Annotated in this window: 57 protein-coding genes (1 of these 57 only partly in view); 27 read left to right on the top strand and 30 right to left on the bottom strand. The window is 69.2% G+C overall.

Annotated features, from left to right (window positions below; genetic code table 11):
- The 3 genes in view from AB0F17_RS39955 to AB0F17_RS39945 are tightly spaced (at most 34 nt apart) and all read right to left on the bottom strand, a layout consistent with a single transcriptional unit that may run on beyond the window.
- Positions 1-606: the 5' portion of a sugar ABC transporter permease gene (locus AB0F17_RS39955; protein WP_358034024.1), read on the bottom strand. 297 nt of this gene lie to the left of the window's left edge; the window shows 606 of its 903 coding nt (coding positions 1-606); its start codon is at positions 604-606; the stop codon falls past the left edge of the window.
- Entirely contained in the window at positions 603-1,856 is a 1,254-nt protein-coding gene (locus tag AB0F17_RS39950; RefSeq protein WP_358034021.1) for a sugar ABC transporter substrate-binding protein, read from the bottom strand. Before AB0F17_RS39950 ends, AB0F17_RS39955 begins: the two co-directional genes overlap by 4 nt.
- A gap of 34 nt (positions 1,857-1,890) precedes the next feature.
- Positions 1,891-3,054, bottom strand: a complete 1,164-nt coding sequence (locus AB0F17_RS39945) for a PLP-dependent aspartate aminotransferase family protein (RefSeq protein WP_358034018.1) — start codon at positions 3,052-3,054, stop codon at positions 1,891-1,893.
- Between the two features lie 11 nt (positions 3,055-3,065).
- Between AB0F17_RS39945 and AB0F17_RS39940 the strand changes: the two genes are divergently transcribed.
- Positions 3,066-4,073: a LacI family DNA-binding transcriptional regulator gene (locus AB0F17_RS39940; RefSeq protein ID WP_358034015.1), complete on the top strand. Its 1,008-nt coding sequence runs from the start codon at positions 3,066-3,068 to the stop codon at positions 4,071-4,073.
- 5 nt (positions 4,074-4,078) lie between these two features.
- Here AB0F17_RS39940 and AB0F17_RS39935 read toward each other — a convergent pair whose 3' ends face one another.
- From AB0F17_RS39935 to AB0F17_RS39885, 11 genes are all read right to left on the bottom strand, one after another.
- Entirely contained in the window at positions 4,079-5,566 is a 1,488-nt protein-coding gene (locus tag AB0F17_RS39935) for a cation acetate symporter (RefSeq protein ID WP_358034012.1), read from the bottom strand.
- Positions 5,563-5,976, bottom strand: a complete 414-nt coding sequence (locus tag AB0F17_RS39930; protein ID WP_358034009.1) for a hypothetical protein — start codon at positions 5,974-5,976, stop codon at positions 5,563-5,565. Before AB0F17_RS39930 ends, AB0F17_RS39935 begins: the two co-directional genes overlap by 4 nt.
- The gene (locus tag AB0F17_RS39925; RefSeq protein ID WP_358034007.1) at positions 5,973-6,722 is read right to left on the bottom strand and encodes a LytTR family DNA-binding domain-containing protein; all 750 of its coding nucleotides are present in this window, start codon (positions 6,720-6,722) and stop codon (positions 5,973-5,975) included. Before AB0F17_RS39925 ends, AB0F17_RS39930 begins: the two co-directional genes overlap by 4 nt.
- A gap of 33 nt (positions 6,723-6,755) precedes the next feature.
- A complete protein-coding gene (locus tag AB0F17_RS39920; protein WP_358034005.1) occupies positions 6,756-7,934 on the bottom strand; it encodes a histidine kinase in 1,179 nt (392 codons plus the stop codon).
- Positions 7,935-8,035: 101 nt separating this feature from the next.
- Entirely contained in the window at positions 8,036-8,449 is a 414-nt protein-coding gene (locus AB0F17_RS39915) for an HIT family protein (RefSeq protein WP_358034003.1), read from the bottom strand.
- A gap of 29 nt (positions 8,450-8,478) precedes the next feature.
- A complete protein-coding gene (locus AB0F17_RS39910) occupies positions 8,479-9,177 on the bottom strand; it encodes a DUF1838 family protein (protein WP_358034361.1) in 699 nt (232 codons plus the stop codon).
- Positions 9,178-9,205: 28 nt separating this feature from the next.
- Complete coding sequence (locus AB0F17_RS39905; protein ID WP_358034001.1) at positions 9,206-9,652, bottom strand: protease inhibitor I42 family protein; 447 nt, start codon at positions 9,650-9,652, stop codon at positions 9,206-9,208.
- Between the two features lie 25 nt (positions 9,653-9,677).
- On the bottom strand, positions 9,678-10,394 hold the full coding sequence (locus AB0F17_RS39900) for a DUF3618 domain-containing protein (RefSeq protein WP_358033998.1): 717 nt from the start codon (positions 10,392-10,394) through the stop codon (positions 9,678-9,680).
- The gene (locus AB0F17_RS39895; RefSeq protein WP_358033995.1) at positions 10,391-10,771 is read right to left on the bottom strand and encodes a phage holin family protein; all 381 of its coding nucleotides are present in this window, start codon (positions 10,769-10,771) and stop codon (positions 10,391-10,393) included. The genes AB0F17_RS39900 and AB0F17_RS39895 overlap by 4 nt, the downstream gene beginning before the upstream one ends.
- A 48-nt stretch (positions 10,772-10,819) precedes the next feature.
- Positions 10,820-10,984, bottom strand: coding sequence for a hypothetical protein (locus tag AB0F17_RS39890; protein ID WP_358033992.1), 165 nt, complete (start codon positions 10,982-10,984; stop codon positions 10,820-10,822).
- A 35-nt stretch (positions 10,985-11,019) separates the two neighbouring features.
- Positions 11,020-11,784, bottom strand: a complete 765-nt coding sequence (locus tag AB0F17_RS39885; RefSeq protein ID WP_358033989.1) for a class I SAM-dependent methyltransferase — start codon at positions 11,782-11,784, stop codon at positions 11,020-11,022.
- A 78-nt stretch (positions 11,785-11,862) separates the two neighbouring features.
- On the opposite strand from AB0F17_RS39885, the gene AB0F17_RS39880 reads away from it, so the two are divergent.
- The 4 genes from AB0F17_RS39880 (at position 11,863) to AB0F17_RS39865 (ending at position 17,036) form a co-directional block, all read left to right on the top strand.
- Positions 11,863-12,528 (top strand): Uma2 family endonuclease, encoded by a 666-nt coding sequence (locus AB0F17_RS39880; protein WP_358033986.1) that lies wholly within the window; start codon positions 11,863-11,865, stop codon positions 12,526-12,528.
- Positions 12,529-12,596: 68 nt separating this feature from the next.
- On the top strand, positions 12,597-13,250 hold the full coding sequence (locus AB0F17_RS39875; RefSeq protein WP_358033983.1) for a Uma2 family endonuclease: 654 nt from the start codon (positions 12,597-12,599) through the stop codon (positions 13,248-13,250).
- An 18-nt stretch (positions 13,251-13,268) separates the two neighbouring features.
- Positions 13,269-16,274, top strand: a complete 3,006-nt coding sequence (locus AB0F17_RS39870) for a DEAD/DEAH box helicase (RefSeq protein ID WP_358033980.1) — start codon at positions 13,269-13,271, stop codon at positions 16,272-16,274.
- On the top strand, positions 16,275-17,036 hold the full coding sequence (locus AB0F17_RS39865) for an SWIM zinc finger family protein (protein ID WP_358033977.1): 762 nt from the start codon (positions 16,275-16,277) through the stop codon (positions 17,034-17,036).
- A 91-nt stretch (positions 17,037-17,127) separates the two neighbouring features.
- Here AB0F17_RS39865 and AB0F17_RS39860 read toward each other — a convergent pair whose 3' ends face one another.
- From AB0F17_RS39860 to ctaD, 8 genes are all read right to left on the bottom strand, one after another.
- Positions 17,128-18,066, bottom strand: a complete 939-nt coding sequence (locus tag AB0F17_RS39860; RefSeq protein ID WP_358033973.1) for a diacylglycerol kinase family protein — start codon at positions 18,064-18,066, stop codon at positions 17,128-17,130.
- Positions 18,067-18,163: 97 nt separating this feature from the next.
- Positions 18,164-20,908: an immune inhibitor A domain-containing protein gene (locus tag AB0F17_RS39855; protein WP_358033970.1), complete on the bottom strand. Its 2,745-nt coding sequence runs from the start codon at positions 20,906-20,908 to the stop codon at positions 18,164-18,166.
- Positions 20,909-21,018: 110 nt separating this feature from the next.
- Positions 21,019-21,360 carry a fumarate reductase subunit FrdD gene (frdD, locus tag AB0F17_RS39850; protein WP_358033967.1) on the bottom strand — a complete coding sequence of 114 codons (342 nt, stop codon included), beginning with the start codon at positions 21,358-21,360 and terminating at the stop codon, positions 21,019-21,021.
- Entirely contained in the window at positions 21,357-21,740 is a 384-nt protein-coding gene (locus AB0F17_RS39845) for a hypothetical protein (protein ID WP_358033964.1), read from the bottom strand. The genes frdD and AB0F17_RS39845 overlap by 4 nt, the downstream gene beginning before the upstream one ends.
- A complete protein-coding gene (gene sdhB, locus AB0F17_RS39840) occupies positions 21,737-22,498 on the bottom strand; it encodes a succinate dehydrogenase iron-sulfur subunit (protein WP_358033962.1) in 762 nt (253 codons plus the stop codon). The genes AB0F17_RS39845 and sdhB overlap by 4 nt, the downstream gene beginning before the upstream one ends.
- Entirely contained in the window at positions 22,491-24,227 is a 1,737-nt protein-coding gene (frdA, locus tag AB0F17_RS39835; RefSeq protein ID WP_358033960.1) for a fumarate reductase (quinol) flavoprotein subunit, read from the bottom strand. Before frdA ends, sdhB begins: the two co-directional genes overlap by 8 nt.
- A gap of 6 nt (positions 24,228-24,233) precedes the next feature.
- Positions 24,234-24,467, bottom strand: a complete 234-nt coding sequence (locus AB0F17_RS39830; protein ID WP_358033958.1) for a hypothetical protein — start codon at positions 24,465-24,467, stop codon at positions 24,234-24,236.
- A 94-nt stretch (positions 24,468-24,561) separates the two neighbouring features.
- On the bottom strand, positions 24,562-26,274 hold the full coding sequence (gene ctaD / locus AB0F17_RS39825) for a cytochrome c oxidase subunit I (RefSeq protein ID WP_358033956.1): 1,713 nt from the start codon (positions 26,272-26,274) through the stop codon (positions 24,562-24,564).
- A gap of 209 nt (positions 26,275-26,483) precedes the next feature.
- On the opposite strand from ctaD, the gene AB0F17_RS39820 reads away from it, so the two are divergent.
- From AB0F17_RS39820 to AB0F17_RS39810, 3 genes are read left to right on the top strand one after another with little or no spacing between them, the layout of a single operon-like run.
- On the top strand, positions 26,484-27,311 hold the full coding sequence (locus tag AB0F17_RS39820; RefSeq protein WP_358033953.1) for a TIGR03619 family F420-dependent LLM class oxidoreductase: 828 nt from the start codon (positions 26,484-26,486) through the stop codon (positions 27,309-27,311).
- Between the two features lie 39 nt (positions 27,312-27,350).
- Positions 27,351-27,962 (top strand): hypothetical protein, encoded by a 612-nt coding sequence (locus AB0F17_RS39815; RefSeq protein ID WP_358033950.1) that lies wholly within the window; start codon positions 27,351-27,353, stop codon positions 27,960-27,962.
- 45 nt (positions 27,963-28,007) lie between these two features.
- Positions 28,008-29,213, top strand: a complete 1,206-nt coding sequence (locus tag AB0F17_RS39810) for an aminotransferase class I/II-fold pyridoxal phosphate-dependent enzyme (protein ID WP_358033947.1) — start codon at positions 28,008-28,010, stop codon at positions 29,211-29,213.
- 46 nt (positions 29,214-29,259) lie between these two features.
- Here the strand turns inward: AB0F17_RS39810 and AB0F17_RS39805 are convergent, their stop codons facing one another.
- Complete coding sequence (locus AB0F17_RS39805; protein ID WP_358033944.1) at positions 29,260-29,778, bottom strand: hypothetical protein; 519 nt, start codon at positions 29,776-29,778, stop codon at positions 29,260-29,262.
- Between the two features lie 112 nt (positions 29,779-29,890).
- On the opposite strand from AB0F17_RS39805, the gene AB0F17_RS39800 reads away from it, so the two are divergent.
- The 9 genes from AB0F17_RS39800 to AB0F17_RS39760 all read left to right on the top strand — a co-directional run bounded on the left by AB0F17_RS39800 (position 29,891) and on the right by AB0F17_RS39760 (position 41,858).
- The gene (locus AB0F17_RS39800) at positions 29,891-31,252 is read left to right on the top strand and encodes an FAD-linked oxidase C-terminal domain-containing protein (protein ID WP_358033941.1); all 1,362 of its coding nucleotides are present in this window, start codon (positions 29,891-29,893) and stop codon (positions 31,250-31,252) included.
- Between the two features lie 203 nt (positions 31,253-31,455).
- A complete protein-coding gene (locus AB0F17_RS39795) occupies positions 31,456-33,813 on the top strand; it encodes a protein kinase (RefSeq protein WP_358033938.1) in 2,358 nt (785 codons plus the stop codon).
- 85 nt (positions 33,814-33,898) lie between these two features.
- Positions 33,899-34,552 (top strand): TetR/AcrR family transcriptional regulator, encoded by a 654-nt coding sequence (locus AB0F17_RS39790; RefSeq protein ID WP_358033935.1) that lies wholly within the window; start codon positions 33,899-33,901, stop codon positions 34,550-34,552.
- A gap of 53 nt (positions 34,553-34,605) precedes the next feature.
- On the top strand, positions 34,606-36,138 hold the full coding sequence (locus AB0F17_RS39785) for a carboxyl transferase domain-containing protein (protein WP_358034359.1): 1,533 nt from the start codon (positions 34,606-34,608) through the stop codon (positions 36,136-36,138).
- Positions 36,135-37,991, top strand: a complete 1,857-nt coding sequence (locus AB0F17_RS39780) for a biotin carboxylase N-terminal domain-containing protein (RefSeq protein WP_358033933.1) — start codon at positions 36,135-36,137, stop codon at positions 37,989-37,991. Before AB0F17_RS39785 ends, AB0F17_RS39780 begins: the two co-directional genes overlap by 4 nt.
- A complete protein-coding gene (locus AB0F17_RS39775; RefSeq protein WP_358033931.1) occupies positions 37,988-38,773 on the top strand; it encodes an enoyl-CoA hydratase-related protein in 786 nt (261 codons plus the stop codon). The genes AB0F17_RS39780 and AB0F17_RS39775 overlap by 4 nt, the downstream gene beginning before the upstream one ends.
- Positions 38,774-38,783: 10 nt before the next feature.
- Positions 38,784-40,517: an acyclic terpene utilization AtuA family protein gene (locus AB0F17_RS39770; RefSeq protein WP_358033928.1), complete on the top strand. Its 1,734-nt coding sequence runs from the start codon at positions 38,784-38,786 to the stop codon at positions 40,515-40,517.
- A gap of 52 nt (positions 40,518-40,569) precedes the next feature.
- Positions 40,570-40,725, top strand: coding sequence for a hypothetical protein (locus tag AB0F17_RS39765; RefSeq protein ID WP_358033925.1), 156 nt, complete (start codon positions 40,570-40,572; stop codon positions 40,723-40,725).
- Complete coding sequence (locus AB0F17_RS39760; protein ID WP_358033922.1) at positions 40,725-41,858, top strand: methyltransferase domain-containing protein; 1,134 nt, start codon at positions 40,725-40,727, stop codon at positions 41,856-41,858. Before AB0F17_RS39765 ends, AB0F17_RS39760 begins: the two co-directional genes overlap by 1 nt.
- Positions 41,859-41,923: 65 nt before the next feature.
- On the opposite strand, the gene AB0F17_RS39755 is transcribed toward AB0F17_RS39760, so the two are convergent.
- Positions 41,924-42,874 carry an ROK family protein gene (locus AB0F17_RS39755; protein ID WP_358033919.1) on the bottom strand — a complete coding sequence of 317 codons (951 nt, stop codon included), beginning with the start codon at positions 42,872-42,874 and terminating at the stop codon, positions 41,924-41,926.
- 65 nt (positions 42,875-42,939) lie between these two features.
- Between AB0F17_RS39755 and AB0F17_RS39750 the strand changes: the two genes are divergently transcribed.
- The 5 genes from AB0F17_RS39750 (at position 42,940) to AB0F17_RS39730 (ending at position 46,411) form a co-directional block, all read left to right on the top strand.
- Positions 42,940-43,746, top strand: coding sequence for a GNAT family N-acetyltransferase (locus tag AB0F17_RS39750; protein WP_358033915.1), 807 nt, complete (start codon positions 42,940-42,942; stop codon positions 43,744-43,746).
- Between the two features lie 56 nt (positions 43,747-43,802).
- The gene (locus AB0F17_RS39745) at positions 43,803-44,822 is read left to right on the top strand and encodes a phosphotransferase family protein (protein ID WP_358033912.1); all 1,020 of its coding nucleotides are present in this window, start codon (positions 43,803-43,805) and stop codon (positions 44,820-44,822) included.
- Between the two features lie 83 nt (positions 44,823-44,905).
- Positions 44,906-45,166, top strand: coding sequence for a hypothetical protein (locus AB0F17_RS39740; protein ID WP_358033908.1), 261 nt, complete (start codon positions 44,906-44,908; stop codon positions 45,164-45,166).
- 56 nt (positions 45,167-45,222) lie between these two features.
- Positions 45,223-46,074 (top strand): helix-turn-helix transcriptional regulator, encoded by an 852-nt coding sequence (locus AB0F17_RS39735; protein WP_219529548.1) that lies wholly within the window; start codon positions 45,223-45,225, stop codon positions 46,072-46,074.
- A gap of 70 nt (positions 46,075-46,144) precedes the next feature.
- On the top strand, positions 46,145-46,411 hold the full coding sequence (locus AB0F17_RS39730; protein ID WP_358033905.1) for a hypothetical protein: 267 nt from the start codon (positions 46,145-46,147) through the stop codon (positions 46,409-46,411).
- 34 nt (positions 46,412-46,445) lie between these two features.
- Here AB0F17_RS39730 and AB0F17_RS39725 read toward each other — a convergent pair whose 3' ends face one another.
- From AB0F17_RS39725 to AB0F17_RS39710, 4 genes are read right to left on the bottom strand one after another with little or no spacing between them, the layout of a single operon-like run.
- Positions 46,446-47,063, bottom strand: a complete 618-nt coding sequence (locus AB0F17_RS39725) for a TetR/AcrR family transcriptional regulator (protein ID WP_358033903.1) — start codon at positions 47,061-47,063, stop codon at positions 46,446-46,448.
- 19 nt (positions 47,064-47,082) lie between these two features.
- Positions 47,083-48,039, bottom strand: coding sequence for an ABC transporter substrate-binding protein (locus tag AB0F17_RS39720; protein ID WP_358033901.1), 957 nt, complete (start codon positions 48,037-48,039; stop codon positions 47,083-47,085).
- Between the two features lie 10 nt (positions 48,040-48,049).
- The gene (locus tag AB0F17_RS39715; RefSeq protein WP_358034357.1) at positions 48,050-48,997 is read right to left on the bottom strand and encodes an ABC transporter permease; all 948 of its coding nucleotides are present in this window, start codon (positions 48,995-48,997) and stop codon (positions 48,050-48,052) included.
- Positions 48,998-49,002: 5 nt separating this feature from the next.
- On the bottom strand, positions 49,003-49,770 hold the full coding sequence (locus AB0F17_RS39710) for an ATP-binding cassette domain-containing protein (protein ID WP_358033899.1): 768 nt from the start codon (positions 49,768-49,770) through the stop codon (positions 49,003-49,005).
- 101 nt (positions 49,771-49,871) lie between these two features.
- Here AB0F17_RS39710 and AB0F17_RS39705 point away from each other — a divergent pair, with 101 nt between their 5' ends.
- The 3 genes from AB0F17_RS39705 to AB0F17_RS39695 are packed head-to-tail and all read left to right on the top strand — an operon-like array spanning position 49,872 to position 52,835.
- Positions 49,872-51,089, top strand: coding sequence for a hypothetical protein (locus AB0F17_RS39705; protein ID WP_358033897.1), 1,218 nt, complete (start codon positions 49,872-49,874; stop codon positions 51,087-51,089).
- Entirely contained in the window at positions 51,086-52,414 is a 1,329-nt protein-coding gene (locus AB0F17_RS39700) for a hypothetical protein (RefSeq protein ID WP_358033895.1), read from the top strand. Before AB0F17_RS39705 ends, AB0F17_RS39700 begins: the two co-directional genes overlap by 4 nt.
- 46 nt (positions 52,415-52,460) lie before the next feature.
- The gene (locus tag AB0F17_RS39695; RefSeq protein ID WP_358033891.1) at positions 52,461-52,835 is read left to right on the top strand and encodes a hypothetical protein; all 375 of its coding nucleotides are present in this window, start codon (positions 52,461-52,463) and stop codon (positions 52,833-52,835) included.
- A gap of 380 nt (positions 52,836-53,215) precedes the next feature.
- Here the strand turns inward: AB0F17_RS39695 and AB0F17_RS39690 are convergent, their stop codons facing one another.
- On the bottom strand, positions 53,216-53,749 hold the full coding sequence (locus AB0F17_RS39690; protein WP_358034354.1) for an ATP-binding protein: 534 nt from the start codon (positions 53,747-53,749) through the stop codon (positions 53,216-53,218).
- 112 nt (positions 53,750-53,861) lie between these two features.
- Positions 53,862-54,254, bottom strand: a complete 393-nt coding sequence (locus AB0F17_RS39685) for a hypothetical protein (protein WP_358033888.1) — start codon at positions 54,252-54,254, stop codon at positions 53,862-53,864.
- Positions 54,255-54,404: 150 nt separating this feature from the next.
- Here AB0F17_RS39685 and AB0F17_RS39680 point away from each other — a divergent pair, with 150 nt between their 5' ends.
- Complete coding sequence (locus tag AB0F17_RS39680) at positions 54,405-55,226, top strand: helix-turn-helix transcriptional regulator (RefSeq protein WP_358033885.1); 822 nt, start codon at positions 54,405-54,407, stop codon at positions 55,224-55,226.
- Entirely contained in the window at positions 55,213-55,434 is a 222-nt protein-coding gene (locus tag AB0F17_RS39675) for a DUF397 domain-containing protein (protein ID WP_358033882.1), read from the top strand. Before AB0F17_RS39680 ends, AB0F17_RS39675 begins: the two co-directional genes overlap by 14 nt.
- The last annotated feature ends 1,146 nt before the right edge of the window (positions 55,435-56,580 follow it).

Genomic DNA, 56,580 nt, shown 5'->3' with positions numbered 1-56,580 from the left:
CACGTCCGCCGCCTCGTAGAGCTCACGGGGCACCGACTGCAGGGCCGCCATGATCATGATGGCGAAGAACGTCACGCCGTACCAGACGTTGGCGACGATCACCGAGGTCATCGCCCAGCCGGGCGTGGCGAGGAAGCCGATGCGGTGCTCGATGATCCCGGTCCTGAGCAGCAGGTCGTTGATCACGCCGAACTGCCCGTTGAACATCCACCGCCACAGCAGCCCGATCAGGAACCCGGACATCGCCCAGGGGAAGAACACCCACGCCTGATAGAGCCCCCGGCCGCGGAAGTGCCGCCGCAGCAACAGCGCTAACCCGAAGCCGAGGACGAACTGGAAGAACAGCGACACGACCACCCACGTACCGGTGTTGCGGAGCGCCGTCCAGAACCGGTCCTCAGCCAGCACGGCCCGGAAGTTCTCCAGGCCGACGAACGGCGTCGAGGTCAGGTCGAACAGGTTGTAACGCTGGAAGGCGATCACCGCGCCGCGGATCATCGGGTAGTACGTGAAGAGCACCACGAAGACCACGCCGGGCAGCAGGCACAGCGCGATGAACCTGGCCTTGCGGGCGGAGAACGCGGGTCTGGCCGATCCCAGGCTCACGAGACCTTCTTCGCCTGGTCCGTCCAGAACGCGTCCCACGACTTGAGCACCTCGGCCGTGGTCTTCTTGCCGGTGAGCAGCGCCTGCACATCACGGTCGGAGTCGACCTGGAACTGGCTCCAGCCCGGGTAGTCGACCGGCCGGATCGTGATCACCTGCTTGGGGTCCTGCTGCGCCTGAAGGTAGGCCTTCCAGGCGCCCTGGGAGAACTGCGGGTCGCCCTGGGCCTGCTTGGAGATCGGGATGAGCGAGTTGCCCTTGGCGAAGGCGATGCTCTGCTTGGCCTCCGACAGGAACTGCACGAGCTTGACCGCTTCCTTCGGGTGCTCGCTGAAGGACGTCACGCCCCAGCCCGCGTAGCCGACCGGCTGGAAGGCGTACCCCGACGGGCCCTTGGGGATCGGGGCCGTGGACCAGGCCTTGACCGAGCTCTCCTCGACCGTCTTGATCACCTCGGGGTCCTGGATGAGCATGCCGGTGACGCCCGAGGTGAAGCCCTGAACCATCTCCGGGTAGCCCCACGACACCGAGTCGGGTGGCGACGTCTCCTTGAAGATCTTCACGAACAGGTCCGTGGCCTGGACCGCCTCGGGGGTCGAGAAGATCGTCCGCTTGTCCTTGAGGAAGAAGGACTTCTCGGGGTTCAGGGCCTCGCCGTTGTAGGCGCTGATCATCTGGACCACGTAGTCGGCGCCGCCCTTGCCACCCCGGAAGGAGTAGCCGAACCGGTCGCCCGAGGTCATCTTCTTGCCGGCCTCGTAGAGCTCCTGCCAGGTCGTGGGCGGCTGGGCCATGCCCCAGTCGGTCCGGTAGAACAGCGTGCGCTCATAGAAGCCGTACGGGATGAGGTACGGCTTGCCGCCGACCTCGACCGCCTTCTTCTGGGCCAGCTCCGTCAGGTCGGACCAGCCCGCCCAGTCCGTGGTCGGCAGCTCGGCCAGCCAGCCGTTGTTGGAGAAGGACTTGGCCGTGTGGTCACGAACCTCCAGCACGTCCAGGCCCTTCTTCGTCTGCAGGATCTGGGTGATCTTCTGGTCGGCGCTGTCGAGCGGCGGCGAGATCAGCTCCACCTTGATCTTCGGGTTGGCCTTCTCGAAGTCCGCGATCAAGGTCTTGATCAGCTTCGTCCGCTCGGGACTGGTCAGGCTTTCGATCATGCGCAGCCGTACCTCTCCCGAGGACGACCCGGAGCCGCAGCCCGCGAGCATCAGTGTCGCGGCGGTGAAGACCGCAAGCAGGGGGGTTCTCATCTGAGCCTCCAGAGAGGTAAGACAGCGCTGTCAATCACGCTAGGGGACTGACACCCTCCAGCGCTAGACCGAGGTCCTTGATCAACGTATCGGCGGGCTCCAGCCCGACCGACAGGCGGACCAGCCCGATCGGGATGCCCATGGTCGCTCGTACGCTCTCCTCGGTCGAGAGCGCGGGCGCGTTGACCAGACTCTCAAACCCTCCCCAAGACACCCCAATCCTGAAATATCGCAACAAATCGATGAATGCTGCGACCGCTGGCCGGGACTCGGTGGCCAGTTCCAGGCTGAACAAGCTTGAGAAGCCGGACATCTGGCGCAGCGCCATCGCGTGGCCGGGATGCGAGGGCAGCCCCGGATAGTTGACCGTCCGCACCGCCGGATGCTCCGCCAGGAACCCGGCCACCGCCAGCCCCCGCTCCTGGTGCGCCGCCATCCGCACCGGCAGCGTACGCAGCCCCTTGATCACCTTGGCCGCGTCGTGCGGTGACATGGCCGCCCCGTAGAGCTGGTACTCGGTCAGCGCCAGCGGCCTGATGAGCCGCGACGGCCCGACCACCACGCCGCCGACCAGGTCGCTGTGGCCGCCGATGTACTTCGACAGCGAGTGCACGACCAGGTCCACGCCGAGCGTCAGCGGCTTCTGGAAGATCGGCGTGGACCAGGTGTTGTCCATCACGCTCACCAGCCCGCGCTCCCGCGCCCACGCGGTCACTTCGGCGATGTCCACGACCGCGTAGGCCATGTAGGAGGGAGACTCGAAGTAGAGTAGGCGGGTGTTCGCCCTGATAGCGCTGTCACAGCCTTCGAGATCGTCGACGTGCGTATGCGTGACGCCGAACTTCTCCAGGTAACGCAGGAACTGCGTGGTGGGGCCATAGATGGCGCCCAGCACCAGCACGTGGTCACCGGACTTGACCAGCGAGGAGATGGTCGCGGCGATCGCGCCCATCCCGGAGGCGAAGCACTTGGCCCGCTCCCCCCGCTCCAGCGCGGCGAGCTTGCGCTGCGCCAGGTCGACCGTCGGGTTGGTGCCCCGCCAGTAGACGTAGCGCTCGTCCTCGTTCTTGATGGCCTCGCCGAGCTCGCCGGCCGTCTCGAAGGTGAACAGGGAGTTCTCGAACACCGGCGGGTTGACCGCGCCCAGCATCCACGGTTCGTCCTCGCCCAGCCGGCCACAGATCCATTCATCATCCATGGGGGCACCATATGACAGCAGCGAGGGACCGTAGCCGCCGCCTGCCGACCATGGCAGACGTGGCCAGGCACGCGGGTGTGAGCCTGAAGACCGTCTCGCGGGTGGTCAACCAGGAGCCGCACGTGAGCGCCCCGGTGCAGCAGCGGGTGCAGGCGGCGATCAGCGCGCTCGGCTTCCGCCGTAACGAGGCGGCCAGCCGCCTGGCCCGCCGCGCCACCATGCTGACGCTCGGCCTGATCATGGAGAACATCTCCAACGAGTTCTACTCCCGCCTGGCCAAGGCGGTGGAGGCGGCGGCGGCCGAGCACGAGGCGCTGGTGGTCTTCGGCTCGTACGAGGAACGGCCGGAGCGGGAACGGATGCTCGTGGAGTCCATGTACGCCCGGGGGGTCGACTCGCTGATCATCGTGCCGTCGGCCGCCGACCACGGCTGGCTCGCCGAGCACGGCGGCCTCACCACGGTGTTCGTGGACCGGGTGCCGCACGGCCTGGAGCGGGCGGACGTGGTGCTGCTGGACGACGTCAGGGGCGGGCGGATCGCGACGGAGCACCTGCTGGCGCGCGGGCACCGGCGCATCGGGCTGATCTCCGACGACGAGGCGTTCAGCTCGGTCCACGACCGCGCCTCCGGTTACCGCGCGGCGCTGCGGGAGGCGGGGGTGCCGGTGGACGAGTCGCTGGTGGTGCGGGGGGTGTTCGACCCGTGGCGGGCCGGGCAGGAGGTGACCCGGCTACTCTCGCTGGCCGATCCGCCGACGGCGTTCTTCGCCACCAACAACCGGGCCGCGATCGGCATCCTCCAGGCGCTGCGCGAGCGGCCCGAACGCCCCGCGTACGTGGGGTTCGACGACTTCGCGCTGGCGGACGTGTTCAACCCGGGGGTGACGGTGGTGCGCTACGACGTGACGCGGCTGGGGCGGAGCGCGGTGGACCTGCTCCTGGACCGCTCGGACACCCCGCGGCGGGTCGAGGTCCCGGTCGAGCTGGTCGCCCGCGGCTCCGGCGAGCTGCCCCCTTAGGACCATCAGGACGAGCGGGGCCGCCAGTCGCCGCGGTCGAGGTCGAGGTCCTCGGGCGTGTGCAGCCGGACCATGGTCCGCGCCACACCCGCCGGGACCCGGTGCGGCGTCAGGAACGACACCGACACCATCACCGCGAACGCGATCGGCACCGTCCAGGCGGCCGGCTGGGCCAGCAGCGCGCCGGCGATCCCGTCGTACGGGCCGCCGGTGATCGTGGCCAGCACCGCCGCGCTGGCCAGGCCGCCGCCCACGAACAGCCCGGCCAGCGCGCCCGTGGTGCTGAGCCGGCGCCACCAGATGCCGAGCACGAGCAGCGGGCAGAACGACGAGGCCGCCACCGCGAACGCCAGCCCCACCACGTCCGCCACCGGCAGCGCCCGCGCCCACAGCGCCAGGCCCAGCGGCACGGCGACCGCCATCAGCGTCGCGGCCCTGAACGAGCGGACGCTGCCCTTCAGCAGGTCCTGGGCGATCACCCCGGCCACCGACACGGTCAGCCCCGACGAGGTGGACAGGAACGCCGCGAACGCCCCCGCCGTGACCAGCGCGGTCAGCACATCGCCCAGGGTGCCGCCGATCATCCGTCCCGGCAGGGTCAGCACGACCGCGTCGGTCCGCACCAGGTCGGGCGCGTACATCCGGCCCAGCCAGCCGTACAGCGCGGGCAGCAGGTAGAAGGCGCCGAGCAGCGACAGCACCACGAGCGTGGTGCGGCGGGCGGCCCGGCCGTCCGGGTTGGTGTAGAAGCGGACGAGCACGTGCGGCAGGCCCATCGTGCCCAGGAACGTGGCCAGGATCAGCGAGTACGTCGAGTACAGGCCGTACTCCTTGCCGCCGGCGAGCGGCACCTGCCAGGTGACCGCGTCGGCCGCGCTCACCGCGGGCCTCCCGTCGGTGTGCCAGGCCATGAGCAGGAACACCAGCGGCACGGCCAGCGCCGTCAGCTTGAGCCAGTACTGGAACGCCTGCACGAACGTGATCGACCGCATGCCGCCCGACATCACGTTGACCGCGACCACGACCGCCACCAGCAGCCCGCCCACCCACACCGGCGCCCCGGTGACCGTCCGCAGCACCAGGCCCGCGCTCTGGAACTGCGGCATCAGGTAGAGCCAGCCGATGAGTACCACCAGCACGCTGGCCGTCCGGCGCACGGTCATCGACTCCAGCCTGGCCTCGGCGAAGTCGGGCAGCGTGTACGCCCCCGAGCGGCGCAGCGGCGCGGACACCAGCACGAGCAGCACGAGGTAGCCGCCGGTCCAGCCGACGGGCAGCCACAGCATGTCGGCGCCGAACGACAGGATCAGCCCCGCCACCCCGAGGAACGACGCCGCCGACAGGTACTCCCCGCCGATCGCCGAGGCGTTCCACAACGGGCTGACCGAGCGGGAGGCGACGTAGAAGTCGGAGGTCGTCCGGGAGAACCGGATGCCGAACGCCCCGATGAGCACGGCCGCCACCACCACGACGACGATCGCGATCAGGCTCATGGGCGTTCGACCAGGTCGGCGAAGTGGCGCTCGTTGCGTTCGGCCTGGCGTACGTAGAGCCAGGCGCCCACCACGAAGGCCGGATAGATGAGGCCGGCGAGCACCGCCCACGGGAGCGGGATGCCCAGCAGGTCCACCTCGCGCAGCTCCGGGATGGCCAGGAACAGCAGCGGCAGGCCGCCCACCACGCACCCCAGCACGGTGCAGACGAACAGCGCGAGGCGGAACTGGGTACGCAGCAGCGAGCGCATGTACACCTCGCCGAGGTGCGTCTGCTCGTCGATCTCGCGGGTGGCCGGGAAGCGCGGGCGGCGGGCGGCGGCGGTCCTGGGGCTGGTCACCGTGACCCGGCGGGCCGTGTCGTGGCGGGCGAGCGGCACCCGGCGGGCGGGGCGGGGTTCCGGGCTCACTCCAGCCGTCCTCTCTTGGCTCTGCGGACGAGCAGGTCGCGCAGTTCGCGGGTGTGGCGGCGGCTGACCGGGATCTCGGTGTCGCCCACCCGGACCGTGCACTTGCCCGAGTCGATGTGCAGTTCCTCGATGTGCTTGACCGCGACCAGATGGCTGCGGTGCACCCGGACGAACCCGGCCGAGGCCCAGCGATCCTCCAGCGTGGCCAGCGGGATGCGGACCAGGTGGTTGCCCGTGGCGGTGTGCAGGCGGGCGTAGTCGCCGTGCGCCTCGACGTACACGACGTCGGCGCTGGACACGAACCGGGTCACGCCGCCCAGCTCGACCGGGATCGTGTCGGACTCGCCGAGTTCGACCGGCACGTCGGCCGAGACGGCCACCCGCCTGATCGCCTCGGCCAGCCGTTCCGGGCGCACCGGTTTGAGGAGGTAGTCCTCGGCCTTGATCTCGAAGGCGTCGACCGCGTGCTCCTCGTAGGCGGTGACGAACACGACCCGCGGCGGATTGGCGAACTGCGACAGCAGCCGCCCGAGCACCACCCCGTCCAGCCCGCGCATCCGGATGTCGAGGAAGACGGCGTCGATCGGCCGGCCGTCGGCGATGGCACGGTCGAGCAGCCTCAGCGCCGCGGCACCGTCCCTGGCGGTGGCCACCTCCCCGATGCGGGGGTCGGCGCGGAGTAAGTACGACAGGTCTTCCAGAGCGGGTAGCTCGTCGTCAACGGCGAGGACCCGGAGTTGTGCCATAGACAGTGATAAAACAGACAACAAAGATCGAGGTCAACGGGCTGAGACGCCGGGGTGATATTTCGGCAACCTGATGTTGACCTTCGTGCCCGCGCCGGGGCCCGTCTCGACGACCAGCCCGTACTCGTCTCCGTACACCTGGCGCAGCCGCTCGTCCACGTTGGCCAGCCCGACCCCGCCCGCGGGGGCCACCTCACCTGCGAGGATGCGGCGCAGCCGGTCGGGCTCCATGCCGAGGCCGTCGTCCTCGACTCCGATGCGGCACTCGGCTCCGGCGTCCTCGGCGACGATCGTGATGCGGCCGACGCCGTTCTTGCTCTCCAGGCCGTGGCGGACGGCGTTCTCCACCAGCGGCTGCAGGCAGAGGAACGGCACCGCCACGGGCAGCACCTCGGGGGCGATGCGGAGCGTCACCTGGAGCTGGTCGCCGAAACGGGCGCGTTCGAGGATCAGGTAGCGGTCGATCGAGCGCAGCTCCTCGGCCAGCGTGGTGAACTCGCCGTGCCGGCGGAAGGAGTAGCGGGTGAAGTCGGCGAACTCCAGCAGCAGTTCGCGGGCGCGTTCCGGGTCGGTGCGGACGAACGACGCGATCGTGGTCAGCGAGTTGTAGATGAAGTGCGGCGAGATCTGCGCCCGCAGCGCCCGTACCTCCGCCTCCATCAGCAGCGTGCGGGAGCGGTCCAGCTCGGCCAGTTCCAGCTGCGAGTCCACCCAGCCGGCCACCTCCTGGGCGGCCTTGACCAGCCCCGCCGAGGCGTGCGGGCCGTAGGCCGCCAGCGCGCCGACGACCCGGTCGTCGGTGCTGAGCGGCACGACCACGGCGTTCCTGATCGGGCATTCGAGCAGCTCGCACTCGATGGCGAGCACCTGGATGCGGCCGTCCTTCAGCGTCGCTCCCGCGTGCTCGAACGCCTGCCTCGCGTGGTGCTCGCCCGCGCCGTCGTAGACGAGCAGCCGCTCGCCGTCGGTGATCGCCAGCGCCGATGAGCCGAGCAGCGTACGCAGGTGCCGCGACGCCTTCTGCGCGCCCTCCTCGGTCAGCCCGGGGCGCAGCGGCGGCCCCGCCAGGGACGCGGTGTGCAGGGTCTCGAACGTCGCCCGCTCCGCCGGGCTGGTGCCCAGCTCGCGCCGACCGCGCAGGACCCGCCAGAGCACGATCGCGGGCACGCCCACGAGCACGGTCACCACGGCAAATCCGACCAGGTACTCCACGCCGCCGGAGCTTAGTGGCCACCTTGACGCTTTCACAGTCCAGATCTACCGAAATGCGGCACTGCTGCGTCTCGTCACCCGGCCGCCGAAGGCCGAGCGGGTCATCCCGCAGGAAGCGCTTGAGAGATCAGCTCGGCGTAGGAGCCGGCCTCCTCCTCCGAGGCGTACTTGGTGCGTGGCCAGAAGAAACCGCGCAACCCGTCCTTCGGATTGCGCGGCACCACGTGGACGTGCAGATGCGCCACGCTCTGGCTGATCCGGTTGTTCATCGCGACGAACGTGCCCGCCGCCTCCAGCCCCTCCTCGACCGCGCGGGTCACCAACTGGACCCGCTCGAAGAACGGGCCGACGTCGCCGAGGTCGCCGAACGTCTCGACATGGAGCCTCGGTACGACCAGCACATGGCCCTTGAAGACCGGGCGGGTGTCGAGGAAGGCGACCACGACCTCGTCGGAGTGGACGATGTGGGCGGGCCGCTCGCCCGCGACGATCTCGCAGAACAGGTCGTTGCTCACCGGCCGACCCTATCGGGCCGCCTTCCCGTCTATTGGGCGGTGTTCGCGGCGAAAGCGGTCCAGCTCGTCACGTTGGGCGCCGACCACTCCGTGGGCGCGTGCAGGAAGTGCTCGCCCACGTGCGCGCGGAGCCGGTCGGGCACCTCGGCCGTCTTGTGGCCCCGGCAGTGGTACACCAGGCCGCCCTGGCGCTGCCCCATGGCCATCCACGGCAGCCACGGCGAGACCCGGCACCACGAGAACACACACGGCACGCTCGGCAGATCGGAGTCGAGGTCCTTGGCCGAGGCGAAGAACTGGAACAGCTCCAGCGCCCGGTAGGTGTCACTGGCCGAGTTGTCGGGATAGTCGGCGACCTTGAGCGGCGACGGGTAGGCCAGCCGGATGTCGGCGTTGAAGACGACCTGGTCGCCGAGCCTGGTGGTGGGCACGGGGTAGGCGCCGAACCGCTGGTTGACCGGGTCGTTGAAGACGTGCTGGACCTCGACGGACGCTCCGGTGAACGGGTTGTCCCAGGTGGTGAGGATCTCGCGCGACTTGGGGTCGAGGTAGGCCGCCGCCTCCCTGGTCAGCATCTGCCAGCCGCCGTCGGTCTCGACCGCCCTGGCCACGTTGACGCCCTCGAAGCCGAACAGGTGGTGGGGGCCGTCGTCCTGCTGCCAGCCATAGATGTCGCCGGTCCACCACGAGATCGTCTCCGCGCCGTCGGTGGAGGCGCGTACTCGCATGAATTCCACAGCTCTCCCAGCGGGTGCCCTACTTGACGATCACCGAGAATATCGCCTCGCCCGACTGCGCCTTGCTTTGGGCGTCGACCGGAGTGGGGCTCGGCGTGGCGCTCGGACACCGCCAGCAGTTCTGCAGCCTGATCTCGGTGCTGCCCGGCTGCTTGCCGTTGAAGACGAAGTAGCTGGTGCCGCCCGAACCCGGCCCGCCACCGTCGCTCACGTACTCCTTGCTGATGAACGAGGCCACTTTGGCGTCGGGCACCGCCAGGAGGCGCCACTGGTCGCCGGTGGACGGGTTGTCGGCGACGGCCAGCGAGAACCGCTGGCCCGTACCGACCTCCACGTTGACGGTCGAGCCCTTGGCGCCTTTGAAGATCTGGCCGTAGTCGCTGACGGCCGACCCCGCGCCGCAGCTCGTGCCGATCCCCATCATGAGCAGGGCGAGCAGGGCGGTGGCAGCCGTTCGACGAATCACTGAGGCAGGCTATCGGGCTCTGGGCTCACTTGGCCCTGTTGCGTCTCATGATCCGGCGCAGGAGCAGGACCACGATGCCGGCCGCGGCGATGGCCAGCACGGGGCGCTTCCTGGCCTCCGTGGCGACCTTGTCGGCGGCGTCCTTGACCTGGTCGGGCGTGACGTCTCGTACCTTGTCGGCCACTTCGGCAGCCTTGTCCTTCGCGACGTCCACCGCCACGGCGGCCTTGTCCTTCGCGGCATCCGCCACCACGGCGGCCTTGTCCTTCGCCAGCTCGGCCACTTCAACCGCCCTGCCCTTGGCGACCTCGGCCACTTCGGCGGCCTTGCCCTTCGCCGCCTCCGGCGCGTCGTTCGCCCGTCCCTTCACGTCCGTCTTGTCGGCCAGAGCCGCCACGGTGTTGCCGAGCTCGTCGCGGGTGTCCTTGATGTTTTTCGGCACGTCGTCCTCCTCCTCGTCGTCGTTGCCCGACCCCGTCCCCGGCGACTCCGCTTCGCCTTCCCGGGCCTCCGTCGCCTCGGTCCGGTCGTCCGCCATGGGGGGTTCGGGGATGAATGTTCCGTGTTCCCGGCGGGCGGCCTCCGCCTTCAGCGCGTTCTCCGCCGCGCCCGGTCTGGTGGGGGGCACGTTGACGGACTCGTGGTCCGTCGGCATGCCGACCGTCGTCCGGCGAGCGCCCACGTCCCCCGCGTGCTGCTCGCTATATCCCTGGTCTCTGTATTCAGGGTTCGTCTCGCTCATCGCCGAGCCCTTTCCTTGACCACGTCGATATCGGCCTTGACGCTGGCGATCGCCACTTCCGGCAATGGCGGCGTGGCCTGTTTCACCTGGTTTTTACCGAGGAGACCCAGAACGGCGGCAACGATGAACAGAACTCCCGCCACGAGAGCGGCAGCCGCCCATGCGGGCATCACCAGAGCGAGAAGCAGAATGGCGGTGGCCACCAGGGCGGCGCCACCGAAGAACACGGCCATTCCCGCCGCCCCGAACAGGCCCGCGCCGAATCCCGCCCGCTTGCCCTTCCGCGTGAGCTCCAGCCGGGCCAGCCGCAATTCGTCCCTCACGAGCTGGGAGACCTGCTCGGAGAGATCATTGACCAGCTTGTGGGTGTCGTTCACGTCGCCTCCTCCGCCGAGGAGGCGACTACCCAGCGAACCGGCTTTCTATCACCGCTTGGCGGCCCGCAGCAGGAAGTCGAAGACCGACAGGGGCGGGGACTTGGGAACCTCGCACCAGTTATCGGGCTTCTTCGGCTTGCTCCACGGGGAGGGCAACTCACATGAAGGAGCCTGCGGCTTAGGCCGCTCGCACCACGATCCGGGAGGATTCATATTTTTACTCTACAACTTCACCTACGGCTTATGAGTTATCCAGCATCCCCGACAGGACCGGCCTGCGCGATGATGTGAGCCAACGGAGCGACCCGCCGATAGGGATCATTCGCCCCGGCCCGCTCCTCACACTCCAGCAGCAGGTCCAGATCATCAGGCAGGGGCGCGTCGTCGGCCGCGAGGTCCGTGAACACCCGCACGCCGTACCACCCCAGAACCCCCAGCTCCTGTACGGCCAGCCGCCGCGTCAGGTCGTCGAGCCGGTCCGCCCGGGCCACCACGCCCAGGCGGTTGGTGTACCCGCTCCCGTCGAACGCCTCCCGGGCCGCCGCCCAATCCCCCATCAGCCCGGCCCGCATGGCCAGCGCGTCGCCGTTGCGCACGAGCAGTGACAGCAGCCCGCCGGGCGCGAGCAGACCCGCCATGGCGGCCAGGAGCGGGTCGGGGTCGTCGAAGTACATGAGCACGCCGTGACAGAGGACCACGTCGAAGCTCCCCGGCTCGAACAGCTCGCTCAGCCGCTCGGCGGGCGCTTGCACGACCTCGATGGCCATCCCCGGCTCGACCTGCTCTTTCAGCAGCCCGAGCAGGTCGCCGGAGGCGTCGAGCGCGGTCACGCGATGCCCTTGGGCGGCGGCCCTGAGCGCCTGGGTGCCCTGCCCGCAGCCCACGTCCAGCACGCCGGCCGGGGCGGGCGGGAGATGGGCCGCCAGCTGACGGCTCACCAGCTCCTGCCTGACCACGTCACGCAGGCTGCCCAGCCGCTCCCGCCACCTTTTCTCGCCTGCTGAGAACCCCATCATGAGCCCCTTTCATACAGTCAACGAACGGTCACGCAGTGTAGTATTTTCGATGACGCGAGCGAAAGGATGACCGCCATGGCCACCGGCACGACGCGCAGAAAGTCACGTAGGCGTGCACCCGCGCCTGAGCCCACATGCGACACCCGACCTTCGTCTCCATGGGGTCCAGGCTGGGGACAGTCCGGACCGACCCAGACCGAGCGCAAGCGCGAACGGCTCTGGCAATCCCTCATCGAAGAGGGCTGGAGAGCCGAGATCATCAGTGGAAGGATCATAGTGAGCCCCTGGACGAAGAGGCGCCATGCGCAGCTGGTCCATCGTGTTCAGCTGCAGCTCTTCGAGTTCGCGATCGACAAGGGCTGGGAGTTCTACCAGAACTGGGCCGTTCACATCCCACCCCATCGAGGCGACAAACGGATACCTGATCTGCTGATCGCACCACCGGACAGCCCCGAGTTCGACGACAACCAGGCCTACGGCGACGGCACGCTCCTGGTCGTCGAGATCACCTCCTCCGACAACCGGGACGACGATCTGAAAGTCAAGCCCGCCGAATACGCCCGGGCGGGCGTGCCCATCATGCTGATCGTCGACGAATTCTCCGACCCTCGCACGGTCACCCTGCTGTCGGATCCGCGCGACGGCGAATATCGCAGCATGACCAAGGTGGATGAGGGCGAGCAGGTGAAGCTGCCGGAGCCGTTCGGAATCGCCCTCGACACCGTTCCGATCTTCCTCTAGGCGAGGCGCCACCCTGCCGGGTCTGGGCAGGAAACGCATTCGATGACGCGAGCGAAAGGATGACCGCCATGGCCACCGGCATCACGCCCGGGCATGGCGCCGCCCTGGGTCCGGAGCACCCGGCGGCCGCCGCACCCACGTGGGGGCCGGGATGGGGGGCCATGGGACCCACGGACGACGAGCTCCATCGCGAACAGGTATGGGAGAAACTCGTCGGTCAGGGGCTGAGGCCGGAGATCGTCGGTGGACGGATCTATGTGAGCCCCCGGGCAAAGATGCGGCATTGCGTCTTGGTCGACCGTTTGGCGGACCAGCTCTCCGACGTCAGGCAGAAGAACGGCTGGAAGTTCTGCCGGTCGTTGGCGGTTCACATTCCGCCCGAGCGTGGCGACAAGCGGCTGCCCGACCTGGTGATCGCATCGGCGGGGAGCCCAGGGTTCGACGACAACCAGGCCTACGGATACGGCACGCTGATGGCCGTCGAAGTGGTGTCGTCCGACAGCCGGGACGACGATCTGGACGTCAAGCCGGCCGAGTATGCCAGGGCGGGCGTCCCGATGATGTTGATCCTCGACGACTTCTCCACGCCTCCGTCGGTCAGGTTGCTCTACGGACTCGCCGAGGGCGAATACCGCGCCTCGATCGTCGTCAATGCCGGGCTGCCGCTGCTGCTGCCGGAGCCGTTCGAGGTCACGCTCGACACCAACCTGATCTTCCGCTAGGCGAGGTACTCTGCCGAGATGCTGGTCGTACACGGGGTCTGGGCAGGAGACGCACTCGCCTTCTGGGCAGAGGACACCGACGGCACCCCGCAACCTATTGGGGCCCCGATCGGCCACGCGGCCACCGGGGCGACCGCTGGAGTCGCACGCCCGCACCCGTTCGCGGCTACCGTCGCCGCGCTCATCGACCTGCTCGACCTCGTACCTGTCTCCGAGGGCGTCGTGCGTGACCTGCGGTTGCTGTTGCCCGGTTCCGTCAAGGAGCCGATGGCCTCGCCTGAGGCTGGGCGGCTGTCCGGGGTTGCCCGGCCGCGTCTGCATCTGTGGCAGGTGCCCGCTGTCGTCCCTGCCACCTCTGACGCGCTGCGGGTGCTCGCCGAACATTCCGGGGCCGCCACCGTCCGGCACTGGGCCGTGGTCGCCGAGTTCGCCCGCGATCTGGTGCGGCGGGGGCGCGTCATCCCCCAGCTCATCCCCCGGGGCGGGCAAGCCGTACAGGCCGTGGCCGGTGGGCGCGCGGTGTGGCGGGCGGTGCTGAGCGGGGCTGATGCCGCCTACTTCCGGGACCTCGCTCTCGCCATGCCGCCTGCCTGCCGTACGTCCGAGGTCGAGCGCCCATCGGTGGAGGTTCTCGGGGCGGCGCTCGACGCGTTCACGGACGCGCTCGTCAGGGCGGCGCTCGGCGAGCCGCTCGTCACCAGCCCCCGCACGGACCAGGAGCGGTGGCTGGCGGCGCTGACCGGTGACGACGACACCTGCCCCGACAGCCCGGAGCTGCGCCGCGAGCTGGAGGAGTGGCGGGCTTCCGTAGCCGCCGCGGACGGGGCCGCCCGGGTGTGCTTCCGGCTGCTCGAACCCATCGACGACCTCGGCCACCCAGACAGCGCCGGCCGCGTGGAGAGCGCCGACAGCGCCCGTGGCTGGCGGGTCGAGCTCGCATTGCAGGCCGCCGACGACCCCAGCCTCTACGTGACCGCCGACCGGGTGTGGAGCGGCGAGCCGGTGATCGGTCTGCCCAGGAGGCCGGAGCGCGAGCTGCTGGCCGGGCTGGGCCGTGCCGTACGCCTGTACCCCGACCTCGATCGGGCTCTTCGTGTCGCCGAGCCGACCGGGCTGGAGCTCGACACGGCGGGCGCGTTCGGGTTCCTGCGGCAGGCGGCGCCGCTGTTGCAGGCCGCCGGGTTCGGGGTGCAGTTGCCGCGCTGGGCCGGCCGCACCAGGCTGGGGCTGAAGCTGACCACCCGCACCAAGACGCAGAGCGCGGCCACCGCTCAGGGGTTCGGGCTGCGCGAGCTGGTGGATTTCCGGATCGATCTGGCGGTCGGCGGGGAGACGATCAGCGAGGAGGAGCTGGCCGAGCTGGCCCGGCTGAAGGTGCCGCTGGTGCGGGTCCGCGGGCAGTGGGTGGAGCTCGACGACCGGCAGTTGAAGGCCGCGCTGAAGGCCGTCGGGGGCGAGCGCGGTGGCGAGTTGCCCGCGGCCGAGCTGCTGCGTCACGTGGTCCAGGGTGACGACGAGCTGCCGCTGCTGGAGGTCGACGCCGACGGCGTGCTCGGCGACCTGCTGTCCGGGCAGGCCGAACGGCGGCTCCAGCCGATGGCCACGCCAACCGGCCTTGACGCGACGCTCCGGCCGTACCAGGAGCGCGGGCTCGCCTGGCTGAGCTTCCTGTCGGAGCTGGGGCTGGGCGGGGTGCTGGCCGACGACATGGGGCTGGGTAAGACGGTCACCACGCTGGCGCTGCTGGTCCACGAGCGGTCCGAGACGCCGACGCTGCTGGTGTGCCCGATGTCGCTGGTAGGCAACTGGCAGCGGGAGGCGGCCAGGTTCGCGCCGGGGCTGCGGGTTTACGTGCACCATGGCAGTGGCCGCGACGCCCAGGCGATCGGCGACGCCGACCTGGTGATCACCACGTACGGCACGGCCCAGCGGGATCTGGAGACGCTGCGTGGGGTCGAGTGGCGGCGGGTCGTCTGCGACGAGGCCCAGGCGATCAAGAACAGCGGCACCCTGCAGTCCCAAGCGGTCCGGGCGATCCCCACGGGCACGCGGCTGGCCCTGACCGGCACACCGGTCGAGAACCATCTCGCCGAGCTCTGGTCGATCATGGAGTTCGCCAATCCGGGGCTGCTCGGGTCGCGATCGCGGTTCAGGACCCGGTTCCAGGAGCCGATCGAGGCCCGCCAGGACGAGCAGGCCGTGCATGCGCTCAAACGGGCGACCGGCCCGTTCGTACTGCGGCGCCTCAAGACCGACAAGTCCATCATCTCCGACCTGCCGGAGAAGATGGAGGTCAAGGAGTGGTGCCTGCTCACGCCTGAGCAGGCCAGCCTCTACCAGGCCGTCGTGGACGACATGCTGGGCAAGATCGACGACAGTGAGGGCATCGAGCGCCGCGGCCTGGTGCTGGCGGCCATGGCCAAGCTCAAGCAGGTCTGCAACCATCCCGCCCACCTGCTCAAGGACGGCTCGCTCCTGTCGGGCAGGTCGGGCAAGCTGGCCCGGCTGGAGCAGCTCGCGGAGGAGATCGTGGCCGAGGGGGAGAAGGCGCTGGTGTTCACCCAATACTCCGAGTTCGGGACGATGCTGCAGCCCTATCTCGCCCAGCGGCTCGACCGGCCGGTCCTCTGGCTGCACGGCGGGCTGCCGAAGAAGACGCGCGACCGGCTGGTCGACCGCTTCCAGCATGATGACGAGCCGATGCTGTTCCTGCTGTCGCTCAAGGCCGCGGGCGTCGGACTCAACCTGACGGCGGCCAACCACGTGATCCACGTGGACCGCTGGTGGAACCCCGCGGTCGAGGACCAGGCCACCGACCGCGCCTTCCGCATCGGCCAGCGCAAGAACGTACAGGTGCGCAAGCTCATCTGCGCGGGCACGCTGGAGGAACGCGTGGACGAGATGATCGAACGCAAGAAGTCGCTGGCCGAGCGCGTGGTCGGCACCGGCGAGGACTGGCTGACCGACCTGTCCACCGGCGAGTTGCGCGAGGTCTTCCGCCTGACCGCCGAGGCGGTGAGCTGAATGGCATGGTTCGAGGCCGGCAAGCCGATCAGGGTCGAGGGCGGCCTGCGGGCGCGCACCCAGCGAGGCTCGATCGGCTCCACCTGGTGGTCGCGGCGCTTCATCGACATCCTGGAGCGCGTCTGCGACAAGGGCCGCCTGTCTCGGGGCCGCGCCTACGCCCGCGCGGGCCAGGTCCTGTCGATCGACCTCTCCCCCGGCGTGGTCACGGCGGCCGTCCAGGGCTCGCGGCGGAAGCCGTACGAGATCACGATCGAGATCGAGGCGTACGACGAGGAGCGCTGGACCGCCATCGAGGAGGCGATCGCGGCGCAGGCCGTCTACCGGGCCAAGCTGCTGGCCGGGGAGATGCCGACGGAGATCGAGGAGCTGTTCGCCGCGCTGGGCATCGACCTGTTCCCCCGCGACCTGGACATGGAGTGCTCGTGCCCCGACTGGGGGCTGCCGTGCAAGCATCTGTCGGCGGTGCTGTACCTGCTGGCGGAGTCGTTCGACGACGATCCGTTCCTGGTGCTGGCCTGGCGCGGGCGCAGCCGCGACCGGCTGCTCGGGTCCTTGGCCGAGCCGGAACCGGAACCGGTTCTGGTGCGGGATGTGCCGTTCGCCGACCGGCTGGCCGACTTCTACGCCCCGGGTGCCACCGCCCACCGGCCCGAACGCCGTTCCGCCGCGGTGGCGTCCGACCTCCTGCCACGCGTCTTCCCGCCGCCGCGCGACCTGACGGACCCGCTGACCACCGCGTACCGCCGCCTCGGCGAGTGACGGTCCAGACCCCGCTGGTCACCGCGTACCGTCGCCTCGGCGAGTGATGGCCGCGACGCCGCTGAGGGCGTGCGATCCGCTCTGACCGGGGCTAGCGGTCGTCGAAGTCGGCGGGGACCATGACGCGTACGCCGTTCGGCACCACGCGGAGCCGGATCGGGGTGAGCAGGCGTACCTCTCCGTCGACGTCGGCCGCCATCGGCGGATCGGTCTCCAGGAGCATCTCCCTGCCCATCACGAACGGCCCGCCCGCCAGGCTGCGCCAGCGGCCGGTCGTGGCGCGCACCAGCGTCTCGCCGAGCAGCCGCAGCTTCTTGCCCGAGCCGAGCTGGTAGGCGACCAGCATGCCGTTGTCGATGCTGACGTCCTTGGCCAGTTGCCAGCCGCCGTGGAAGCGGCCGTTGGCGATGTTGAGCTGGTGGGTGAACAGCTCGTGGCGCTTGCCGTCGACCGTGATGTAGGCGCGGAACGGCCGGTGGCCGGGCAGGATCCGCAGCGCGGTCAGCGGGTAGGCGGGACGGCCGAGGATGCGCTTGAGCCACGGCTTGACCGTGCCCGCCACCTCGACGGACACGCCGAAGCTGGCCAGGTTGGCGAAGGGCCGGTCACCGGCCATGCCGAGGTCGATGTCGGCCACCTTGCCGGTGGCGAACACCCCGATCGCCCCGGCCAGGTCGAGCGGCAGGCCGAGGCTGCGGGCGAAGTTGTTGGTGGTGCCGAGCGGCAGCACGCCGAGCGCCACGTCACGGTGGGCGACATGGCGGACGGCCGATGACAAGGTGCCGTCGCCGCCGCCGACGATCAACAGATCGGGCTGGGTTTCGAGGGCCTGGTCGAGCAGGTTGCGCAGCCGCTTGGGATTGGAGACCGACAGCTCGGCCATCGGCTCGAAGCCGAGGGCGTGGATCTGGTCGATCACCTCGAAGTAGTGCCGGCGGCCCCGGCGTGAGCGAGTGTTGACCACCACCGCCACCCGGCGGTCCTGGCGGATCGCCTCCGTGTGCGCGGCCTTGGAACGCAGTTCGCTCATGGTCACCAATGTTAGGTGCAAGAGGGCGCTACCTGTGGTCGGCCGCTGAAGGCGGCAAACCAAAGGGGCCGCCGGGTGAACCGGCGACCCCTTGTGTTCACTTCTTCGGCGGGATCACCTGGACGATGGCGCCCAGGTTGCCGGGCAGCGGCGAGACCAGCTTGAACTGGACGCCGAGCGCCTTGCCCTCGTCACCCGGGTTGCCGGAGCCGGCCACGTGGCCGCCACCCAGGTCCGTGCCGTACAGCTCGGTGGCGGGGGTGCCGTCGAGGTTCACGACGCGGGTGCTGTAGGGCTGGTCGCCCTTGGACGGCACGACCGTCGACGCGTCGAAGTCCCGGTAGAACAGGCTGCCGTTCTGCAACTCCAGGCCCGGGTACCAGGTCTTGGCGTCGGTGAAGTTCGGCACGCCCTTCAGCGCCGGGATGTCCGTGCAGTACTCGCTGAACGGCTCGTCCGCCGCCTCCAGGCACTCCTTGAGCGGATAGGTCTTGCCGAAGGAGAACGCCGCGTTGGACGTCTGGGTGCGGCCGTCGAGGTTCTTGTGCCGCGACGGGTCCTTCTGCGCGGCGGCGCCGGTGCGGCGCAGCGGATCGAAGTGCGAGTCCACGATCAGCAGGCTGCCCTTCGAGCCGATGCTCGGCGGGAGGCTGAGGTTGTTCGCGATCGAGTTGTTGGTGAACGTCGAGTCGCGGTACCACACCAGCAGGCCGGGGGCGTTGTACTTGACCTTCTCCACCTTCCACGCCCCGTCACGGGAGTAGTTGGTGTCGTAGGCGTACTGCAGGCCCTTGTCGAAGCCGTCGAAGTTGCGCCACTCGGCCAGGTAGAACCGGGACACCTCGCGCGAGCCGTTGTTGATCGTCCAGCCCTGGCCGCTCGTGTTGGTGAACGTGCCGCCGGTGGCCTTCCAACCGTTGTCGCCGCCCTCGACGTCGTCGCTCCACACGGCGGCGCCGCCGTTGGTGAGCTGGAAGTCGTCGGAGTGCCAGCCGCGCGGGGTGAAGGCCGCGTCGGTGTTGTACGTGAGCCGCAGCTTGATCGCCTTACCGGCGAACGCGGTCAGGTTGACGTAGTCGTGCCGCCAGCCGTCGGTGTTGCCGGTGAGCCCGTACTTCTTGTCGCCGAACGTCTTGAGGTTCTTGTTCGGGTCCGGGTAGCCGTCGGGGGTCGAGACCTCGTTGCCGGCCTCGTCGTAGACCTTCTGCTGGGCCCAGGTCTCGCCGCCGTCGGTCGACACCTCGACGAAGCCGAAGTCCCAGTCCTGCTCGATCTCGTAGTTGTTCCACATCCAGAACCGCAGGTCGGTCCCGGCGGGCACGGCCACGTCACGGGCCAGGTGGACGTTGGCCCATTCCTGGTCCAGCCCGGTCCACCAGGCGTTGGCGCCGCTGTGCGGGTCGACCATCTTCAGGGGCGTGGAGGCCAGGTTCACCCGGACGCCGTCCTGGGTGAGCTTGGGCGTCCGCGACGACTGACCGACCGTGACCAGCTTGGCGGCGTCGCCGGGCTCGAACACCTTCGGGTTCGCCCAGCCGAGCACCCACTTGTCCCACAGACCCATGTGGGTCGGCATGGACTGGAAGATCGGCCCGGAGTGCGAGCCGCTCGACATCAGGTCCCAGAAGTCGACGGCGGAGCTGGCCGCGCCCGAGGTGTCGTACAGGTCGGGCAGGCCGAGGTCGTGGCCGTACTCGTGGGCGAAGACGCCGACGCCGGAGTCCTCCGGCTGCACGATGTAGTTGGAGATCTTCTTGTCGCTGCCGGGGATCTTGTAGCCGCCGGCCACGGCGCTGGAGTGCGCCCAGATCGCGTACGTGCCCTCGGCGCCGCCGCCGGACGACTTGTCCTTGCCCCCGTGCACCAGGACCAGGTGGTCGATGACACCGTCGGGCTCGCTGAAGTTGCCGTCGCCGTCGACGTCGGAGACGTCTTCGACGTCGTAGTCGGCCCACGGGAAGTTCGGCTGGCTCTTGGCGAGCGCGTCCACCGTGTCGATGGCGAGCTGGCCCGCGCCGAGCGGGTTGTCCGGGTGGCCGGTCATGTCCTGGGGCGCGCCGCCGCAGGCCGCCGCGCCGTACCAGGCCTCGGAGTGGGGCGCCTTGATCCAGCCGACCGCGGAGCCGGTGACCGAGTAGGCGCCCTTGGACATCTCCTCGTACATCTTCTTCATCGTGAAGCCGGAGATGTCGATGCCGGCGCGGCCGTCGCGCGGGTCCTTCAGGTCGGGACGCACGCGCTCGGTGATGCCCTTGTCGGTGTAGAGCATCGTGTTGAAGTGCGAGGTGCTGAAGTCCTTGACCCAGAAGCTGTTGTTGTCCTTGTGCGGCAACGTCGCGGGGTTGGGGATGTTGTTGTGCAGCGGGCCGTTCTTGACCGTGCCCGCCGGCTCGACCACGCAGTCGTCGGGGGCGCCGTTGACCGTGCGCAGGCGGCTGTAGCCGGAGAAGTCGTCGTTGGCCTGCTCGTTGAACTCGACCAGGACGGTCAGCAGCTTGGCGACGCGGGTCTGCTTGGACTTCTTGAAGATGAAGTCGGCGGGGTTGCGGCCGGTCTTGATCGCCTCGTTCTCGCGGGCGGCGAGCACACGGGCGGCGGCCGGGTTACCGCTGACGAACTTCCGGTCGGTCTTCTGCGCCGGGCTGAGCGAGCGGGCCTTCTGGTTGGGCAGGAGGGGCTCGTCGGGCGTCTCCTCGACGCTGGGCGGCGCGTAGTTGATGTAGAAGTCGGAGGCCCCCGGCTCGTACCTGGCGGCGGAGGCGGGGGCGGCAGGACCGGTCAGAGCGGCGCTGAGAAGGGCGACCGCGGGGAATGCTGCTAACAGGCGCTTTCTGCTGGGCACTGATAACCCTCTCTGCCCGGGATCGCCGGGCGCATTGCCACAGGGTGCAATGCCGGAATTTAGAGGGTGAGTAAAGCCAACGTAAAGGGCCCTGTTGAAATGTGATGAAACTAGAACAGAAGCAATGCGCCGGTAACGCCGCCCACGATCGCCCCGCCATAGCAGAGCACCGCGATGAGCAAGTCGTACCTGGCGATGCCGAACAACTCCTCACTGGTGAAGCGGATCCGGTGCGCCGCGTGGAACAGGCAGAGCACGATGACCACCAGCAGCGCCAGCCGTACCAGGACGTTGTCCAGGAGCGCGCGCAGGTGCCCGACGGTCGGCCAGTCGATCACACCGAGCGGCATGAGCACGCCGAACAGCAGGACCAGCACGGGCAGCACCAGCGCGGCGGCCACTCCCCCGCCGCTGAAGAGCAGCCACAGGTACGGCTCTATCGTCCGCTTCACGGTGACCTCATGATGAAGTAGGCGATCAGGACGGACAGCGCCAGCCACGCCGAATGGTTGCCGCCCTGGATCATCCAGGCGGGCACCCGCCAGCCGTCGAGCCGCACCACCGTGGCCTTCGGGGCGAGGTTCAGGAACGTGATGGCGTGGAAGGCGGTCGCGACCAGGGCGACCACGTTGACGGCGATCATCCAGGGCTGGGCGGCCAGGGCGGTGAAGTCCTGGAAGGTGCCGCCCAGCAGGGCGCCGACCAGCAGGAGCAGGAAGACGATCGTCCACGCGACCAGCACGCTGGTCAGCTCGCGCAGCACGAAGAGGGTGTAGTTGCGGGTCCGGGCGAACCAGAACGCGTCCCGCGGCGGGCGATATGTACTGGTCATCGCTTGCTCCAGGGCAGCACCGAGCGCAGCGCCGCGGTGAGCTTGTAGCGCTGGATCGCCTCGGCCGGGTCCACGTGCTTGGGGCAGGCCCGCGTGCACTCCCCCACGAACGTGCAGCCCCAGACCGCGTCCTCCAGGTTGAGCACGTCGAACCGGTCGCCCATGTCGCGAGAGTCGAGGTTGTAGCGCTGCGCCAGCGCGATGGCGGCCGGGCCGAGGAAGTCGGGGTTGAGCACGTAGACCGGGCACGCCGAGTAGCAGAGCATGCAGTTGATGCACATGCTGTACTGCTTGTAGGCCTCGAGCTGCTCGGGCGTCTGCGCGTACTCCGTGGTCAGCGGCAGCTCCTCGCCCTCCCTGATGAGCCACGGCCGCACCGACGTCAGTTTGGCCAGGAAGTCGTCGATGTCCACGACCAGGTCCCTGATCACCGGGAAGCCCTTGAGCGGCTCGATCCTGATCGGGCCCTCGCCGTACTCGGTGAGGAAGGTCCCGCAGGTCAGCCGGGGCTCGCCGTTGACGGTCATGCCGCACGAGCCGCAGACGCCCATCCGGCACGACCAGCGGAACGACAGGCTGCCGTCGAGCTGGTCCTTGACGTAGTTCAGGCCGTCGAGCACGGCCCAGTCGGTCGTCAGCGGCACGTCGTAGTCCTGGAACACCGGCTCGCTGTCCTGTCCCGGCCGGTAGCGGGCGATCTCCAGCCGGATCGTGCGGGTGACCGCCGCCTGCCGTACGGACTCTTCGGTGTCAGTCACGTCCATAGACCCTTTCCCCCGGAGGCCAGCGGGTGATCGTCACGGGCAGCAGGCCGACCGACGGCGTGCCGTCGGGCGCGCGGTGCACCAGCGAGTGCGCGAGATAGGCCGAGTCGTCCCTGACGGAGAAGTCGGTGCGCTGGTGCGCGCCGCGCGACTCCTTCCGGTTGAGCGCGCAGGCGACGATGGTCTGCGCGACGTCGAGCATGGTGTGCAGTTCCTGCAGGTTGATCAGCTCGGTGTTGAACGTCGTGCTGGGGTCGTCGACGCGTGCTTCTTCCGCGCGTTCGCGCAGGTCGGCGAGAGTGTCGACGGCCGCGGCGAGCACGCCGCCCGTCCGGTAGATCCCGGCCGCGCCCTCCAGCGTGTGCTGCATCTCCTCGCGCAGGTCGGCGATCCGCTGGCCCTTGCCCGATCCGTCCCGCACGCGTTCCAGCCGCCGCCGCTCGTCGTCACCCTGTGTCCGTACGGCCTGGTGCTCGCTCCGCTCCTGATGCTCTTTGGCGAAGCTCGCGGCGGCCAGGCCCGCCCGTCGGCCGAAGACGAGGATCTCCGGGAGCGAGTTCGAGCCCAGCCGGTTGGCCCCGTTGATGCTGACGCACGCGGTCTCACCGGCGGCGAACAGCCCGGTGATCGGAGTGGCGCCGTCGATGTCGGTGTGGACGCCGCCCATCATGTAGTGCACGACCGGGCGGACCGGGATGAGGTCGGTGGCCGGGTCGATGTTCTGGTAGCTCTTGCACAGCTCGCGGACGAACGGGATGCGGGCGTCGATCCTGCCCTCGCCCAGGTGCCGCAGGTCCAGGTAGACGACCGGGCCGTAGGGGGTGTCGACGGTGCGGCCCAGTTCCTGCTCGTGCACGAACGCCTGGGAGAGGCGGTCGCGCGGGCCGAGCTCCATGCTGCGTAGCTTGGGCGTCGGGGTGGGCTTGCCCAGGTCGTAGTCCTGGAGGTAGCGGTAGCCGTCCTTGTTGATCAGCCAGCCGCCCTCCGCCCTGGCCGCCTCGGTGATGAGGATGCCGGTGAACGGCAGGCCGGTCGGGTGGTACTGGACGAACTCCATGTCCTTCAGCGGCGCGCCCGCCCGGTAGGCCAGGGCCATGCCGTCGCCGGTCTTGATCGCGGCGTTCGTGGTGAAGGGGAAGACCCGGCCGCAGCCGCCGGTGGCCAGGATGACGGTCCTGGCGGCGATGGTCTCGATGCGGCCGGTCCTGAGCTCGACGGCCACGACGCCGTGGACGCGGCCGTCGTCGACGATGAGCTTGGTGACGTACCACTCGTCGTACCGCACGATGTCCTGATATTTCAGGGTTGTTTGGAACAGGGTGTGGAGAAGGTGGAAACCGGTCTTGTCGGCCGCGTACCAGGTGCGCATCCGCTTCATACCGCCGAACGGACGGACGGCCACCCGGCCGTCGTCCTCGCGGCTCCACGGGCAGCCCCAGTGCTCCAACTGGATCAGCTCGCGGGGCGCCTCCTGGACGAACGCCTCGACCGCGTCCTGGTCGCAGAGCCAGTCGCCGCCGGAGATCGTGTCGTAGCAGTGCTCGTCGAGCGTGTCGCCGACGCCGATCACCGCGGCGGCGCCGCCCTCGGCGGAGACCGTGTGGCTGCGCATCGGGTAGACCTTCGACACGACCGCCACCGTGAGCTCGGGGTCCGTCTCGGCGACCGCGATGGCCGCGCGCAGACCCGCTCCGCCTCCTCCGACGATGAGCACGTCGATCATGTGCGATCAGCTCCCGTGGTCGGGTTGTATCGGGTCCTTCACCCGCTTGCCGTCATGGCGGATGGCGGAGAGATGGATGCTGCCGTCGTGGTACTCGTGGCGGATCCTGCGGCAACCGCAGTCGAAGAGCTGGTCGCGGATCACCAGGCCGTAGCCGTCGTCGTCGACGAAGCGCTCGCCGGCGGACTTCTTGCCGCACGGGGCCGTCTCGGGGGTGAAGGGGGTCTTCGTGCCTGTCATCGCCGATCTCCTTAGATAGGCGAAACGTCATCTCCACACAAGCACCACGACCTGCTTCGGAGAAGGCCCGCTTTCGGACCATCGGAGCGGCCGATCAGCCGGGCTCCTCCTCGATCTCTTTCGAGCCCTCTTCTCCGGTCTCCTCCTCCCTGGGCTCCTTTTCTAGTTCTTCCCTGGGCAAGGGGGGATAGTGCAGGTCGAACGCGGGCCGTTCGGACCGGATGGGCGGGAGGAAGGTGAAGTTGTGCCGGGGCGGCGGGCAGGAGGTGGCCCACTCCAGCGAGTTGCCGTAGCCCCACGGGTCGTCGAGCGTCACCTTGGGCGCCCGCCTGGCCGTCTTCCAGACGTTGTAGAGGAAGGGCAGCGTGGAAGCGCCGAGCAGGAACGCCCCGATGGACGAGATCTCGTTCATCCGGGTGAAGCCGTCAGCCGCGCTGTAGTCGGCGTAGCGCCTGGGCATGCCGATCGCCCCCAGCCAGTGCTGGATCAGGAACGTCATGTGGAACCCGATGAACAGCGTCCAGAAATGCACCTTCCCCAGCCGGTCGTCGAGCATCCGCCCGGTCATCTTCGGCCACCAGAAGTAGAACCCGGAGAACATGGCGAACACCACGGTCCCGAACACCACGTAATGGAAGTGCGCGACGACGAAATACGTGTCGCTGATGTGGAAGTCGAGCGGCGGCGACGCCAGGATGACCCCGGTCAGGCCGCCCAGCAGGAACGTCACGAGAAACCCGATCGCGAACAGCATCGGCGTCTCGAAGCTGAGATGGCCGCGCCACATCGTGCCGATCCAGTTGAAGAACTTCACCCCGGTCGGCACCGCGATGAGGAACGTCATGAACGAGAAGAACGGCAGCAACACCTGGCCCGTGGGGAACATGTGGTGCGCCCACACGGTCATCGACAATCCGGCGATCGCGATCGTCGCCCCGACCAGCCCCCCGTACCCGAAGATCGGTTTGCGGCTGAACACCGGGATCACCTCGGTGATGATCCCGAAGAACGGCAGCGCGATGATGTACACCTCGGGATGCCCGAAGAACCAGAACAGGTGCTGCCAGATCAGCGCCCCGCCGTTGGCGGGGTCGAAGACGTGCGTGCCGAACTTGCGATCCGATTCGAGCACGAGCAGCGCGGCGGCCAGCACGGGGAACGCCATGAGCACGAGCATGCTGGTCAGCAGCGTGTTCCAGGTGAACAGCGGCATCCGGAACATCGTCATGCCCGGCGCCCGCAGCCCGATGATCGTGGTGATGAAGTTGACGGAGCCGAGAATCGTCCCGAGTCCCGACAGCGCGAGCCCCATGATCCACAGATCGCCGCCCATGTGCGGCGTATAAGTGGCGGTGGACAACGGCGTATAGGCGAACCACCCGAACTCGGCGGCCCCGCCCGGCGTGATGAATCCGGCAAGCACGATCAGCCCGCCGAACAGGAACATCCAGTACGCGACCGCATTGAGCCGGGGAAACGCGACGTCAGGCGCGCCGATCTGCAGGGGCATCACCACATTGGCGAATCCCGCGAACAGCGGCGTGGCGAACAACAGCAGCATGATCGTGCCGTGCATGGTGAACAGCTGGTTGTAGAACTGCTGACTCACCAGTTGCATCTCCGGCTGCGCCAATTCGGCCCTGATCACCATGGCCATGACACCCGCGACGAGGAAGAACCCGAACGAGGTGATCAGATAGAGGTACCCGATGACTTTGTGATCGGTCGTCGTCAGCCAGGACACGATGACGGTCCCGGTCCGCCGGCGTCTGACCTGCTCGATCGAGGTCTCGCGAACAGTCGTCACGAGTGCTCCCTCCTATGCGGAGTGTGGCCTGCCCCCGATCCTCCAATTCCACGCCAACGATTGCCATACGGGAAGCAATTCTTCAACATTCGTCGCACACGTCTTTGCCTGGCACGCTTTTCCGGCCCGTACGGCATGCGCCGCACGCATGGAACCCATGCGAGATCGTCGGTGGCGGATCGACCTCCACTCCCCTAGCGTTTCGCAATATGTCCCCCTCTATCGGCCTGCACATGCCGAACGGCTTCGCCGCCGCCGACCGCCAGGGCGCCGCCCGCGTGGCGAAGCTGGCCGAAAGCCTCGGCTACGAATCGTTGTGGACCGCCGACCACATCGTCCTGCCCAGCCCCCGCGTGGCCGCGTCCCCTCTGGAACCGGACGCGCCCCTCCTGGACGCCGTGGTCTCGCTGGCCTTCCTGGCCGCCCACACCGAGCGCATCCTGCTGGCCACCGGCTGCGTCGTTCTCCCCCAGCGCGACCCGCTGATCCTCGCCAAGCAACTGGCCAGCGTGGACGTCCTCAGCGGCGGACGGCTGATCTTCGGCGTGGGCGCGGGCTACCTGGAGCCCGAACTGCGCGCCCTGGGCGTCCCCATGCCCGACCGGGGCTCCCGCACCGAGGAGTACCTGGCCGCCATCCGCTCCCTCTGGCAGGACGACAAGCCCGCCTTCGACGGCCGGCATGTCTCCTTCAAGGACCTGGACGCCCACCCCCGCCCCCTCCAGCGCCCGGTCCCCGTCGTCATCGGCGGCCACACCCCGGCCGCCCACCGCCGAGCCGCCGCACTGGCCGACGGCTGGTACGGCTGGATGCTGGGCCTGCGCGCCACGGCCGCCCAACTGGAGTCGCTCAGGGCCGTGTCGACCAGACCCCTGCACATCTCGGTGACCCCGGCCCGCCGCCTCGACGCCGCCACCGTCCGGGCGTACGCCGACCTGGGCGTGCACCGCCTCATCGTGGCCACCCCTCCGGGCCTGTCCCTGCCCGAGCTGGAAACCTTCGTCCAGCAGAACGCCCCAGCCGAATTCCTGACTTAGGTCCCGAACCTTTCCCCGCTCGCCGGCATCCAATTCCGCATGACCATAAAGAAGATCACCTTGTTGACCGGCGGCGCACTGGTCACGGCCCTGCTGTTTCCGCCGGCCGCGGCACTGGCCGCGCCGTCGATCCCGAAGAACTTCCTCCTGTACGAAAAGGAGGCCCGTAAGGACACCGAGCACTGGTACCTCAACCAGGGAAACCTGATTGAGGTGGGAAACATCCAATGCTCGAACGCCAAACTGAAAAAGGACTGGATCGCCCGCCGCGACCTCACCTACGACCCGCACCCGGGCGACGGCGAGAAGACCAATGCCGAACGCGGCGAGCAGGTCTTCCTTTTCGCCGATGCGAGCGGCGCGGAGAAACTGATGACCCAGTTCGGCACCGGCCTGGCCAAGTGCGGCAAGCGGGTGAAGGTAATCGACCCCGGCATCGGTGACGACACCATCGGCGCCACGATGTTCGACAAGAAGACAAAGACGAACGTGGTCCCGCAGACCCAGCGGTTCGTCGCCGTACGCAAGGGCGCGGCCGTGGCCCTCTATTGGGACCTGCACAACGATGCCCCGGCCATCAGAACCCTGGCCAGGCACCAGTCGGACGCCACGAAGATGGCCGCGAAACTCTGCCGCATCGGCGGCTGCTGACTGCGGCTATCCTTCGTATCGACCCGATCGGAGGAGCAGATACCAGTGAACGCTCAGCGCGACTACGCCGACCTCGTCCAGCGTGGCCTTTCACTCGACCTGACCCGGGGGAAGCCGTCGCCGCGGCAGCTGGATCTCGCCGACGACATGCTCAAACTGCCGACGTCCTACCGGGCGGCCGACGGGACCGACGGGCGTAACTACGGCAACCTGCAGGGGCTGGCCGAGCTGCGGGAGCTGTTCGGGCCGCTGCTCCAGGTGCCCGCCGAGCAACTGGTCGTGGGCGGCAACTCGAGTCTGGCGGTGATGCACGACACGATCGTGCACGCGCTGCTCACCAAGGTTCCCGGGGCCCAGCGGCGGTGGGTGGAGGAGCCGGAGATCACGTTCCTGTGCCCGGTGCCGGGATATGACCGGCATTTCACGATCTGTGAGCGGTTCGGGATCAAGATGGTGCCCGTGCCGATGAACGGCGAGGGACCCGACATGGACGTCGTCGAGCGACTGGTCGCCGAGGACGCGAGCATCAAGGGCATCTGGTGCGTGCCGAAGTACAGCAACCCGTCCGGCGTCACCTACAGCGACGAGACCGTCCGGCGGCTGGCCGCCATGTCCACTGCGGCGCCTGATTTCCGGATTTTCTGGGACAACGCCTATGCGGTCCACCACCTCACCGACGCACAGGCCGAGCTCGCCGACCTCCTGTCCCTGTGCGCGGAGCACGGCAACACCGACCGGGCCTTCGTGTACGGCTCCACCTCCAAGGTCACGTTGGCGGGCAGCGGGGTGTCGTTCTTCGGCTCCTCGCCGGCGAACGTCAAGTGGTTCCTGGCCAACACCGCCAAGCAGTCCATCGGGCCCGACAAGATCAACCAGCTACGGCACGTCGAGTTCCTGCGCGACGCCGAGGGTGTGGCCGCGCACATGCGCAAGCACGCCGAGCTGGTGTGGCCGAAGTTCGAGCTCGTCGACCGGGTGCTGGCCAAGGAGCTGGGCGACCTCGGCACCTGGACGAGCCCGCAGGGCGGCTACTTCATCAGCCTCGAGGTGTCGCATGCCGGTGAGGTGGTGGCCAGGGCCAAGGCGGCCGGGATCGCGCTGACCCCGGCGGGCGCCACCCACCCCTACGGCCAGGACCCCGACGACCGGACGATCCGGATCGCCCCCACCTATCCCGATCTGGAAGAGCTGGAGCAGGCCATCATCGGCCTGGCCGTCTGCGTCCGCGCGGTGGCCGAAGAGCGCGCCTGACACACCTGTGGCTTCCGGTACGGCTGTCCGCCGTACCGGAAGTGCGTCATTTGGTGATGCGGCTCTGGCGGAAGCCGAAGATGTACTCGCGGGTCTCGCTGGGGTGGAACGACACCCCGACCCCCGGCTCATAGGCCACGTTGTCCCGCGCGCAGTAACACAGGCTCTCCCACACGGCGAGCGCCTGAACGCGGGCCGGGGCCTCCGCCGTGTCCCGCTTCCGCGCCCCGTACGACCCCAGCACGAACAGCAGCCCGAACCCCCAGAACAACCCGGTCAGGCAGAACGGCGCGAGCAGCACCTCGGTCCAGTTCGCGTCCTTGCCCATCGCGATCACCAGTGCGACCACCAGGTGGACCAGGGCGGCGACGCCGAGCAGGATGTACCCCTGGTTCCTGGTCCACGCCGTGAAGTGGCGGCTGGGGAACGACAGCCAGACCGCGAGCTGCGTACGGCTCATGAGATGTTTCGAGGCGCCGAGCGAGGCCGCCATCGGCAGGTCCACGATGTCGCGCGTGCCGGCCATCCGGACGCGGCCGATCCGGTACGTGGTGCCCGCCGCCACCACTCCAGGGACTGCGGAGACCTGGTCAGATTGGCTGCATATCGGGCACATCACTTCCACCTGGGCAGTCTGGCCTTTAGCCGCGGTAGGCGCAAACCGTAAGGTTTCCCATGTGAGACCTATCGATGCCTTGGTGGACGCCCTGCCTGAGGGCCGTGTCCTGACCGACCCCGATGTGATCGACTCCTACGCCCGCGACCGTACGTTCCTGGAACCCGGCAAGCCGCTGGCCGCGGTGCTCGCCACCTCGCGTGACGACGTGGTCACGACGCTCAAGTGGGCGACCGAGCACCGGGTCCCCGTGGTGCCGCGCGGCGGAGGTACGGGGCTGGCGGGCGCCGCCACCGCCGGCGATGGGTCGGTGATCCTCTCGCTGGCCAGGATGACGGCGATCAGGGAGCTCTCCCCCGCCGACGAGATCGCCGTGGTCGAGCCCGGCGTGATCACCGCCGACCTCGACCGGGCGGCCAGGGAGCACGGGCTGATGTACGCGCCCGACCCGTCGTCGTACGAGATCTCCACGATCGGCGGCAACCTGGCGACCAACGCCGGCGGGCTGCGCTGCGTGAAGTACGGCGTCACCCGCGACTCCACGCTCGGCCTGGAGGTGGTGCTGGCCGACGGCCGGATACTCGAGACGGGCCGCCGCACGATGAAGGGCGTCACCGGGTACGACCTGACCGGGCTGTTCGTCGGCTCGGAAGGCACGCTCGGCGTGATCACCGCGGCGACGGTACGGCTGCGCAGGGCGCCCACGGCGCCGCCGGCCACGTTCGCGGCGGAGTTCGGCTCGCTGCGCGAGGCGGGTGCGGCCGTGTCGGCGATCATGGCCGCCGGGTGCCAGCCGTCGCTGATGGAGCTGCTCGACCGGGCGACGCTGGAGGCGATCGACGACTGGCGCAACATCGGCCTGGAGCCGGGCACGATGGCCATGCTGATCGGCCAGTCCGACGCGTCGGACGGCGCGGCCGTCGTCAAGCGCATGGAGCAACTGTGCGTCGACAACGGCTCGCCGTTCGTGGCGGTCTCCTCCAGCCCGCAGGAGACCGAGGAACTGATCGGCCTGCGCAGGATGGCCTACGACGCCAAGGAGCGCCTCGGCGCGTGCCTGGTGGAGGACGTGTGCGTGCCGCGTTCGGTGCTGCCCGACATGATCATGGCGATCGAGGCGGCCGCCGTACGGCATGGTGTGAAGATCGCCACGGTCGCGCACGCGGGTGACGGGAACCTGCATCCGGTCTTCATCTTCGAGCACGGCACGGCCGAGCCGCCGCCCGAGGTGTGGGCCGCGGCGGACGACGTGTTCAAGCACGCGCTGCAGCTCGGCGGCACGCTGACCGGCGAACACGGGGTCGGCCTGCTCAAGCGGCGCTGGCTCGCGCTGGAGACCGGACCGGTGGCCCAGGAGATGCAGCTGGGCATCAAGGCCGTGTTCGATCCGCTCGGCTTGCTCAATCCAGGCAAGGCGATCTGAGTTCACCAAGCCGTGACCTAAGACCGCCCGCCCGGCACCGCCCGCCCGCTAGCAGGGTCAATGTGGACACGACCTGCCCGAAAACACTGACATGTCGCGTCAAAAGGCGAATCATCTGACAAGTCCGGGCAACACCCCAAGGGTCACGCTGGTAGCTTTTGCCCCATCTATCGTTTTGTTATGCGAGGTCTTGGGGGTTCGGCGTGACTCAGCACCAGCCGTTGGCGGCGGACGACCCGCGGCGGCTGGGGGTCTATGACCTCGTCGCCCGGCTTGGTGAGGGCGGCCAGGGAATCGTGTACCTCGGCCGAAGCGACACCGGCGAGCAGGTGGCGGTCAAGCTGCTGCACAACGCGCTGGTGGCCGACGCCGAGGCCAGGATCAGGTTCCTGCGCGAGGTGTCGGTCGCGCAGCGGGTTGCCAGGTTCTGCACGGCGCCGGTGCTGCACGCCGACCTCGAGGGCAGCCGGCCGTACATCGTGAGCGAGTACGTGCCGGGGCCGTCCCTCCGGGAGATGGTCATCAACGAGGGCCCGCGCCGGGGAGCGGCGCTGGAGCGACTCGCGATCAGTACGGCGACCGCGCTGGCGGCCATCCACCGGGCCGGCATCCTGCACCGCGACTTCAAGCCCGCGAACGTCCTCATGGGGCCCGAGGGTCCCGTCGTGATCGACTTCGGCATCGCCAGGGCGCTGGACTCCCCCGGGGCGACGGCGACGGGCATGGCCATGGGGACGCCGTCGTACCTGGCGCCCGAGCAGCTCAGCGGGGCCGCCGTGTCCGAGGCGGCGGACGTGTTCGCCTGGGGCGTCACGATGGTGTTCGCGGCGACGGGCAAGCCCGCCTTCGGCGCCGACTCGATTCCCGTGGTGATGAACCGGATCCTGAACGAGGAGCCGGAGCTGGGCGCGATGGAGGGGGCGCTGGGCGAGCTGGTGGCGGCGTGCCTGTCCAAGGACCCGTCGCAGCGTCCCGCCGCGGACGAGCTGATCGTGCGCCTCACGGGGCAGCCGGCGCCCCGGGCGGCCGTGGACCCGCTGACCACGGGCGCCCAGATGGGCGCCCCGGCGGGTACGAGGCCACAGCCGGGCGCGAACCCGCAGGACTCCTACCCCGGCCCTTGGATGACCGGCGCCACGTCCCAGCCGGGTCAGCCGGGTCAGCCCGGCCATTTCGGCCACCCCGGCGCGACGAAGAGCGGCGCCCCGGCCCCCATGGCGGCGGCAGGCGGCCCCTCGACGACCGGCCCGGCCGCCGCGCCCCACGGCAACACTCCGGCCGGCTCTGGAATGCCCAGCGGCGGCCAGGGCATGCCCACCGGTCCGGCCGGCATGCCCGGCAACGTGCCGGGCGGCCAGGGCGGACCCTACGGTAATGCGCCAAGTGGTCAAAGTGGGCCGCACGGCAGCGTGCCCAGCGGCCAGGGCGGACCTTACGGAAATGCGCCGAGCGGCCAGAACGGCCCGCACGGGAATGCGCCAAGCGGGCCGCACGGCAGCCTGCCGAGCGGTCAGGGCATGCCTGCCGGAGGCCAGGGAGCACCCGGCGGTCCGACGCTGCGGCAGGGACCCATACCCCAGGGAGCGGGCGCTCCGGGACAGCCCATGGGCGCTCCGGGACAGCCTATGGGCGGCGTACCGGCGCAGAGCGGCGCTCCGGGGTTCGGCGCGGGTGGTCCGGCATACGGCCCTGGCGGCCCTGGCGGTCCGGGGCAAGGGCCGCAGGCGGCTGACGCCGGTTCGGCGAAGCAGCGCCGTACCCTGACCTTCGCCCTGACCGGCGCGGCCGCGGCGGCCCTGCTGGTCGTGGGCGGCGCGGTGGTGGTGCAGGCCAACAGCGGCCCACAAAAAGTGATCAACGTGGACAGCGCATCCCAAGCCACCTCCACCGCAGGCGCAGGCGCGGGCCAGCCCGTCGACCCGCCCCTGACGGAGGACAGCCCGGTCGTCTCCCAGCCGGTCCCGAGCGTGGAGGAGCCGGAGCCCACCAAGACCAAGACCAAGGAGAAGGTGATCCAGGACCCGAGCACCCAGGTCCCGGTCACCGTCCCCACGGTCCCGCAGACGTCGAAGCCCATGACCCACAAGCCGACGTCGGAGCCCACGCCCAAGCCCACCAAGACCAAGCGCACCGACATGGTGGACCCGGACCCCGACCCCACGGGCGGGCCGAGCGAGGGCCCGACCACGGACGTCCCGAAGACCCAGCCGACGAAGAAGCCGACCGCCAGCACGCCCAAGCCGAACCCGTACAACGCGGCGGCGGTGTGCGGCGCCGGCTACAAGGTGATCGACAGCCACGCGCTGGGCAGCTACGCGACGATCTACCTGCTGTACGGCAACGGGAGGAACTGCGTGGTGACGATGTCCAAGCTGGTGTACACCGGCAAGATGCCGATGAACGCCACCCTCCAGGTCCAGAAGGGCGGCAGCGCCAGCAACCCGGGCAACTTCACCGCCTACGCGGGCCCGGTCAGGGTCGCGGCCGTCAAGAAGTGCGTGATCTGGGGCGGCTCGTGGGGGAACGCGTCCTGGAAGTCCGGCTGGAGCCACTGCACCTGACATAGCCGAATCAAGCCCCCCACGACGGAAAACAGCGTCGTGGGGGGCTTTTCGCGTGCCGGGGCAACGGGTTAAGCTAGTTGACGTGATCGTCAAGTCCGAGCTCACCGCGCGAGGCCGGCGTACGAGGGACGCGCTCGTGCGGGCGGGCCGGGACGCCTTCGACGAGCACGGCTACGAAACCGTGCGCATCGACGACGTCTGCGCGCGGGCCGGGGTCTCGCATGGCACGTTCTACACCTACTTCGACTCCAAGGAAGCGCTGTTCGGCGAGGTGGCGGCGGCGGCGGTCGGGGAGATGTTCACGGCGAGCGTCGTGGGTCCCGGCGTGCCCGGCGACCCGTACGCGCGGATCGAGGCGGCCAACCGGCTCTACCTGCGTGCCTGGGCGGCCAACTCGCGGCTGGTCAGGATGCTCGAACAGGCCGCCACCGCCGAGGAGGGCCTGCGCGGGCTGCTTCTGGAGCTGCGCGAGGTGTTCGTACGGCGCGGCGCCGAGGGGCTCAGGCGGCTGCAGGAGCAGGGTCTGGCCGACCCGGCGCTCGATCCCCGGCTGACGGCCGTCATGCTGGGCGGGATGGTGGAGCACTTCGCCCACGTCTGGCTGGACCTGGGCGAACGCGCGGACGAGCGGACGGCCGTGGAGCTGCTCACCAAGCTCTGGGCCAGGGCCATCGGATTGACGTCGGCGTCAAGTTGGCAGCAGGAGACGTCAGGTTGGCAACAGGAGGGCGTGTGATCCGGAGCAGGCTCGATCCCAGCGGCGCCGATTATCAGGAGCGGCGCGCGGCGATGCTGGGCAAGCTGGAAGAGCTCGACGCCGAGCAGGCCAAGGCGGTCGCGGGCGGCGGCGGCAAGTACGTGGAGCGGCACCGGAAACGCGGCAAGCTGCTGGCCCGCGAGCGGATCGAGCTGCTCGTCGATCCCGACTCGCCGTTCCTGGAGCTGTCGCCGCTGGCCGCGTGGGGCAGTGAGTTCCCGGTGGGCGCCAGCGTGGTCACCGGGATCGGGGTGATCGAGGGCGTCGAGTGCGTGATCACCGCGAACGACCCCACGGTCAGAGGCGGCGCGTCGAACCCGTGGACGCTCAAGAAGTCGCTCAGGGCCGCCGACATCGCACTGAGCAACCGCCTGCCGTACGTCAATCTGGTGGAGAGCGGCGGCGCGGACCTGCCGACGCAGAAGGAGATCTTCATCCCGGGTGGGCGGATATTTCGCGACCTGACGCGAATGTCGGCGGCGGGGGTCCCGACGATCGCGCTCGTGTTCGGCAACTCCACGGCCGGCGGGGCCTATGTGCCCGGGATGAGCGACTACGTGGTGATGGTGAAGGAGCGGGCCAAGGTGTTCCTCGGCGGGCCGCCGCTGGTCAAGATGGCGACCGGCGAGGAGTCCGACGACGAGTCGCTCGGCGGGGCCGGCATGCACGCCCGCACCAGCGGCCTGGCCGACTACCTGGCCCTCGACGAGCACGACGCGCTGCGGATCGGGCGGCAGATCGTCCGGTCCCTGAACTGGCGCAAGCTCGGCACCGCCCCGCTGACCGTGCGAGAGCCCGGATATCCGGCGGAGGAGCTCCTCGGGATCGTGCCGCAGGACCTGAAGGTGCCGTTCGATCCGCGCGAGGTGATCGCGCGGATCGTGGACGGGAGCGAGTTCGAGGAGTTCAAGCCGCTGTACGGGGCGTCGCTGGTGACGGGGTGGGCGCGGCTGCACGGCTATCCGGTGGGGATCCTGGCCAACGCGAGAGGTGTGCTGTTCAGTGCTGAATCGCAGAAGGCGACCCAGTTCATCCAGCTCGCGAACCAGTCGCGTACTCCGCTGCTGTTCCTCCAGAACACCACCGGTTACATGGTCGGCAAGGACTACGAGCAGGGCGGCATCATCAAGCACGGCGCGATGATGATCAACGCGGTGTCCAACTCGACCGTGCCGCACCTCACCGTGGTGATGGGCGCCTCCTACGGAGCCGGCAACTACGGGATGTGCGGGCGGGCCTACGATCCGCGGTTCCTGTTCGCGTGGCCGAGCGCCAAGTCCGCGGTGATGGGGCCCGCGCAGCTCGCCGGGGTGCTGTCGATCGTCGGGCGGGCGTCGGCCGAGGCCCGCGGCCAGGTGTACGACGAGGAGGGCGACGCGGCCATGCGGGCCATGGTGGAGGCGCAGATCGAGGCGGAGTCGCTGCCGTTCTTCCTGTCGGGGCGGCTCTACGACGACGGGGTGATCGATCCGCGCGACACCAGGACCGTGCTGGGGCTGTGCCTGTCGGCGATCAACAGTGCCGCGGTGCCCGAGACTGCGGGATTCGGGGTGTTCCGCCCGTGATCACCCGCCTGCTCGTCGCGAACCGGGGCGAGATCGCCCGGCGCGTCTTCCGCACCTGCCGGTCGCTCGGCATCGAGACCGTGGCCGTCTTCTCCGACGCCGACGCCGGATCACCGCACGTGGCCGAGGCCGATTTCGCGGTACGGCTGAGCGGCGCCAAACCCGCGGATACCTACCTGGACATCGAACGGATCGTGGCGGCCTGCCGGACGACGGGCGCCGACGCCGTGCACCCGGGATATGGGTTCCTCTCCGAGAACGCGGACTTCGCCCGGGCCGTGCTGGATGCCGGGCTGGTGTGGGTCGGCCCGTCGCCGGAGTCCATCGCGGCCATGGGATCGAAGATCGAGGCCAAGCGGCTGATGAGCGAGGCCGGGGTGCCGGTGCTGCCGTCGCTCTCGGCGGCCGTCACGGAGTTCCCCGTGCTGGTGAAGGCGTCCGCCGGTGGCGGTGGGCGGGGCATGCGGGTGGTGCGCGACGCCGGCGCGCTGGAGCGGGAGATCGCGTCGGCGCGGCGCGAGTCCGAGGCGGCGTTCGGTGACGGGACCGTGTTCGTCGAGCCGCTGCTCGAAGGGGCCAGGCACGTCGAGGTGCAGATCCTGGCCGACCGCCACGGGACCGTGTGGGTGCTCGGCGAGCGGGAGTGCAGCATCCAGCGGCGGCACCAGAAGGTCGTGGAGGAGTGCCCCTCGCCGGGCATCACCCAGCAGGTCAGGGACGAGCTCTGCGCGGCGGCGGGCCGGGCGGCCAGGAAGATCGGGTACGTCGGGGCCGGGACCGTGGAGTTCCTGGTCAAGGGGGATCAGGTGGCCTTCCTGGAGATGAACACCCGGCTCCAGGTCGAGCATCCGGTCACCGAGCTGGTCTACGGGATTGATCTGGTGCGGCTGCAGATCGAGGTGGCCGAGGGGGCGGCGCTGCCCGCCTCCGCGCCGTCACCCCAGGGGCATGCGGTCGAGGTGCGGTTGTACGCGGAGGACGGGGACTATCTGCCTCAGACGGGGACGCTGCGCCGCTTCGAGGTGCCCGGGGACGTACGGGTCGACTCGGGAGTGGAGGCCGGGTCGGTCGTCTCCCCTCATTACGACGCGATGCTCGCCAAAGTGGTCGCTCATGGCTCGTCTCGGGAGGAGGCCGTACGGAAGCTAACGACGGCGCTGCGACGCGCACGGATCCACGGCCTCACCACCAACCGTGATTTGTTGCTGAACGTACTGAAAAATCGGGATTTCAGGGCGGGTGACACGCATACCGGATTCCTCGATGAGCACGACCTGAGCGGCACCGGCCCCATCGACGAGCTGGCCGTGCTGGCCGCCGCCCTCGCGCAGGCCGCCGCCAACCGGGCCGCCGCGCCGGTCCTGCGCAGCCTGCCCACCGGCTGGCGGAATGTCCGATCGCAGCCCCTGCGGGCCGTCTTCGACGAGGCCGAGGTCGTCTACCAGCCGCTCCCCGACGGCATCGAGCTGATCACCGCGGAGCCGTACCGGATCGTCCTGGAACGTGGTGGCGTACGGCATGCCTTCGACATCGCCCACCACGACGGGAAGGTCTGCGTCGACTCCCCCGGCGGCTCCGTCGAGCTGACGCCCGCGCCCCGCCTGCCCGAACCCGTCGAGCAGGTCACCCCGGGCTCCCTCCTCGCTCCCATGCCGGGTAGCGTGCTGCGCGTCGAGGTCGAGCCGGGTGACCGCGTGACGAAAGGCCAGGCGGTGCTGGTGCTGGAGGCGATGAAGATGGAGCATCAGATCGCCGCGCCCGCCGACGGGGTCGTCTCCGGCGTACACGTCGAGAAGGGACAGCAGGTCGAGGCGGGAGCCGTGCTGGCGATCATCCAGGAAGGGAATCCATGACGAGCCTGGTTCACAAGGAGCTGGCCGGTGGCATCGCGACGATCACGCTGGACTCGCCGCCCAACAGGAACGCGATGTCCGTCCGGCTGCTCGGCGACCTCGAACGCCGGCTGAACTGGGCGCTGACCGAGCCGGACGTCCGGGTGATCGTGCTGACCGGCGCGGGCCCGGTGTTCTGCTCGGGCGCCGACCTGAAGGAGCAGCGCGTCGAGCCCGCCTCCGGGGTCGGCGACGCGCCGGTGACGGCGTCGTTCCCGGAGATCCTCGCGCTGATCTGGGAGAGCCCGAAGCCGGTCATCTGCCGCCTGAACGGCACGGCGCGCGCGGGCGGGCTCGGCCTGGTGGCCGCGTGCGACTTCGCGATCGCGCCGGTGACGGCCTCCTTCGCGTTCACGGAGGTACGGCTGGGCGTCGTGCCCGCCATGATCTCCGTGCCGGTCCTGCGCAGGCTCGATCCCCGGGCGGCGGCCGAGTACTTCCTGACCGGCGAGGTGTTCGACGCGGCCAGGGCGGTGGAGATCGGGCTGCTGACGCGGGCCGTACCCGCCGAGGAGCTCGACGCGGCGGTACAGCACTACGCCGGAATGCTGCTCAAGGGCGGTCCCGAGGCGCTGGCCATCACGAAGCGGCTGGTCAGGGAGCTGCCCGGAGTGTCGTTCGAGGAGGGGCTGCGGCAGATGACCGCGCTCTCCGCCCAGCGCTTCACCTCCGAGGAGGGCCAGGAGGGCATCGCGGCCTTCATGGAGAAGCGTCCGGCCAAGTGGGTTCCCGGCACCATGTGAGGTCTCCTTCATGTCATTGCGCATCGCCAACTGCAGCGGCTTCTACGGTGACCGGCTGTCGGCCGCGCGGGAGATGGTCGAGGGCGGGCCGATCGACGTCCTCACGGGCGACTGGCTGGCCGAGCTGACCATGCTCATCCTGGCCGGGAACCGCCTCAAGGGCCGCCCCGGCTACGCGCCGACGTTCCTGGCGCAGCTCGAAGAGGTCCTGGCCACTTGTCTCGACAGAGGCATAAAAATCGTGACCAATGCCGGCGGGCTGGATCCGGCCGGGTGCGCCGCCGCCGTACACGAGCTCGCCGCCCGCCTCGGCCTCTCCCCCAAGGTCGCCCACGTCACCGGCGACGACCTCATCGGCCGCGACCTGGACCTGACCAACGCCGACACCGGCGAGAAGCCGCCTGCCCCGCCCCTGACCGCCAACGCCTACCTGGGCGGGCGCCCGATCGCGGCGGCCCTGTCTGCGGGCGCCGACATCGTGGTGACGGGCCGCGTCACGGACGCCGCCCTGGTGACGGGCCCCGGCATCTGGCGGTACGGCTGGCGGCCCGACGACCTCGATCCCCTGGCAGGCTCGGTGGTCGCGGGCCACATCATCGAATGCGGCTGCCAGGCCACGGGCGGCAACTACGCGTTCTTCCAGGACGTACCGGATCTGGCGCACTGCGGTTTCCCCATCGCCGAGCTGCACGCCGACGGCTCCTCCGTGATCACCAAACACCCGGGGACGGGCGGCCTGGTCTCGATCGGCACGGTGACGGCCCAGCTCGTCTACGAGATCGCCGGGCCGCGCTACCTCGGGCCGGACGTGGTGGCCCGCTTCGACACCATCACGCTGTCGGACGACGGCCCCGACCGGGTCCGCGTCTCGGGCGTACGCGGTGAGCCGCCGCCCGGCACGCTCAAGGTCGCGGTGAACTACCTGGCCGGATACCGCAACACGATGACGCTGGTGCTGACGGGCCTGGACCTCGAGGCCAAGGCCCGCCTGGCGGAGGAGGCGCTCTGGGCGAGGATCCCCCGGGAGTCGTTCGACTCGGTGGACGTCACACTGGCGGACGGGGGGCTGTTGCGGATCACGGTGATGGACGCCGACCAGCGCCGGGCCGGCCGCGCCTTCTCCTCGGCCGTGGTGGAGACGGGGCTGGCCAGCTACCCCGGCTTCTACGGCCTCACGCCGCCGGGCAACGCGTCGCCGTACGGGGTGTACTGGCCGGTCCTGGTACCGGCCACGGAGGTGCGGGCTCGCGTCTTTCTGGACGGAGAGGAGATGTCACCGCCCGTGGACGACGAGCAGGCGCCATCGTTCGCGAACCATGAGGAGATGCCGACCCCCGCCCCTTCACTCGCGCGACCACGGTGGGCCGACGACGCGGGGCGGCCCCCGGCGCCCGCCACAGACGACCAGCCCACTGTCCGCACACCGCTGGGCCGCATAGCGGGCGCCCGCTCCGGAGACAAAGGCGGCAACGCCAACCTGGGCGTCTGGGTCGACACGGCGGAGCGATACGACTGGCTGGCGGCGTACCTGACGACGGACCGCCTCAAGGAGCTCCTCCCCGACCTGGCCGCCTACCGGATCACCCGCTACGAGCTCCCGAACCTCCACGCGCTCAACTTCGTCGTCCACGGCCTGCTGGGCAGGGGCGTGGCGGCGAGCCCCCGCATGGATCCCCAGGCCAAGGCCCTCGGCGAGCAGTTGCGCGCCCAGCCGATCGACGTGCCGGCGACGCTGCTGCCCTGAGGGCGCAATCCGCCTGCCTGGTCTCAGTCTGTAGTCGTACAGTTACGACGGGATGGCCAGTGAGGAGAAGGAGATCAACGTGGGCAAGCACGAAGACCCCAAGAGCCCCAAGGACGAGCCGTTCAAGCCCGATCTCGGAAGCAACTTCGACCAGCTGCGCAAGCCCGGCGGCTCACACGCCGAGGATCCCGAAGACGGCCAGAAGTAATGGACGACGACACCATTCAGCGGATCGAGCGACTGATCGATCACGCCGACGTGTGCGGGGACATCGGGCAGCCCGTCAAGGCGGCGATCCGCGCGGTGCCCCGCCACCTGTTCATCCCAGCCGTGGCGCTGGCCGCCGCAGACGAAGACGAGCCGTTCATCATCGACCGTGATGCCGATCCCGGCCGGTGGTGGGAGACCGTCTACTCCAAGCACTCGATCGTCACCCAGCTCGACGACGGCAAGACCGATATCAGGGCCGCGTCCAGGCAGTACACGTCGTCGTCCTCGGCTCCCAGCACAGTCGCGCACCTGCTGGAGCTCCTGGACCCCGACCCTGGCAATCGGATCCTGGAAATCGGCACCGGCACCGGCTGGACAGCCGCCCTGCTGTCTCACCTGGTCGGTGAGCAGGGCAGCGTGACGTCGATCGAGGTGGATGCCGCCGTCGCCGAGCGAGCCGCCAAGAACCTCGCCGCCGCCGGGGTGCAGCCGCACCTGATCACCGGCGACGGGGCCGACGGCCTGCCTGACGGCGGCCCCTATGACCGGGTGCATGTCACCTGCGGCATCCACACCGTGCCCTACGCCTGGGTCGAGCAGTCCCGGCCCAGTGCGGTGATCGTGGCTCCGTACTGCCCCGGCTTCGGCACCGACCACGCGCTTCGGCTGGTGGTCGGTCCGGACGGTACGGCGACCGGCCGCTTCCCGGGGTTCGCCTCGTACATGATGATGCGCTCTCAGCGCCCAGCCGAACTCAGCGACGTCGACCCCGCATCGGCTCGTGAGTTCCAGACCAGGATCGATCCGCGCGCCATCGCCCACGCCTCTGCCGGAGCCGACTTGGCGATCTCGGCGCTGACCGGGCTCCGCTCGGCCACCTACCGGCGTGATGACTTCTTCCGCATGTGGGTGATCGGCGGCAGCGACCAGTGGGCGGCGGCGAGCTGGGAACCGAAGCGTGAGGAGTACGAGGCCTTCCAGATCGGCGACCGTGCCGTCTGGCAGGAGGCCGTAGACGCTTACTTCCAGTGGGTGAGCTGGGGCGAGCCCGGTCGTGACCGCTTCGGAATGACGGTCACCGCCGAGGGCCAGCGCATCTGGCTGGACACACCAGAGCGTGTCGTGGGCTGACCAAGCAGGATCCCGGACACTCGTGGTGACCGGTAGCGCGGCGTTCGCCGACCGCACTCAGCAGTTCATGCGTGGTCCTCGTGGGCACGCCAGCCCAGGAGGCCCGCGCCCATGAGGCCCGCGTGGACGCCGAGGGCGGAGGCGCGCAGGGCGGGCGGATGGCGGAAGGCGAGCAGGGCCGACAAACGGGTGCGGAGGGGTGTGATCAGGGTGTCGCCCGCCAGCGAGAGGCCGCCGCCGATGACGACCAGGGCGGGGTCGAGCAGCAGGGTGTACGTCGCCAGGGCCAGGGACAGCGCCTCCACTGCCTCGTTCCACACCTCTGTTGCCTGAGCGTCGCCCGTCGCCACGCGGGCGACCACGTCGGCGGCGGAGTCCTCGCCGCAGCGGGCCGCGATGGCCGAGGCCGAGGCGTACGCCGCCAGGCAGCCGCGCTGGCCGCAGGCGCAGAGGACGCCGTCGGGCCATACCGGAATGTGGCCGATCTGGCCCGCCCAGCCGGCCGCCCCGCCGTACAGACGCCCGGACAGGACCACCGCGCCCGCGATACCCGTGCCAATGGGGAGATACAGCACATCTCCGATGCTGGAGCCGGAGGGCGTGTCCGTGCTGGTAGTCGAGCCCATGCGGACGTCGGCGTTCGTGCCCCTTCCGGAGCCGTACGCCAGTTCGGCCTCCCCCGCCGAACGGACGTCGTGGCCGAGTGCGACCGGCAGGCTCACCTGGGCGAACGCCTCCATGGGGACGTCACGCCAGCCGAGGGCGGCGGAGAACACCGCGTGCGTCGCCGTCACCAGCCCTGGCACGGCCAGCCCCACCGCGACAGGCTCCAGAACACCACCGTCCGAGCCGACCCGGCGCGGCCGGGACAGGTCCGTGACGAAGGCCGAGATGGCGGCGATCACCCGTTCCGGGCCCTCGGCGCGCGGCGTGGCCCGGCGTTCCACATGAAGCAGCGCCCCGTCACGGCCGACGAGGCCGCCCTTCATCGTCGTCCCACCCACATCAACCGCCACAACACACTCCACACTCCCAGTAAATCGTTTTGAACGAGCAGCCGGGAACCAGCAGGATGTCCGCCATGAACCCGCGCCTGCTCTCCCTGACCGACCTGGACGACTGCACCCGGCTGGCCCAGGACCGCGACTGGCCGCCCGAGCGGCACAAGTGGGGGCTGCTGTTCGAGGTCGGCGAGGTGTACGGGATCGACGCGCCCGACGGGGACGGCCTGGCCGCGACGACCATCCTGACCCGCTACGGCCACGACCACGCCGTGATCAGCATGGTCCTCACCGCCTCCAGATACGGCAGGCAGGGGCTGGCGGGCAAGCTGATGGAGCACGCGCTGCAGCAGGCGGGAGACCGCGTCGTCGCACTGCACGCGACCGAGAACGGGCGCCCGCTGTACGAGCGGCTCGGCTTCCGTACCGTCGGCAGGGTCGCCAAGCACACCGGCGTCTTCCGGGGCGAGCGTTCCGGAAGGACCCGGCCCGCCACGGCGGAGGACCTCGACGCGATCCTGGCGCTGGACGCGGAGGCGTTCGGCACGGACCGGTCGGCGCTGCTGCGCCGCATGTCCGGCTTCGGGGAGCAGGTGCGGGTCGCCGAAGGCGGTTTCGGCCAGGCGTGGCGCAACGACGACAACGTCGTCATCGGCCCGGTCGTGGCGCGGGACCAGGAGACCGCCGAGGCGCTGATCGGCGACCTGGCCCTGCACGTAGGCGGCGTCGTGCGACTGGATCTCGACCTGGCCAAGGACGGCCTGGTCAGGTGGGCGGGTGAGCACGGCATCGGCAACCCGTGGCAGGTCTCGCTCATGGTGCTGGGCGGCGAGCTCCCCGGCGACAGGAGCCGGCAGTTCCTGCCGTTCATGCAGGCGCTCGGTTGACCGCTCGAACAGGGGTCTCATAGGGTACTAGAACATCATTCTACAAAAGGGCGGCGATGACCTCCACCCACATCGACGTCGGCGCCATCGACTTCGGCTCGCTCGGCTCCTGGATGGACGCCCAGGGCCTGCCGGGCGGCGTCATCAGCGGCGCCGTCCCGGTCCTCGGCGGCACGCAGAACGTCATGGTCCGCTTCGAGCGCGGCGGCATCCCGTACATCCTGCGCAGACCTCCCCGGCACGCGCGGCAGAAGAGCAACGAGGTGCTGCGCCGGGAGGCGCGGGTGCTCGCGGTGCTGCGTGACACGCCGGTGCCCGCGCCGAGGCTGGTGGCCGCGCAGACGGCGGACGAGCCGGTCTTCTACCTGATGGAGCCGGTCGACGGGTTCAACCCGTCGACCGGGCTGCCGGAGCCGCACGCCTCCGATGCGGCGATCCGGCACCGGATGGGACTGGAGGCGGCGGCCGCGCTGGCCGAGCTGGGGCGCGTCGATCCGGCCGCGCTGCCCGGCTTCGGCCGGCCCGACGGGTTCCTGGAACGGCAGGTGCCGCGCTGGCTCAAGGAGCTCGACTCCTACGGCCGCCTCGACGGCTACCCCGGACCCGACATCCCCCATCTCGCCGAGACGGCCGAGTGGCTGGAGCGGCACCGGCCCGCGACGTTCACGCCGGGGGTCATGCACGGCGACTACCACTTCGCGAACCTGATGTTCGCCCACGACGGCCCGCGCGTGGCGGCGATCGTCGACTGGGAGATGTGCACGATCGGCGACCCGCTGCTCGACCTGGGCTGGCTGCTGGCCACCTGGCCGTCGAACAACGACCACGTCCCGGGCCTGCCGCAGCCGGGCGAACTCGTCGCCTACTACGCGGCGCTGTCCGAGCGCGACCTGTCGGCCATCGCCTGGTACGCCGTGCTGGCCTGCTTCAAGCTGGGCATCGTGCTGGAGGGCAGCCATGCCAGGGCCTTCTCGGGCCAGGCGCCCAAGGACATCGGCGACCTGCTGCACGCCACCACGCTGGCCCTGTTCGCGAGAGCCCAGGAGTTCATGGGGGGACTTCTCGACCGTCCCTAACTACCTATTTTCCTAAAACGATCACATATATCCGCCCGAGTCGTACAATTGCGCGCAATTGCAATACTCGGGGAAGGATAGTCATGCGCATGCGGTTCCTCGGCTCCACATCGGAGGCGGGCGCCTGCCCCACCCTGTACGAGACGGACCGGGGCACGATCGTCATCCAGGGCCTCGAACTCACCGACAAAGAAGCGCTCGCGGATCTCCGCGACGTGCTCGACGGCGAGACGGCGGTGGAGGTTCCCCGCGAGCTCATCACCGAAATAGCCCGCCGGGTCCTGTCCGATACTCCGGTAACCGCTTTCCCAAGCGGTGACGGGACACCCTTCGCGACCGATTGATCACAATTGCAAACCGGGTCTGGCATGATCCACGCAACCCCGTCTAGCCTCAGGCGGTGACGTCGTTTCAGCAGGCGCGCATCGACCTCGGCAGCCAGCTACGCCAGTTGCGCGAGACCGCTCACCTTTCGGGCAAAGAGCTGGCCGAAAGGCTGCGATGGCAGCCGTCGAAGGTGTCGCGCCTGGAGAACGCCCGGCAGACCGCCACAGAGGACGACGTGGTCGTCTGGGCGGCTGCCGTGAACGCGCCTCCGGATACGGCCGACGACCTGATCAGGCAGTCCATCGCGCTGCTGGAGCGGCACGACGACTGGAAACAGCGGCACCGCAGCGGCCTGGCCGCGCTCCAGGAGGACATCCGGGATCTGGAGGCGCGCACCAAGCTCTTCCGGGTGTTCGAGCCGTCGATCGTGATCGGGCTGCTGCAGACGTCCGAGTACGCCAGGCACGTGTTTCGCAAGGTCAAGCGCCTCTACAGCGCCGCCGACCAGATCGACGCGGCGGTCCGGGTACGGATGCAGCGCCAGGAGATCCTCTATGACCGCAGCCGCACGTTCAGGTTCGTGGTGACGGAGTCGGCGCTGCGCACCCGGATCGCCCCGCTCGACGTCATGCACGGCCAGCTCGACCGGCTGCTGGCGGTCAGCACGCTGCCGAACGTGGAGTTCGGGGTGATCCCGTTCACCACCGAGATCCCCTCGTCGCCGATCAACGGGTTCTGGATCTACAACGAGGCCATGATCGGCCTGGCCACCATGACGAAGGACCTGGTGCTGCGGGACCCCGACGACATCGCGTTCTACGTGCGGGCTTTCGAGGACTACGCCAAGTGCGCGGAGTTCGACGAGGGCGGCCGGGACGTCATCATCAGCATTCTTGACGATTATCGAAAACAATCCTCACATTAACCGCCGCAATTGCTTGCCTCCCGCCACAAGATCGTGCAATTCTGTCGCGGAGACGTTGCGGAGGTGACGCATGATGCTTGATACCGCGCTCAACCTTGAGCAGTTCGCGTGGTACGCGGGTCGCCACGCCGACCTGGCGGTACAGAACCTCGCTCTTTCCAGCGACCCCGCCTATGTGTCGGTGCGCAATCGCTTCTCCACCACCCTCGCCGAGACCGTCACCCTCTCCGAGAGTGGAAGTTTCATCACCTCGTGGGGCTACCGGCTCGGCACGACGGACGACGTCGAAGGTGCCGCCGCCCGCCTCGCCTTCCTCCTGGCCGCGCTGCCGGCCTAGGTCCTTTTTTTAGGCCACCTGGGAAAGCGCCTTCCTATGTGAAGGCCGTCGGCTCTATGCCGGCTTCTCTGGCCGCCGCCGTACGCGCGTGGTCCAGCAGGCGCGCGCGGGTCAGGACCTCCGGATGGAGGGTGTAGCGGATGATCAGGCCGTCCAGCATGGCGTCGATGCGTTCGGCCGAGGCCGCCGGGTCCGCGCAGCTGAACTCGCCCGACTCCGTGCCCTCGGCGAGGACCTGGGTCAGGGCCGCCAGCCAGGCCGATTCGAGGTCCAGCATGATCTCACTGACCGTCGGCTCGCGGAGGGCGGTGTTCCAGGCGTCGATCCACAGGAGCCAGCTCTGGTCGGAGCGGGACTCGGGGATGTAGTAGCGCAGGACTCGGTCCAGGCGGTCGATCGCGGTGCCGGGGCCGGCCACCAGCTCCGCCAGGCGGCCGCCCTCGATGTCGAGGGTGGCCCGCAGCATGGCGGTGATCAGCTCTTCCTTGGTGGCGAAGTGATAGTGGATCAGGCCGCCGCTGACGTTGATGGACTTGGCGATGTCGGCGATCCGGGTGTTGGCCAGGCCGCGCTCCAGGACCACCTTGCGGGTGGCCTCCAGGAGCTCCGCCCTGCGCTGGTCAGCCTGCTCGGCCCGGCTCGTCCTCCGCACCGGGCCAGCCTATCGGCCTTCAGCAGCCCGCTTTGTAGAGCACCTTCTGGATCTCGGGGCTGTTCAGGTTCTGCTTGGTGACGATCGTGGCGTCGGTCGGGATCGAGGCGGTGACCTGCTGGCCCTTCACCGCGGCGACGGCCTGCTCGACGCCCTTCGCGCCGATCTCGCCGGGCAACTGGGCGATCAGGGCCGACACGACCCCGTCCTGGAGCTGCTTGACCTGTGCGGGACCGGCGTCGAAGCCGACCATCTTCACCTTGTCCAGCTTGCCGGCCTGCTGGAGCGCGGAGCCGGCGCCGGTGGCCGAGTTGAGGTTGGTGGCGAAGATCCCGGCCAGGTCCGGGTCCTTGGCCAGCGCGGCGTTGACAATCTTGGAGGCTTCGCTGACGTCGTTGTGCGAGTACTGCACACCAAGGTAGGAGATCCCCGGGTGGCTCGCCTTGATCTCCTCCTCGAAGCCCTTGATCCGGGCGTCCACCGAGCTGACGCCCGGGTCGGTGGAGATGACCAGCGCCTTGCCCTTGTCGCCGATCTGCTCGGCCAGCGCCTTCGCGGCGGCGGCGCCGCCCTTGACGTTGTCGCTGCTGATCCTGGACAGGCCGATGCTCGGATCATCGACCACCGTGTCCACTAAAATGATCTTGATGTCCTGCTGCTTGGCCTGGGTGAGCGGCGCGATCAGCGCCTTCACGTCGGTCGGCGCGATCAGTATGGCGCTCGGCTTACTGGCGATGACCGAGTTGACGATCGGCGTCTGCAGCGTCGGATCGAACTTCTGCGGCCCCTGTACGTCGAGCTGCACGCCCAGCTCCTTGGCCTTGGCCTTGGCGCCACACGCCATCGTCTCGTAGAACTCCTCCCCCGCCAGGCCCTGGATGAGCGTGACCTTGATGGGGCCACCCTGGGTTGTCGTCCCACCACCACAGGCCGCGACGGTGAGCAACAGCGTCGCGAGTGCCAAAGCCTTGCGCATGGTCGTCTCCTTACTGGTCGCGCCTGCCGCGCTGCCATTGGTCGACATAAACGGCGGCGACGAGCACAGCGCCCACCACCACCTGCTGCCAGAACGGCCGCACCCCGAGAATCTGGAACCCGTTCTGCAGCACCACCGGGATGAACACCCCGATGACCGTCCCGACCACGGTCCCGACGCCGCCGAACAGCGAGGTCCCGCCGATCACCACGGCCGCGATGGCCTGGAGGTTGTCGGTGGAGTGGGCGGAGACGCCGGTGATCCCGTACTTGGCGAGCGACAGGTATCCGGCGAGGCCCGCCAGCAGCCCCGCCAGGCCGTACACCCTGATCAGGTGCCTGTTCACCGCCACGCCGCCGCGGCGGGCCGCCTCGGCGTTGGAGCCGATCGCGTACGTGTGGCGGCCGAAGCGGGTGCGCGCCAGCGCGAGGGCGAGGACGGCGGTGATCGCGGCGCAGATCCACGCGATCTGCGGCACGCCGAGCCAGCGCGCCAGCCCCAGGCCGAGGTTGAGGTCGCCGGGCGCGCGCAGGTCCACGCCGCCCGTCAGCAGCAGCGCGCCGCCGAGCGACATGCCCAGCGTGCCGAGCGTCACGATCAGCGCCGGGATACGGCCCTTGGCGACCAGGAAACCGTTCAGCAGGCCCCAGACCAGCCCGGTCAGTACGGCGGTCGCCGCGCCGAGCAGGAGCGAGCCGGTGGCCTCCATGATCTTCGTCGCGGCCACGGCCGAGAACACCAGCACTCCGCCGACCGACAGGTCGATGCCCGCCGTGATGATCACGTACGTCATGCCGGTGGCCAGGAGCAGCAGGATGGCGGCGTCGCTGACCAGGTTCAGCAGGTTGAAGGAGGTGGCGAAGCTGTCCGGCCGCAGCACCGAGAAGGTCACCAGCAGCAGGGCCAGCACGGCCGCGATCCACACCACCTGCCGGTCCCGCAGCCGCACCCGGTCCATGGCGTTCACCTGCCGTTCTCGTGCTCGATCGCGCCCGTCATGGCGCCGACCAGGTCCTCCATGGACACCCTGGCCGTGTCGAACCTGGCCACCCGGCGGCCCAGCCGCAACACCTCGACCCGGTCCGAGACGGCCTTCACGTCCTGCATGTTGTGGCTGATCAGCACGACGGCCACGCCCGAGTCGCGGACGCCGCGGATGAGGTCGAGCACCCGCTGAGTCTGCAGGACGCCCAGCGCGGCGGTCGGCTCGTCCATGAACACCACCCGCTTGGCCCAGGTCACCGCGCGCGCGACCGCGACGCCCTGCCGCTGCCCGCCCGACAGCGTGGAGACGGGCGCGACCTGTGACTTGAGCTGGACGCCGAGCCGTTCACAGGCCTCCTTGGTACGGCCGCGCATGGCGGCGTTGTCGAGCACGCCGAGCCGGCCGAGCAGGCCCGGTTTGAGCAGTTCCCTGCCGAGGAAGAAGTTGCCCGCCGGGCTCAGGTCCGGGCAGAGCGCGAGGTCCTGGTAGACGGTCTCGATCCCGGCGCTCCTGGCCTCCTCGACGGACCCGAACGCGACCGGCTCGCCGTCCACGGCGATCTCCCCCGAGTCCGGCCGCTCGGCGCCCGAGAGGATCTTCGCCAGCGTGGACTTGCCCGCTCCGTTGTCGCCGATCAGCGCCACGACCTCGCCGGATAACAGGGTGAAGTCCGCGCCACGCAGCGCCTCGACCTGGCCGTAACTCTTGACGATCCCGCGGGCTTCCAGCAGCGGTGCGGACGACATAGGACTATCAAGCGCCGGGGCTGACATCGTTGTCAATCCCCGATCTTCGCGACTGCCAGCTACGTCTGCCAAGATTTGATCTAGAAGAGAGGAGTCTCGACATGACTATGGACAACGCCGGAATACGGCGATTACTCGCGGACTCGGGGGAGCAACGCGGGTGGGTGTCACCGAGGACGGACCTGGTCACCGCGCTGCTGGGGGTCTGGTTCGGCATCGGTTTGATGATCGACGCGTGGGCGCACACGAACCTGACGCAGCTGGAGACGTTCTTCACGCCGTGGCACGCGGCGTTCTATTCGGGGTTCGCCGCGGTCTCCGGCTGGATCATCTGGCAGGTGTGGCGTAACGTCCGGACCGGCCGCCAAGGGGTAGCGGCGGTGCCCACGGGCTATCTGGCCGGGCTGCTCGCGATACCCGCGTTCGCCGTCTTCGGTCTCTTCGACCTGATGTGGCATACCTTCCTCGGCATCGAGACCACCATCGACATCCTGTTCAGCCCCTCGCATCTCGGGCTGATCGTGACGATGATGCTCATCATCACCACCCCGCTCCGCTCCGCGTGGAACGCCCCCGACCTGGGCTCCCGGCCCTCCCTCGGCCGGCTGCTCCCGGCGCTGATCGGGCTGGCGTTCGCCACCACGCTGGTGTCGCTGTTCCTGGGGTACGCCGACTCCCTGCAGTGGAGCGCGCGGGGCATCGTCGAGGCCTTCTCCGCCGTGGAGGGCACGCGTGCCGACCGGCTGGCAAGCGCCATGGTCATCAGCAACGTCGTCACGCTCGCCCCCGTGCTGCTGCTGGCGCGTCGCTGGCGCCTGCCGTTCGGCAGCGTGACCATCCTGCATGCGGTGGGCATCCTGATGTCGGGCGCGCAGACCGCGTTCGAGAACCTGCCGGTCCTGCTGACGTTCGTGGCCGCCGGTCTCGTGAGCGACCTGCTGATCCGCTGGCTGCGGCCCTCGGGTGGGCGACGGGGGGCTTACTGGGCGTTCGCCGGGTTGTCGGGGTTCCTCACGTGGTCGATGTACATCGGGGCCGCTTCGGTGGCGGTCGGCGGGCTGCCCGCCGTCCCCGAGCTGTGGACCGGCGCGCCGATCGTGGCCGGGCTGATCGGGCTGGCGCTCGGGGTGCTGTTGCTGCCCAACGCGGTCACCGCCGAGCCGGCTCCGCTCAGTGGGGCCGCTGCCGAGCGGGTTCTGTCCGGCGCGGCCGCTGCCGAGCCGGTCCCGCCCAGCACGGTTAGTGCCGAGCCGGTTCCGCCCGGCGCGGCCGACGCCGAGGCCGTTGCGCCCAGCGCGGCCGACGCCGACCGGGCATGATCCGAGTCCTCCGGGTCCTCTGTCTCGCCGCCGTCCTGACGCTGGCGGGCGCCGCTCCGGCCGCCGCGCACAATGTCACAGCCGGAGCGGATCTGCGGATCGCCCAGACGATCGCGGGCGCGGAGCTCACGATCGTGATCAAGGGGACGAAGCGGGTGCCCGGGCCGCTGCAGATCGGTGTCATCGCCTTCCAGCCGGTGACCGACCTGCCGGTCGGCCTGGAGGTGCGCTCGGTCGCGGACGGCCGTACGGTGACGGGCGTGGCGCGGGCCGCGCGGGACCCTCAGTACATCCAGCTCAAAGTGGACACGACCGGCCCGCACGAGCTCACGCTGCGGGCCGGGAACGAGGTCGCCGTGGTGCCGTTCCGCGTCCTTGTGGACCGCGGATCGGCCGGAGAGCTGCTGATCTACGGCGGCCTGCTCGTGGCGGCCCTGCTGATGGTGGGTGGCCTGCTCAGCGGAGCACTGGCCCGTCCAGGTCCGGCGATGCTGCTGGCCGGCGGCACCGCGATCGGGCTGACGGTAGCCGCCATGGCCGTCATCTTCGAGCCGATGCTGCCCGCCGCCCCGCCCGACGGCGCCGCGCCCACGGTGGCGGCGACTGCAGGGGCGACTGTGGGGGCGGCGGCCGGGGCACAGGCCGGCGGGCGCCCGTTCGTGCAGAGCCGGGTGGTGACGGCCCCGGCTCACCCAGCCTCCGGAGCGGAGTTCACGCTGCGGTTCGACCTCATCGACGGATCCACCGGGCGGCCCGTGGACGATCTCACCCTGCACCACGAGGCCCTCGCCCACGTGATCGTGACCAGCGAGGACGGACGCTACTTCCGCCACGTACATCCGCTGCGCACGGCACCAGGGCGGCTGGAGGTAAAGATGCGAACCGACCGGCCGGGCCGGTATCTGGCCTATGCCGAGATGGAGCGTGAGGATTCCGGCGGGCAGCTCGTCACCGGGGAGTTCCGCGTCGGCGGCGACCCTGTCGCGTCCGCCTCGTCTGTCGTGGCGGAGACGCCCGTTGGGGCCGCCCCGCCGGTCCTGCGGCCCGCCGTTCCCATCGCGGGCCGCCCGACGACGATCGAACTCGGCACATCAGGCACCGTACGCCCCTGGCTGGGCATGACCGGCCATCTGATCGCACGCAGCCAGGACGGCACCTTCCTCGGCCACGTGCACGAGATGGGCTCGCCCGGCCCCCGGCTCAGCTTCACCTTCAGCTTCCCGTCGGCGGGACGGTACTTCGCCTGGGTCCAGTACGCGACCGCCGACCGCATCGTGACCGTGCCCTTCACCGTCGACGTCACGGCATCGGGGAGCCCGTCGTGAGGCGGGACGTCACGGTATCGGGTAGCCCGTCGTGAGGCGGGCGGCCGTGGCCGTCGCGGTCCTCACGGTGGCGGTGACGGCGTTCCTCATCGTGGGCAGGAGCTCGGTCCCCGACCCACTCCGGCTGACCACGAGGGGAGCGCGCTACACCGCCACCGTCGTGATCGACCGGCCGACCACGGGACGCGTCTCCGTGGACGTACGGATGACTTCGGGTGACCCGGACGGCGTGGCCGTGTCCGCGGTGATGCCCGCGATGGGCCACGCCATGCCGGAGATCACCGCCAGGGAGCCGGAACCCGGCCACTTCGTCGCCGAGGGCGAGCTGTTCCCGATGACCGGCGTTTGGGAGCTCTCGATCCGGCTGGACGGGCCCGCTGGCGAGGAGACGCTGACCGTGAACGCGCCGATCACCGGCTGACCGGCGCGCGATCGGTCAGCATGGCGCGAGGCCCTGGAAGACGGTCTCGATTCCGGCGCTCCTGGCCTCCTCGACGGACCCGAACACGACCGGCTCGCCGTTCACGGCGATCTAAATCCTCAGCGACCGCATCGGCCATACCAACCCACGGGCGTGAAGAGCGCGGAGGCGACGAAGTCGCCGCCACCGGCCCGTCGGGTTCACCCTTACGGGCGGGGAGTGCACTCGTTAGCAAGCTTGGCCAGGCACCGGAATGCCCCCAACAGGCGTGGAGCACCGCCTACGTCAAGGAGGACGGCAAATGGAGGATGGCGGCGTCGGAACCGTACGGTTTTCTTCTTACAGTCCCTTGGGGCATGTCTTCTTCTGCCACCGGACTCTTACGTGGAATGTGGTGGCGGGGATGCGGGTTCCAGAGTGCGGCTGAACCAGATGGTCTTCCCCATACCGCAGGGGGCCAGTTCGTACCGCCATTCGTCCGTGAGAGCAGCCACGATCGACAGGCCGCGGCCATGGTCTGAATCGTGTCGGACCGTGAGACATCGAGGTCGTCCAGCGCCCTGGTCATAGACGTGCCCGGTCACCGCCTCGGGGGTTAGGCCCAAGCACAGCCTGATCGGCGGGGCTCCGTGGATCAGCGCATTGGTGACCAACTCGCTGATGACCAGAGTGATGTCGTCGATCAGGTCGTGCTGATTCCACGAGGTGAGGGTGTCGCGGACCAGATCGCGAGCCTGCCCGATGATGGCTGGATCATCAGGCAGGTCCCAGTGCAGGGCCTGCTCGACATGCACGGGGCTCGCCGTCAGGCCGTCCAGGGACCACGTCGGCGGATGGTAGAGGCACTTGGGCGCAGCATCTGACCTGCGGAAAGACCTACGGAAGCGCTTGAGGAAGCTGAGCGTGAACGCCATGGACACGTACCGTTCAGTATCGGTGACTGTGAATGAATGCACTGGTAGCCCCCGTCAGGCATACGGGCACCACGGGGGCATCCGCGTGCCCAACGACGGGGCCCGCCAGCGTCTATGGGCGCGGGTTGTGGGCGAGGCAGGCGGCTCCGCGCCCTATCTCCCTGCCAGTGGCGGGTAGCAACTCGGCCAAGGGGCGACTGCCCAGTTCGTGGTAATGGGCGGCGAGCCGTTCCGCCGCGGCCTGCACAGTGGCGGCGTACGTCCAGAGCGGCGTGGGGCGCCCACGGGCGTTGGGGACGAGCCACCAGAGCCGAGTCCCGTCGGTGTGGACCAGTAGGCCGATGTAGATCGAGATGATGACCTGGTCGTCTCGTAGCGGCAGGGCGAACGCAGGGATGTTGTGCTGGCGAGCAAGGGTCTGGATGAGCTCGGCGGCGCGCTCCTGCGCGAGTGATGAGGTCGGCTGCGCGCCCACAGGTTGGACGGTGGGCTTGTGGGCGTTCACGTTCTTACCTCGCTCTCCGGGTGGGTTGGCCCTCACCAGAATGACGATCGCGAACAGAGAGTGACAGCAGAATCACCCCACAGGCACACCACACTCTTTGTAGGCTCGCTGCGTATCTATTTCAGCGCGGAGAGTTACGATCGGAGGTCCGTGTCCAGAACAGAGGAGATTGACCCGGACGAGAGCCCACGAGCCGCGTTCGCCTACCTCCTGCGGCGGCTCCGCACCACGGGCGGGCTGACACAACGCGATCTGGCCGACCGGCTCGGCTACTCCGAAAGCCAGATCGGCATGATCGAGCAGGGTCGGCGCCGCCCGACGCAGCACCTCGCCGACCTCCTCGATACCGAGTTCGGCGTCGAGGACTTCGGCCAGCTGTACGTGCGCACGACCTGGGCCGGCAGCCCCGAACATTTCCGCGCGTGGCTCGATGAGGAGCAGGAGGCCACAGCGCTACGCAGCTGGGAGCCGATGCTGGTAACCGGGCTCCTGCAGACCGAGGCCTACGCGCGCGCACTGTTCGCCGCCGAGCCCGGGATCACCCCCAAGGAGGTGGACGAACGCACCGAAGCCCGCATGCGACGTCAGAGGGTCTTGACGAGGGACAAGCCGCCGACGGTCACCGCCATCATGGACGAGGGAGTCCTGCGCAGGCCGGTCGGGGGCGCAGAGGTGATGCGCGACCAGCTCGCCCACATCCTGGAGCTGGCTCAGCATCGCCAGATCTCCGTACAGGTCGTGCCGTACAACGCCGGGGCATACGCGGGGCTGCTTGGCGGACTGATCATCGCCGAGCGACACGGGACACCATCGACGGTGTATGTGGAGTCGCAACCACACGGACGAGCTTATGAGGATCGGGCCATTATCTCCGGCGTCCTGCGGCGTTACGATTGCGTCCGCTCAGAGGCCTATCCGCACCATCTATCGTTGAACATCATCAAGGACGTGATGACGCATGGCCCACATTGACGCCCCCGACCTCCAGCACGCCGAATGGCGAAAGAGCAGCCACAGCGGCGGGGACGGCGGCAACTGCGTAGAGGTCGCCACCAACCTGCCAGGGGTGATCGCGGTCCGTAACTCCCGGCACCGCTCCGACCAACCGTTGGTCTTCACCCCATCGGAGTGGACCGCCTTCCTCGCAGGCGCCAACGACGGCGAATTCGACATCGCCTGATCGAACGCTGTAGGCGACGGGGAACCTGGACTCCAGGTTCCCCGACCGCCGGCTCCGCCCCATGATTCGCGTGCGATAAGAGGGATGGAGCATGAAGATCACCCTTGAGGCTTCCCCGCCTGCGAGGCGTCACGGTTCCGTCCAGGCAGGCGGCGCCGGTGATGAAGTCGGCGACCAGTTGCCTGCGGTACGGTGACAGCTTCAGCAGCACACGAAGCGAGTCGTGACCCTTCCCAGCACGCCTTGGCTTTCTTGAACCCGCGTAACCGCCGCCCGAGGGCGGCCCTTCACGAGGGAAAGATCAGGCCATCTTCTTCTTGAGAGACTGTCAGGCCGCTTCATCGACCTGGAGAGCAAGTGCCGGAGGTAGCGCTGACATGGGCCGCAGCCGTCATTTCCGATCAACGTCTGTCATCGTTATCCTGCCTCGGACGGCCCAGAGACGGCCCGATACCGGCGGACCCAGTAGTTCCGAGCCGGTCTGATCTGATGGTGGCCGAGCCTACGCAGGCCGCCAACGGGGCCCAGGGATTCCCCTTTACCCTGGCCTTGGGCGCGGGCACTCCTTGACGACCAAGCCGTGGCCCAGGCACTGTGCCGTCCTTGCCCGCAGGGCGCGTGGGGCGGCCGGTTAGCCGCGACCGCCCTGACAACGAAGAAGGGACAACCGCGAGCCCGTGGAACCCCGCCCACCCAGCGCGACAGCTGGGCACCCACGCTAACCACAACGCGAAATCAAACCTTCAGCCGAACACACGAAGCTCGCGAAAGATCGAGGCGCTAGAGCCCACTACGACCGGCGACGCGTGCGGGTGCTCAACGTAAGAAAGTACCCCTTCGGCTGTTTCTGACCCGTAGCGCCGCGTCATCCCCGGAATGCGGGAACGCCGCCAGGGCTGGATCCTCAACATCTCCCCCTCGCGGCCCGCCACCCGACGTTCCCGCCCGGCCCCACCCCGGCTTCGGCAGCATGGTGTACGGCATATGTGAGGCCGCCCTCGAACGCTTCACCACCGGCCTGGCCGCCGAACTCTATGCCGACGACATCGCCTACACAGGCTGAATTCGTAGGGTCGGTCATGTGTTCAAGGGGTGTTCGATTATCAGGCCGGTCTGGGCGAGACAGCCGTCGAGTAGGTGGGGCCG

The organism is Nonomuraea sp. NPDC026600, assembly GCF_040638335.1.
GTDB lineage: Bacteria > Actinomycetota > Actinomycetes > Streptosporangiales > Streptosporangiaceae > Nonomuraea.
This window is presented reverse-complemented; position numbering and strand designations above follow the sequence as displayed.

What these genes read in the sequence shown, in the direction of transcription:
- AB0F17_RS39860 (WP_358033973.1), bottom strand. Translation starts at nt 18,066, where the DNA reads ATGAGCGAACTGCGTTCCAAGGCCGCGCACACGGAGGCGATCCGCCAG.
- AB0F17_RS39910 (WP_358034361.1), bottom strand. Translation starts at nt 9,177, where the DNA reads ATGCGAGTACGCGCCTCCACCGACGGCGCGGAGACGATCTCGTGGTGG.
- AB0F17_RS39865 (WP_358033977.1), top strand. Translation starts at nt 16,275, where the DNA reads ATGGCATGGTTCGAGGCCGGCAAGCCGATCAGGGTCGAGGGCGGCCTG.
- AB0F17_RS39875 (WP_358033983.1), top strand. Translation starts at nt 12,597, where the DNA reads ATGGCCACCGGCATCACGCCCGGGCATGGCGCCGCCCTGGGTCCGGAG.
- AB0F17_RS39690 (WP_358034354.1), bottom strand. Translation starts at nt 53,749, where the DNA reads ATGGCGTTCACGCTCAGCTTCCTCAAGCGCTTCCGTAGGTCTTTCCGC.
- AB0F17_RS39730 (WP_358033905.1), top strand. Translation starts at nt 46,145, where the DNA reads ATGATGCTTGATACCGCGCTCAACCTTGAGCAGTTCGCGTGGTACGCG.
- AB0F17_RS39740 (WP_358033908.1), top strand. Translation starts at nt 44,906, where the DNA reads ATGCGCATGCGGTTCCTCGGCTCCACATCGGAGGCGGGCGCCTGCCCC.
- AB0F17_RS39885 (WP_358033989.1), bottom strand. Translation starts at nt 11,784, where the DNA reads ATGGGGTTCTCAGCAGGCGAGAAAAGGTGGCGGGAGCGGCTGGGCAGC.
- AB0F17_RS39715 (WP_358034357.1), bottom strand. Translation starts at nt 48,997, where the DNA reads ATGGACCGGGTGCGGCTGCGGGACCGGCAGGTGGTGTGGATCGCGGCC.
- AB0F17_RS39765 (WP_358033925.1), top strand. Translation starts at nt 40,570, where the DNA reads ATGGCCAGTGAGGAGAAGGAGATCAACGTGGGCAAGCACGAAGACCCC.
- AB0F17_RS39785 (WP_358034359.1), top strand. Translation starts at nt 34,606, where the DNA reads ATGCTGGGCAAGCTGGAAGAGCTCGACGCCGAGCAGGCCAAGGCGGTC.
- AB0F17_RS39935 (WP_358034012.1), bottom strand. Translation starts at nt 5,566, where the DNA reads ATGAGCCTGATCGCGATCGTCGTCGTGGTGGTGGCGGCCGTGCTCATC.
- AB0F17_RS39950 (WP_358034021.1), bottom strand. Translation starts at nt 1,856, where the DNA reads ATGAGAACCCCCCTGCTTGCGGTCTTCACCGCCGCGACACTGATGCTC.
- AB0F17_RS39720 (WP_358033901.1), bottom strand. Translation starts at nt 48,039, where the DNA reads ATGCGCAAGGCTTTGGCACTCGCGACGCTGTTGCTCACCGTCGCGGCC.
- frdA (WP_358033960.1), bottom strand. Translation starts at nt 24,227, where the DNA reads ATGATCGACGTGCTCATCGTCGGAGGAGGCGGAGCGGGTCTGCGCGCG.
- AB0F17_RS39770 (WP_358033928.1), top strand. Translation starts at nt 38,784, where the DNA reads ATGTCATTGCGCATCGCCAACTGCAGCGGCTTCTACGGTGACCGGCTG.
- AB0F17_RS39870 (WP_358033980.1), top strand. Translation starts at nt 13,269, where the DNA reads ATGCTGGTCGTACACGGGGTCTGGGCAGGAGACGCACTCGCCTTCTGG.
- AB0F17_RS39925 (WP_358034007.1), bottom strand. Translation starts at nt 6,722, where the DNA reads ATGGCACAACTCCGGGTCCTCGCCGTTGACGACGAGCTACCCGCTCTG.
- AB0F17_RS39845 (WP_358033964.1), bottom strand. Translation starts at nt 21,740, where the DNA reads ATGACCAGTACATATCGCCCGCCGCGGGACGCGTTCTGGTTCGCCCGG.
- AB0F17_RS39750 (WP_358033915.1), top strand. Translation starts at nt 42,940, where the DNA reads ATGAACCCGCGCCTGCTCTCCCTGACCGACCTGGACGACTGCACCCGG.
- AB0F17_RS39820 (WP_358033953.1), top strand. Translation starts at nt 26,484, where the DNA reads ATGTCCCCCTCTATCGGCCTGCACATGCCGAACGGCTTCGCCGCCGCC.
- AB0F17_RS39880 (WP_358033986.1), top strand. Translation starts at nt 11,863, where the DNA reads ATGGCCACCGGCACGACGCGCAGAAAGTCACGTAGGCGTGCACCCGCG.
- AB0F17_RS39940 (WP_358034015.1), top strand. Translation starts at nt 3,066, where the DNA reads ATGACAGCAGCGAGGGACCGTAGCCGCCGCCTGCCGACCATGGCAGAC.
- AB0F17_RS39705 (WP_358033897.1), top strand. Translation starts at nt 49,872, where the DNA reads ATGACTATGGACAACGCCGGAATACGGCGATTACTCGCGGACTCGGGG.
- AB0F17_RS39745 (WP_358033912.1), top strand. Translation starts at nt 43,803, where the DNA reads ATGACCTCCACCCACATCGACGTCGGCGCCATCGACTTCGGCTCGCTC.
- AB0F17_RS39700 (WP_358033895.1), top strand. Translation starts at nt 51,086, where the DNA reads ATGATCCGAGTCCTCCGGGTCCTCTGTCTCGCCGCCGTCCTGACGCTG.
- AB0F17_RS39830 (WP_358033958.1), bottom strand. Translation starts at nt 24,467, where the DNA reads ATGACAGGCACGAAGACCCCCTTCACCCCCGAGACGGCCCCGTGCGGC.
- AB0F17_RS39945 (WP_358034018.1), bottom strand. Translation starts at nt 3,054, where the DNA reads ATGGATGATGAATGGATCTGTGGCCGGCTGGGCGAGGACGAACCGTGG.
- AB0F17_RS39760 (WP_358033922.1), top strand. Translation starts at nt 40,725, where the DNA reads ATGGACGACGACACCATTCAGCGGATCGAGCGACTGATCGATCACGCC.
- AB0F17_RS39710 (WP_358033899.1), bottom strand. Translation starts at nt 49,770, where the DNA reads ATGTCGTCCGCACCGCTGCTGGAAGCCCGCGGGATCGTCAAGAGTTAC.
- AB0F17_RS39890 (WP_358033992.1), bottom strand. Translation starts at nt 10,984, where the DNA reads ATGAATCCTCCCGGATCGTGGTGCGAGCGGCCTAAGCCGCAGGCTCCT.
- AB0F17_RS39775 (WP_358033931.1), top strand. Translation starts at nt 37,988, where the DNA reads ATGACGAGCCTGGTTCACAAGGAGCTGGCCGGTGGCATCGCGACGATC.
- AB0F17_RS39900 (WP_358033998.1), bottom strand. Translation starts at nt 10,394, where the DNA reads ATGAGCGAGACGAACCCTGAATACAGAGACCAGGGATATAGCGAGCAG.
- AB0F17_RS39675 (WP_358033882.1), top strand. Translation starts at nt 55,213, where the DNA reads ATGGCCCACATTGACGCCCCCGACCTCCAGCACGCCGAATGGCGAAAG.
- AB0F17_RS39815 (WP_358033950.1), top strand. Translation starts at nt 27,351, where the DNA reads ATGACCATAAAGAAGATCACCTTGTTGACCGGCGGCGCACTGGTCACG.